Below are 49,103 nucleotides of genomic sequence, written 5' to 3'. Positions count from 1 at the left end.
CTTACCTGTAGGAGCGAGCTTGCTCGCGATGGAGGTCAACGATGACGCGGGGAGCCTGACACCCCGCGGTGCTCTCGGGTTTTTCGCGAGCAAGCTCGCTCCTACAGGGCCCGCCGCGCTCGGCCTCTCGATGTGGCAAGAAAATCAAAAGCAAAAACAAAAGCAGAGCAAAAACAAGAGCGAGGCGAGCTAACGCTCGCGCGGATTTACAGATTGAACTCGGCGCTCTTGTATCCATCGCGAGCATTCGAGCGTCGACCGGCTGCTCCTACAGGTTCGGTGTTTCAGCGTGAAGTCTTGCGCGGGCTGCGTTCCTCGAGAATGTCCACCATGCGCTGCTCGACCAGGCCCTTGATCTTCTGATGAGGCAGGATGTAGAAGCGTTTTTCCTTCACCGCATCGAGGGTGATCTGCGCGATGTCGGTGGCGCTGAGTTTGCCGGCCTGGGTGGCCTTGCGAGTCTGCTCTTCGTACTTCTCTTTCAGCGGATTGGCGGCCGCCAGCTCCGCCGGGCGGTTGCGGCCGGCATCGGCGATGCCCGTGGAGACGAAAGCCGGGCACAGCACCGACACGCCGATCGATGCGTTTTCCTCCTGCAGCTCAAGCTGCAAGCATTCAGACATCGTCACCACGGCGTGCTTGGTAGCGCAGTAGATACCGTTGCCCGGCACCGATAACAGACCAGCCACCGAGGCGGTATTGACGATGTGGCACTCATCCCCCTGGGCCAGCATGCGCGGCACAAAACTGCGAATGCCATGGGCGACGCCCATCACATTGATGCCGATCATCCACGCCCAATCCTGCTCGGTGGTGGTCCACATCGGGCCACCGACCAGGACCCCGGCGTTGTTGAACAGCAGGTGTGCGGCGCCGAAGCGCTCGTAGGTCGCTGCCGCCAGTTGCTCGACCTGCTCAGCCTGGGCGACGTCACAGGTCTTGGCCAGCACTGGCGTGGCCGTTGGCAGCAGGTCGAGAGTGCCCTGCAGGTTCTTCTCATCGATGTCGCTCAACACCAGGCGCATGCCTTCGTTGGCGCAGGCGATCGCCAGTTCGCGACCGAAGCCGCTGGCGGCGCCGGTGATCACGGCGACTTTGTCATGCAGTGCTTTCATGGGGATCTGACTGTCCTGTGGGTGCGAAAAAAGCGCGCGGCATTCGAAAAAATCCATCTAGAGCGTGCTGCACAAGTGACCGGCATCCACGACGATCTCGCTGCCGGTCATGCCGCGACTGGCGTGCGAGGCGAGCAGCAGTAAGGCGCCGTCCAGATCGGCCGGCGTGCAGAAGCGCCGGGTGGGGATACGCGCGCGCAGCTTCTCGCCCGCCTCGCTGCGCAGGAAATCACTGTTGAGCTCGGTCATCACATAGCCAGGTGCGATGGAGTTGACCCGGATTTCATGCCGCGCCAATTCCAGCGCCAGGGAGCGGGTCAAGTGGCTCAGGCCGGCCTTCGCCGCGACATAGGGGGTCAGGTTGCCGGCCACGCGGCTGGCAAGGACCGACGTGACGTTGATCAGGCTGCCGCCGTGCCGCGCCTCGACCATGCGCCGCGCCACTTCCTGGGCAACGATCCAGGCGCCCTTGAGGTTGGTGTCCACCACCCGGTCCCAATCATCATCGGTGTACGCCAGCACCGGCAGGCTGTCGCTGACGCCAGCGTTGTTGACCAGGATGTCCAGCGCGCCCATTTCCTCGGCGATCCGCCCCAGGCAATTGTTGACCGATGCCCGGTCGGTCACGTCCAGGGCGAAGGCCCGGGCGCGACCGCCCTCGCCTTCGATTTCAGCGACCAGGGTGTGCAGTTGCTCGACACGACGCGCCGCCACCGCCACCTCGGCGCCCGCCGCCGCCAGGGTGCGGGCGAAATGCCGGCCGAGTCCGCTGGAGGCGCCAGTGACCAGGGCACGCCGGCCGGTGAGATCAAACAGCTGGGTGATTGCAGCTTGCATCAGGAAAACTCCTTGTGTCCTTCGAGGATTTTTTTCGCCAGGCTCATGCGGTGCACTTCGCTTGGGCCGTCGTAGATACGGAATGGCCGGATGTCGCGGAAGATGCGCTCGACCACGGTTTCGCCGGTCACCCCGCGCCCACCGAGAATCTGCACGCAACGATCGACCACGTGCCACAAGGCTTCGGCGCTCAGCACCTTGGTCATGCTCGACTCGACATTGCCGCGCCCGCCTTCGTCCAGAACCCAGGCGCAATGCCAGACGGCCAGGCGGGTGCTGTGCAGCGCCATCTGGTTGTCCGCCAGCATGAAGCCGACGCCCTGGTGTTCGCCCAGGGTCTTGCCGAACGAATCGCGGGTTCGCGCATAGTCGCAGGCGATATCGTGGGCCCGCCGGGCAGCGCCCAGCCAGCGCATGCAGTGGGTCAGCCGCGCGGGCGCCAGGCGCACTTGCGCGTAGCGAAAGCCCTTGCCGATTTCGCCCAGCACATCGCTGGCGGGAATCCGCACATTCTCGAAACGCAGGACGGAATGACCGCCGGAGAAACAGCTGTCGAGGGTCTTCAGTTGCCGTTCGTGGATAATCCCGGGGGTGTTCATGTCCGCCAGGAACATGGTCGCCGAGCCATCCTCCATGCGCGCCATGATGATCGCGAAGCCGGCGCCGTCCGCCCCGGTGATCAGCCATTTGCGCCCATTGATCAGGTAGTCGTCGCCGTCACGCACGGCGACAGTCTGCAGCATCGACGGATCGGAACCGGCACCCGGCGCCGGCTCGGTCATGGCAAAGCAGGAGCGGATCCGGCCACTGACCAGGGGCCGCAGCCAGCGATCTTTCTGCGCCGCGGTGGCCACCTCGTCCATCAGGTGAATGTTGCCTTCGTCCGGTGCATGGATATTCAGCGCGATGGGCCCTAGCGGCGAATAACCGGCCTCCTCGAAGACGATCGCCTTGGCAACGTGGCTCAGGCCCGCGCCGCCCATTTCGCGACTGGCGTGGGGGCACAGCAGACCGGCCACACGAGCTTTTTCCAGCAGCTCCTGGCGCAGGTCTTCGCTGGGGCCGTGAGACGTGTATCGCTCATCGGTTTCCATGGGGATCACCTGCTCGGCGATAAAGGCGCGGGTCTTTGCGCGCAGGTCCAGCAACTCTTGGGGAATGGTGAAGTTCATGGTGGTCCTGGGTTCTAATTAATCAGGGGCGCGAGTTGGGCGTGGATGCGTTCCATCACGGTTTGCCGCTGGGCGGCCTTGGGCAGGTCGTAGGGGGTCAGGTTCACGACACGGACGAAACGGCGCAGGATGCGACCGCCCTGCATGTCGATATCGATGATGTTCAGGCAGGCGTTGTCCTGCTCCAGGGCGGCAGCGCAGCCGCGCGCGCCACCCAGGGCCCAGCCCAGCAACAGGCGATTGACCGCGTCATGACTGACCAGCAGCAAGTGTTGCCAGTCCGGCTCGGCGAGAACTTGCTCGAAGCGGGCGAGGATTCGGCTGTCGAAATCGCTCCAGCGTTCGCCGCCCATGAAGCAGCCTTCCGGGTCGGCGAAGCTGTCATAGGCGTAGCTGACCTGCTGTTGCAATTGCTCGGGCGCAATGTCGCGCAGGCGGCCGGCACGCACTTCCCGCAGCTGCGCGCACGCCTGCAGCTCAACCGATTGGTCAGTCAGTAACATCTCGGCGGTCTGCCGGGCACGCGGGTAATCGGAGCACAGCGCACGGTCGAAACCGATGGGCGCCAGCACCTGCGCCAGCTGGTGTACCTGATCTTCTCCAAGCCCGGAGAGCGGCACGCTACGCGGGTCCAGCGGCTGGCCGTCGGGGGCGAAATAATCGACATGGCCATGGCGTACCAGATAACAACGGCGACGATGTACGGCTGCTGTACTCATTCGGCGAGCCCCTTTGGATTGCTGATCGACAGCCGCGCCCGGGTGATCGCCGAAAGCGCCGCGAACAGCTGGTCCTGATCAGTCCCCGGCGCGTCGAAACGGCCCTGGCGAATGTTCTGGCACAGGGTTTGGCGAGCCTCATCAAGGGATTCCCCGCCGGCGTCCGGCAGCGCGGCCAGAAGCTGAGCCTCGGCGCCATCCGCCGCCTCGCCATCACGGCACTCGCGCCCGGCAATCGCCATGGCATTGGCCACCATCAGCGCCTGATAGCGCAAGCTGCCCGGTAACTGCGGCAGCAACTCATCGAGCAGGGTCTGGCGGGCAATCGCCAGCAATTCAGTGGCATCGGGACGGATGTTCATCGGCGCAGCCCTCCGGTCAATCGCAACAGGTCCTGTTCCAGTTCCGGGATCAGCCGTCCGGTCAGGGCCAGTTCCAGCGAAGGCTCCTCGCCGGACAGATGACGCTGGGCCTGCTGCAGGGCGATGACCGCCCAACGCAAGGTGGCCATGACCTGCCAGAACACCAGCTCGTCACGCTCGATGACAAGCGGCGAGACTTCGCGGTAGCCGCGCAGGAAATGCTCCAGGGTGCCAATACCGCCGGCCTCCAGGTCAGGCCGGGCGAAGCGCCAGCAACGGGCGGTGAACCAGCCGATGTCCTGGCGCGGATCGCCCCAGCCGGTGAATTCCCAATCCAGTACTGCCTGCAGGCTGCCGGCCTCGGCCAGGTAATTACCGGTGCGAAAGTCGCCATGCAGCAGACACAGGTCGGTACTGTCCGGCGAGTGCGATTCACACCAGCGCAGCGCCCACTCCAGCACGGGCTGGTTCACCCCGAGGCGGTCGAGTACGCCACGCCGGGCATCGATCAAAGCTTGCACCGAGACCTGCCGGGGATCGCCCAGGAACTCAAGCTGCGTCTCGGTCGGCGCGATGCGATGGATGCGCGCGAGATTGGCACCCAGCTGCGCCACCAACTGCGGATCGCCTTGTGCGCCCAATTGACTGGTGAGCCTGTGGCCGGCCGTGATGCCGGACACCCACTGCATGATGAAGAATGCACGACCGTGCACCGAGATGTCTTCGCACAGCCAGAGTGGCCGCGGCACCTTGACGCCGGCCTGGTGCACCGCGCTCAACACCGCAAATTCCTCGGCGCGGGTCAGGCTGCCCTGCACCGCCGACTGTGCGTCGCTGCGCAGCACCCAGCGCTGGCGACCGGCATGGGCGCCGCCCTCGACGTTGACGTCGAGCAACCAGTTCTCCTGGATAGCACCGCCAGACAGACGTTGTTGATGTTCAACGCTGACTCGTTGCGCGCCTGCCTGGCGGCAAAGGAAGGCTTCAAGCCGGTGTTTCTTTCGCTGTTCTTCGGGCTGCGGCTTTGTCGCCGCGGCTGCATTCGGACCACTCATGTGTCGACGCACCTGATTTTTGTTGGATGTGTAGATAGCCATGCTGGAGCAATTGCCGGGCCAGTTTTTCAGCACATCGCTAGACCCCTTATGCAGCGGGGCCTGCAGCCATTCCTGGCACAGGAAAAGAGCTGCCTGCGGGCGCTCTATCTTGCAATATTGAAACAACTGCATTCATATATGACACCCACATGAAACGTTAGAGCCCAGTCGCCATGCCGCCCCGCCAACCCCGGATCGTCGTTCTGATCAGCCACCTGCAGCGACCGCTGCAACAGAGCCGCCTGGCCCGCGTGGTAACCAGCGTGCTGCCTGACTACTCGGGCGAAATCGACATCCGCGTGCTCGACACCACTGTCGAGGAGTCGCTGCAACTGGCCCGCGAGCTGGAGCAGAACGACGAGGTCGATGTGTTCGTCTGCGCCGGCGCCACCGCCGCCTACCTGCGCCGGCACCTGACCCGCCCGGTGCTGTCGATGCGCGTGGGTGGGGCCGATCTGCTTCGGGCTTTGGAGCAGGCGCGACTGCGCTCAGCGCAGATCGCCGTCATCAGCCATGCGCGGATCAACGCCGACCTCGACTCCCTGGCGGCACTGTTCACGGTGCAGATCCATCAGGGCAGTTACGTCACCCTCGACGAAGCCCGGCAGGCGGTTGAACGCGCGCGCCACCTGGGTTGCCAAACCGTGATCGGCTCATCCACGGTGGTTGAACTGGCAGAGCAGGTCGGTTTGCACGGCGTGCTTTCAATCAGCCAGAACACCGTGCGCAAAGCCCTGGAAGAAGCCCAGGGCGTCCTGCACAGCCAGCGCAGCGAACTGGCCAAGCGCAGGCACCTCGACGCGGTGTTGCAGCACATCCCCACCGGCGTTGCCGCCGTGGATAACCAGGGCGTCGTGCAAGCGCTGAACCCTGCACTGGAAGCGTTATTGGGCATGCCGGCCAGCCGCCTGCTCGGTCGCCCGCTGCAGGAGTTCTGCCCGCAACTGGCGCTGGACGATGTGCTGCGCAGCGGCGTCGGCGAAGAAAACACGGTCATCCAACTGGGCCAGAATCTGCTGCTGTGCAACATCCTGCCGATCCTCGAAGACGGCCAGCGTACCGGGCTGGTGTTGACGTGCCAGGACACCTCGGCGGTGCAGCGCGCCGACCAGCGCATCCGCTCGACCCACCGCCCGGGCGGGTTCTCGGCCAGGTACCGCCTTGAGCAGATCAGCGGCAACAGCCCGGCCACCCGCCAATTGCTCAAGCTCGCGCAACGTTATGGGGCCACCGCATCGACCGTGCTGATCACCGGTGAAAGCGGTACCGGCAAGGAGTTGCTGGCCCAAGGCATGCACAACGTCAGCAGCCGCCAACGCGGCCCGTTCGTGGCGATCAATTGTGCGGCCTTTCCCGAATCGTTGCTGGAAAGCGAATTGTTCGGCTACCAGGAAGGCGCCTTCAGCGGCTCGCGCAAAGGCGGTAAACCCGGCCTGATCGAAGCGGCCCATGGCGGCACGTTGTTCCTCGATGAAATCGGCGACATGCCGGTGTCCTTGCAGACCCGCCTGCTGCGAGTCCTGCAGGAGCGCGAAGTGCTGCGCCTGGGCGCCACCGAGCCGATCAGCATCGACATCCGGATCATCGCCGCCACCCATCAAGACCTGCCGCAAGCCATCGAAGCCGGGGAGTTTCGCAGCGACCTCTACTATCGCTTGAACATCCTGCGCCTGCAGACGGTGCCGCTACGCGAGCGCAGTGAAGACATCGGCGACATCGCCCGGGCCATCTTGCGCCGCCTCAATGGCGAGCATCGTGCGCCGCCCTTGCAGGAGCGCCTGCTGGAGGCGCTGCTGCCCAACCTCATGGCGTATCACTGGCCCGGCAATATCCGCGAACTGGAAAACATCCTGGAACGCGCCGCGCTCTCGGCCGAGGAGCTGTTGCGCGGCACGGCGATCGATGGGGCGAGCCTGGCCCTGGTGATTCCCGAACTGCGCAACAGCCGGGCAATGCCCCAGGCGGCGCCCGTCACCGACCTGAAAAGCATCGCCAAGGAAAAGGAAAAGCAATACGTCCTCGACATGCTCCAGGCCTGTGACGGCAACCTGGCGCAAACCGCCAATCGCCTGGGCATCAGTCGCTCCACGCTGTGGCGGCGCCTGCAATAGACACAGCCTGGGTTACTGGAACACTTCAAACAGCCCGGCAGCGCCCATGCCGCCGCCGACGCACATGGTCACCACCACATACTTCACCCCACGGCGCCGGCCTTCCAGCAGGGCATGCCCGACCATCCGCGCGCCACTCATGCCGTACGGGTGGCCGATGGCGATGGAGCCGCCATTGACGTTCAACCGGGCGTCATCGATGCCCAGGGTGTCGCGGCAATACAGCACCTGACAGGCGAAGGCTTCGTTGAGCTCCCACAGGCCGATATCGTCGACCTTCAGGCCGTGTTGCTTGAGCAGCTTGGGCACCGCCAGCACCGGGCCGATGCCCATCTCTTCCGGGGCCAGGCCGGCCACGGCGATACCGCGATACAGGCCCAACGGCTTGAGGTTGCGCTGCTCGGCGAGGCGCGCATCCATCAACACGCAGGCGCTGGCACCATCGGACAACTGGCTGGCGTTGCCGGCGGTGATGCAGCCGCCGTCGATCACCGGCTTGAGGTTGACCAGGTCTTCCAGGCGGGTCTGAGGACGGTTGCCTTCATCGGCCTTGAGGGTGACTTCCTGCAGCGTCGCCTCGCCGGTGACTTTGTCGATCACCTGGCGAAGGCTGGTGACCGGAATGATCTCGCTGTCGAACAGCCCGGCCTGCTGCGCCGCCGCAGTGCGCATCTGCGATTGCAGGGCGTAGGCATCCTGGGCCTCGCGGCTGATACCGTAGCGCTGGGCGACCAGTTCGGCGGTTTTCAGCATCGGCATGTAGGCGTGCAGCGCGTTGCGTTCCACCCGCGGATCGCGCTCCTCGTAGGCCCACGCCATGTGGCGATTCTGTACGGCGCTGATGTTTTCCTGGCCGGCACCGATCGCGGCGGGCATGCCGTCGACCATGATTTGCTTGGCGGCGGTGGCGATGGCCATCAGGCCCGAGGCGCACTGGCGGTCCAGGGTCTGGCCGCTGACCGACAACGGCAGGCCCGCAGCCAGGGCGGCCATGCGCGCAAGGTTCTGGCCCGCCGTGCCGCTGGTCAGTGCGGTGCCGAGCACCAGGTCTTCGATCTCCTGGGCTTCGATTCCGGCGCGCACCACCGCCTCACGGATCGCGTGGCCGGCCAAGGTGGGCGACTTGATGCTGTTGAACGCGCCACGGAAAGCCTTGGCGATCGGCGTACGGGCCGTGGAGAGAATGACGGCTTCTTTCATGCTTGAGGTCCTCAGGTGTCAGTTGCGGCGGCCACCCGCAAGTGGCCGCCAAAGGTCAGATGCGTTCGATGTGGGCATGGCTGCCGGCAACCAGGCGCTCCAGCAACGGCGCCGGCTGGAACCACATGTCGCCGTAGGCACCGAGCGCCTCGCGGTAATGGCCGATGCGTTCCAGCACCTGGGCCAACCCCAGCTGCTGCGCGTAGTGCAGCGGGCCACCGCGCCAGGCGGGAAAGCCGTAGCCGTTGATCCAGACCAGGTCGATGTCGCTGCTGCGCTGGGCGATGCCTTCATCGAGCAACTGGATGCCTTCGTTGACCAGCATCAACACGCAGCGGTCATGGATTTCCTGATCACTGATGGCGCGGCGCTGGATGCCCAGTTCGCCAGCGATCTGCTCGGCCAGTACCAGCACTTGCGGGTCGTCCTTGCGCTCGCGGCCTTCGTAGAGGTAGTAGCCGCTGCGGGTCTTCTGGCCAAAACGGCCGAGGCCGTAGAGCGCGTCGGCGAGCTTGCAGTATCCGGGGTCGTGGGCGATGAGCTCACGGCGCGACTCGCGCACCAGGAAGCTGACATCGATGCCGGCCAGGTCGTGCATGGCCAACACGCCCATCGCCATACCAAGATCGGTGAGCACCTTGTCGATCTGCGCAGGCGTTGCGCCTTCCAGCAGCAGGCGGTGCGCCTCGCGGGAATAGGGTTCGAGCATGCGGTTGCCGATGAAGCCGAAGCACACCCCGGAGACCACCGGGATCTTGCCGATGCGCTTGGCGATTTTCAGCGTCGTGGCCAGGACATCGGGGGCCGTGGCGGTGCCGCGCACCACTTCGAGCAGGCGCATGACGTTGGCCGGGCTGAAGAAGTGCAGGCCGACCACGTCCTGGGGCCGGCGGGTGACGGCGGCGATGGCGTCGACATCCAGGGTGGAGGTGTTGCTCGCCAGTATCGCGCCGGCCTTGCACACCTCGTCCAGGGTGCGAAACACCTGCTGCTTGATCGACAGGTTTTCGAACACCGCTTCGATCACCAGGTCGGCGTCGGCGATATCGGCGTAGTCCAGCGTGCCGTGGATCAGCGCCAGGCGCTCATCCATCTGCGCAGACGTGAGCTTGCCGCGCTGCACGCTGGTTTCGTAGTTTTTGCCGATCAGTTCAAGGCCCCGCGCCAGGGCATCGGCCTTGAGTTCCAGCAAGGTCACCGCCATGCCTGCATTGGCGAAGTTCATCGCGATCCCGCCGCCCATGGTGCCGGCGCCGATCACCGCGACCCGGTTGATCGGCCGGATCGGCGTGCCCGCGTCCAGCCCCGGCAGCTTGCCGACTTCACGCTCGGCGAAGAACACATGGCGCAGCGCCTCGGATTCGCTGGAGGCCTCGGCCTCCTTGAACAGCTCGCACTCTTTGGCCAGGCCTTCGGCCAACGGCAGGCTGCAGGCCGCCTCGATCGCCGCCACGACTCGCTGGGGTGCGCTCTGGCCCTTCCAGCGGCCCAGGTTGGCGGCACGGTAGTCGGCGAAATAATTGGCCGGCAGGGTTGCTCCCGGATGCGCTTGCGGCCAGGCCGGACGCGCCGGTGCCTGGCGGGCAATCAGGTCATTGGCAAGGCTGCGAGCAGTATCGAGCAGGCTGTCAGCGTCTGGCGCCACACGCTCGAGCAGCCCCAACTCCAGGGCCCGCGCTGCACTGATCGGCTGGCCCGAGGCAATGATCTCCAGCGCCGCGACGGCACCGATCAGCCGTGGCAAGCGCTGGGTGCCACCGGCGCCGGGCAGCAAGCCGAGCTTGATTTCCGGCAGGCCCAGGCGCGCGTTGGCCTCAGCCACGCGGTAGCCGCAGGCCAGGGCGAGTTCCAGCCCGCCACCCAGCGCCAGGCCGCCGATCGCAGCGATCAGCGGTTTGTCCAGTTCGGTCAGACGCACCAGCAGGCTCGACAGGTCCGGCCGGGCGAACGAAGCGGCGCTGCCGAACTCGCAAATGTCGGCGCCTGCGCTGAACACCAGGCCCTCGCCGTGGAGGACAATCGCTTTCACGCCGGGGTCGGCGGCGGCACGTTCGCAGGCCTGGAGCAACTGCTCGCGCAGGGCTTGGCCGAGGGCGTTGACCGGGGCGCAGGTGAGGCCGATCAGGGCCAGGGAATCTTCACAACGGTAATGGATCAGGTTTTTCATGGATATTTTCTCAATCGGGTAAAACAGTGGAAAACGCAGGACAGGTCTGTCTCCCTCAGCTCAGCGCGCTTTCCCGAATCAGCTTCTTGTTGATCTTGCCGACGCTGGTCTTGGGGATTTCAGCGACGAACTTGAACTGCTTGGGGATCGCCCATTTGTTGATTCGGCCGCGCTCGACGAACCCTTGCAGGTGCGTCTCGAGGATGCTGCGATCGAGAAAGTGGCCGGGCTCACACACCACCAGGGCCATGGGCCGTTCGCCCCATTGCTCGTCGGCGATGCCGACCACCGCGACGGACGTGACCGAGGCGTGCTCGCTGATCAGGTTCTCCAGCTCCAGCGAACTGATCCACTCCCCGCCCGTCTTGATCACGTCCTTGATCCGGTCCTTGATTTCCACCCCGCCCTGGGGGTCGATGGACGCCAGGTCGCCGGTATGCAGCCAACCGCCTTGCCACAGCTCGGCGCCTTTTTGCGGCTCCTTCAGATAGCCCTGGGTCAGCCAGGGTGCGCGCACCACGATCTCGCCCAGGGACTCACCGTCGTGGGGGACGCTGTTGCCGCTGGCATCGACGATCTTCAGGTCGACCATCGCAATGGGCATGCCGGTCTTGATACGCGCGGCGAGCTGCGCCTGCATCGGTTGCTCAAGCTCCTGCGCGCGCAGGTAGGTCGAGCAGAGCATCGGGCAGGTCTCGGACATGCCGTAGCCGCTGTGCACGCCCATGCCTCGGGCGGACGCCTGGGCGGCGATGGCCAAGGTCAGCGCACTGCCGCCCAGGAGCATTTTCCAGCCCTCGAAATCAGTCTGCGCCGCTTCCTCGCAGCCGAGGATCATTTGCAGGATGGTCGGCACGCAGTGGGAAAAGGTCACCTTCTCTTCGCGAAACAGCCGCACCAGGCTATTGGGCTCGTAACGGCCGGGGTACACCTGCTTGATGCCCAGCAGGGTGGCGACATAGGGCACGCCCCAGGCATGCACGTGGAACATCGGCGTGATCGGCATGTACACGTCGTCGGAACGCAGCAGCGCGAAGCTCTGGTTGGCGCCCAAGGTCCCCACGGCATTCAAGGTGTGCAGGACCAGTTGGCGATGGGTGAAATACACGCCCTTGGGGTCGCCGGTGGTGCCGGTGGTGTAGAACAGCGTCGCCACCGAATTTTCATCGAAGTCGGGGAAGTCGTAACGGTCCGGGCACTGGGACAGCATTTGCTCGTACTCCCCCAACCCCGGCAATGAAGTGCCGGTCGCGACGTCGTCAGTCAGTCTGATGAAGCCCTTGACGGTGCTCAGGCCACCCTGGATCTGCTCGATCATCGGCAGGAAATCGTCATGCACCAGCACCAGGTCGTCCTCGGCGTGGTTCATGGTGTAGAGCACCTGCTCCGGCGACAGGCGAATGTTCACCGTGTGCAGCACCGCGCCAATCATCGGCACGGCAAAGAAACACTCCAGATAACGATGACTGTCCCAGTCGAGCATGGCCACGGTGTCTCCGGCCTTGACCCCGGCCGCCGTGAGCGCATTGGCCAGGCGATGAATGCGCTCGATCAGGGTCTTGTAGCTGTAGCGCAGCTTGTCGGCGTAGACAATCTCGTTGTCGGGTTGGTAGCGCTCCCCCGACAACAACAGGCGCTTGATCAACAGCGGGTAGCTGTAGGCGCCTTCTGCGGGGGGAATTATTTTTGTCTTGAGCATGGTCGTGACTTCCTGATTCAGAACTGCGCGGCATCCAGCAGGTAAAGACTTTCGCTGCCGGCCTTGACCGACGCGCTCAACGAGTGGATGCGCGGCAGCAGCCGGGCGAAATAGAAACGTGCGGTGCCCAGCTTGCTGGTGTAGAAATCGTCTTCGCCCTGCTTGTCCCTGGCGGCCTTGGCCATCAATGCCCACATGTAGGCGTAGGCGGTGTAGCCGAACACTTGCAGGTACTCGACCGAGGCGGCGCCGATTTCGTTCGGGTTGCCCTGGGCCCGGTCCAGCAGCCACGCCGTGAGTTCGTCGAGGATGTCCACGGCGGCGTTCAGCGGTTGGGTGAACTCGCCGAGATCAGCGCTGGCGCTGGCGGTGAAGTCGCGGATTTCCGAAGCGAACAGGCGATAGAGCGCCCCGCCGCTGCCGACGATCTTGCGCCCGGCCAGGTCCAGGGACTGGATGCCATTGGTGCCTTCGTAGATCTGCGTGATGCGCACATCACGCACCAGTTGCTCCTGGCCCCACTCGCGGATGTAGCCATGGCCACCAAAAATCATCTGCCCGTGCAGGGTGGTTTCCAGCGCCATGTCGGTGAGAAAGGACTTGGCGATCGGCGTCAGCAAGGCCACCAGTTCCTGGGCGCGGGTGCGGGCTGCCGGGTCTTCGCTGTATTTGGCGATGTCCAGTTGCAGGGCGACGTAGCTGGAGAACGCGCGACCGCCCTCGTTCAGGGCTTTCATGGTCAACAGCATGCGGCGCACGTCGGGGTGCACGATGATCGGGTCGGCGGCCTTGTCCGTACCTTGGGCACCGCCCGGTGCGCGGCTCTGCAGGCGCTCGCGGGCATACTCGACGGCACTCTGGTAGGAACGTTCGCCCTGGGCCAGGCCCTGGATGCCCACGCCCAGGCGCTCGTAGTTCATCATGGTGAACATCGCTGCCAGGCCCTTGTTCGGCGCGTCGACGATCCAGCCCGTCGCCCCGTCGAAATTCATCACACAGGTGGCCGAGGCCTTGATGCCCATCTTGTGTTCGATGGAACCGCAGGACAGCGAATTAAGCTCGCCCAGCGAACCGTCGGCTTTCACCAGGACCTTGGGCACCAGGAACAACGAGATGCCTTTCGGCCCGGCGGGTGCATCGGGCAGTCGCGCCAGGACCAGGTGGATGATGTTCTCGGTCAGGTCGTGTTCGCCGCCGGAGATGAAGATCTTGCTGCCGCTGACCTTGTAGCTGCCGTCGGCCTGAGGCTCGGCCTTGGTGCGGATCAGGCCCAGGTCGGTGCCGGCATGGGCCTCGGTCAGGCACATCGAACCGCTCCAGGTGCCGGCGTACAGGTTCGGCAGGTAACGCGCCTTGAGTTCCTCGCTGGCGTGGGCATTGAGCGACAGGCAGGCACCGGCGGTCAGCATCGGGTAGGTGCCGAACGACAGGTTGGCCGAGGCCACCATCTCCTCGACCTGGGCGGAAATCGCCTTGGGCATGCCCATGCCGCCGTACTGCGGTTCACCGCCAACACCGACCCAACCGCCTTCGGCGAAGGCCTGGTAGGCCTGGTGAAAACCCTCCGGGACGGTCACCGATCCGTTGTCCCAGGAACAGCCCTGTTCGTCGCCACTGCGGCGCAATGGGGCGATGGTGTTCGCGCTGATCTTGCCGGCCTCCTCGAGGATGGCGGCGGCGGTCTCCTCATCGATCACCTCGGCCAGGCCAGGTAATCCGGCCCACAGCCGAGAGGCCTGGAAAACCTCGTTGAGTACGAAGCGCATGTCGCGCAGGGGAGCTTTGTAGTCAGCCATAGTGCTTACTCGGAAGTGGCCAGGGCATGGGGCATGCCCGGGCGTTCAGGGGATGGGGATAAAGCGGCTTGCGCGGCGCTTGCGTGCGCGACCGGCACCCGTTCACGCAGCAGGAAGTACGACAGGGCAGGAATGAGGATCAGCGCGCCGAGCATGTTCCACAGGAACATGAAGGTCAGGAGGATGCCCATGTCGGCCTGGAACTTGATCGGTGACCAGACCCAGCACACTACGCCGGCGGCCAGGGTGATACCGACCAGCCCGACCACCCGACCGGTAAACGACACCGCCTTGCGGTAGGCCTCCGCCAGCGACAGGCCCTGGCGTTGGTGGTGCAGCTGGACGCTGAGCAGGTACAAGGCGTAGTCGACACCGATCCCCACGCCCAAGGCGATCACCGGCAGGGTCGCGACTTTCACACCGATGCCCATGGCCACCATCAGTGCTTCGCAGAGGATCGACGTCAGCACCAGCGGCAGCAGCGCCACCAGCGTGGCGCGCCAGCTGCGGAAGGTGATCAGGCAGAACAGCGTCACCGCCGCATAGACGTAGAACAGCATGGTGCGATTGGCCTCGCGCACCACGATGTTGGTCGCGGCCTCGATGCCGGCACTGCCGGCGGCCAGCAGGAACTGGCGATCGTCGGTGCTGTTTTCCTTGGCAAACTGGTCGGCAATCGCCACCACGGCGTCGAGGGTCTCGGCCTTGTGATCCTTGAGGAAAGCGATCACCGGCATCAACGAGCAGTTGTTGTTGAACAGCTCCGGCGAGTTGACCGAGGCCTGTTGCGCGGCGTAGTTGAGCACGTCCTGGTTGCGCTGGATGCTGTTGAGCTTGGGGTTGCCCTCATAGGTGCCGGCGGTGATCTGGCGCACCGCGTTGACCAGCGAAGACGTCGCCTGCACGCCCGGATACTGTTGCAGCTCCCAGGCCAGGCGATCGGCGAGGACCAGGGTCTGGTAGTTCAGGCAGCCTTCCGGTGGCGTCTTGATCATCACCGCGAACAGATCGCTGGACAGTGCGTAGTGGCTGGTGATGTAGGCGTTGTCGCGGTTGTAGCGCGAGTCGGCACGCAATTCCGGCGCCCCGCTGTCGAGGTCGCCGATTTTCAGCTGCAGGCTGACCACAAAACCGCCGATGCCCATCAGCGCCGCGACCAACACCGCGCCGGTCGCCCACTTGCGGGTGGTGAAGCGATCAAGCAGGTCCCAGAGTTTCCCGAAGCCCTTGTGGCCATCGGCACGGGTGTCGATTTTCAGCGCACGCTCGGCGGCCTTGCGCCCGACGCCGATGTAGGACAACGCCACCGGCATCAGCAACAGGGAGGTAAAAATCAGCACCGCGACACCGATGCTGGCGGTGATTGCCAGGTCCTGGATCACCGGAATGTCGATCAGCATCAGTACCGCGAAGCCCACCGCGTCGGCCAGCAACGCGGTAACGCCAGCAATGAACAAACGGCGGAAGGTGTAGCGCGCCGCGATCAGCTTGTGAGTGCCACGGGCGATGTCCTGCATGATGCCGTTCATCTTCTGCGCCGCGTGGGACACGCCGATGGCGAAGATCAGGAACGGTACCAGCACCGAATACGGGTCGATGGCGTAGCCCAGCCAGGCGACGATGCCCAGCTGCCAGACCACCGCGATCAGCGAGCAGCCAACCACCAGCAAGGTGCTGCGCACACAACGGGTGTAGGCGTAGATGATCACCAGCGAGGTGACCACCGCCAGGCCGAAGAACATCATCACCTGGATCAAACCATCGATCAGGTCGCCCATCAACTTGGCGAAACCGATCACCCGCACCTTGTACGGGCCCTTGCCCTCGGCACCGGATTTACGTGCCGCGCTGTCGCCGGCGAATTCGATCTTGTCGCGCAACTGCTCTTCGAGCATCTGCGAAAAGGCGTGGTAGTTGATGCTCTGGCCGGTGGCCGAGGCCTTGTCCAGCAGCGGCACGATCAGCATGCTCGACTTGAAGTCGCTGGCCACCAGGCTGCCGACGATGCCGGCCCGGCCGATGTTCTGCCGCAGACGCTCGATGTCCCCGGGCGAGCCGCGGTAGGTGTCGGGCATCACCGGCCCACCCTGGAAACCTTCCTGGGTGACTTCCGTCCAGCGCACCCCGGGACTCCACAGCGACTTCATCCAGGAGCGGTCGACGCCTTCGGTGAGGAACAACTGGTCGTTGACCTGCTTGAGCACCTCCAGGTAACCGGGGTCGAAAATGTCGCCCTGGGTGTTCTCCACCACCACCCGCACCGAGTTGCCCAGGCCGCGCAGCGACTGGCGATTCTCCAGGTAGTTCTGGATGTAGGGCTGGCTCTGCGGAATCATCTTCTCGAAGCTGGGGCGCAGTTCCAGGCGAGTCACGGCCATGTAGCCCAGGACCAAAGTCGCCAGGGCCATCAGCAGCATGAACAGCGGCCGGTAGTTGAACACCAGCCGTTCGAGCCGGTTGCCGGAGCACCGATCGAAATCCCGCAGTTCGCGGATCACCGGCATGGCGTCTTGTTTGATATTGCCCATGTCTGGGTTCTCGCTCTTAGGGTTCGAGGGCTGGATCGGCGGCCAGCGTCTGGGCGCCACGGCTGCCCACCACCACCAGCGAACCATTGGCGGCCAGGGTGACCCCGGCCACGGGTGGCAGGTCCTGGTGCGGCAGCAACTGCAGCCGGTCGCCCGTCTGGCTGGCCAGCGCGTGCCCGGCCTGGGTGAACAAGTGGTAGTTGCCATGGCCGTCGACGAGGCCGGCGGTGATGCTGACGTGCAGGCCACTGTCCAGCGCGGTCCAGTGCTGGCCGCCGTCGGTACTGCGCAGCACGTTGCCGCGCAGGCCGTAGACCAGCACTTCGCCAGGCTTGCCGACCACGCCAAAGAAGCTGCCCTGGTAAGGCGTCGGCACGGCGGCGAAGCGTTGGGCGCTGTCATCCCACTTGAGCAACAGGCCTTGCTCGCCGGCGATGTACAGCGCATCGCCGGTGGAGGCGATGGCATTGAGGTGGAAGCCTTGCGGGTTGTCGGTGCGATCCTGCATCGGCGTCCAGCTCTGGCCGCCGTCCTCGGTGCGCAGGATCAGGTTGAACACACCGACCACATAGCCGACCTTGTCATTGGCGAACCACAGATCGAGGAAGGGTTTGTCCGCGCCCTGCTCCACCAGGCGCTGACCTTCGGCGACCAGCAGCGGCCATTGTTCGTTGCCCGGTTCGGCAGTGGCCAACGCCGAGTAATGCTTGACCAGCAACTCGCCGATCTGGCGGCCGTCGAGCTGCTTGCTCCACGTAGCGCCGGCATCGCTGCTGTGCAGTACGACACCGTCGTTACCCACCGCCCAGCCCTGCCTGGCGGTAGGAAAAAACACCGCTGTCAGATCGCTGCTCAGCGGCACGCTCACCTGCAGCCAGTGCTGGCCGGCGTCATCGGAATAAAGAATATGGCCGCGCTGGCCAACCGTGACCAGGCGTTCACCGGCTCGGGCGATGCCGATCAACGGGCTGCGCACGGCCAGGGCACTGGGCTTGGCGGGCAGGTCCAGCACATCGACATAAGCGCCCGCCCGGGCAACACCCTGCACCAGCGCCAGCAGCGAACACAGCAGCGCCAGCAGGTAATTTTTCATGGAACCCATACCGCACCTTCAAGGTAAACGACGCCGCGATGCACTCAAGGTGCAGCCCGGCGTCGGAGTCGGTAACCCAAGACGAACGGCATTCAAGCCGCCCGGACTCTTGATGCCTGATGCTTAGCGGATACCCGACCCTGCCAGCGCATCCGGTGCCCACTGCGCCTTCGATAGAGGCTCGATGTACTTGATGCCGCCGTAGGTGCCTGTGATGCCGTTGATGTTGTAGGAGCCGCCCACCAGGTCGTAGATCATGAATGGCGAGACATCGGGGATCTTCTTGTCGTAGCTCTGGCTGAGGAAGGCGAAGGAGCCGCGATAGAGCTTGCCGCTCGAGTCGTACTGGTCAGAGGCCAGGGCGATCCAGCTGTCTTCATCCAGGTACATGCGGCGCTTCTGGTAGATGTGCCGCGCACCGGGCTTGAGTGTGCCCTCCACCACCCACACGCGATGTTTCTCCCAGCGCACGAAGTCGGATGCGATGTGGTTGGGGGTGGTCAGCTGCTTGACGTCCACGGCGTAGGTCAGCTTGTAGGTGTTGTAGGGCACGAGCATTTCCTGCTTGCCGACCAGCTTCCAGTCGAAGCGGTCCAGCGCGCCATTGAAGACGAACACATCGTCGTAGGTACCGGCACCACCAGTACCCGGGTTAGGCGTGTCGTAGGCCAGGTCCGGCGCCAACTTCACTCGACGCTGGCCCGGCAGGTACTGCCAGCTGCGGCGCGGCTGCTCCAAGGGGTTGGCGGTGTCCTTGAGCATGATTGCCTCGCCCGCGCGGCGCGCGGGACCGGTGTAATACAGCTTCATCTGGAAGAACACGTCGGTGCTCTTGAACGGCTTGGTCATGTCGTCGTAGATCGGGTAGTTGGAGAACGACAACGCGGTGGTGGACAGGCTCGGCACACCCGCCGAGTCGACGTTCCAGGAGTCGTACTTGACGTTGCGATTGCCGCCGACGCGCAGCAGGTGGTTCCACATCGCCTCACTGCCCGAGGTCGGGATCGGGAACGGCACGCCGGGCAGCAGGTTATCGATGGACAGGCCGCCGTTGATGGACTGGGTGCCGGTGGCATTCTTCACGCTGTTGTCCAGCACCGCCTGCGGCAGGGCGACGGTGCGGTGGGTCGGGTACACGTTGATGTGGTAGGTGGGATAACGCTTGGCCAACTCGGCCGTGGTGGCCGTCAGCAGGTTTTTGTATTTGTCGACGTTCTTGCCATCGATGACCAGTAGCGGCTTCTCGTCGGCAAACGGATCCGGGCGCATGCCATCGCCCGCCTTGAAGCCGGCCGGGGCGGTGGTCAGCCCGCCGGTGTAGGCCGGAATCGAGCCATCGGCATTGGCCGCCATCTCGGCGCCGACATTGGTCAGGCTGGTGCCCAACTTGGCAGCTTCCTGGGTCGATACGGCCGCCTGGGCCTGACCGGCGATGACCGCCGCCAGGGATGCTGCCAGCACGCTATTGAGCAATCTCATCTGAATTCTCTCCACTTGTTGTTGTAATTCGAGCGTCAATCAGAAGGTGGTCTTGAACGAGGCCGTGACCATCCCGCGGTCTTTCAGCAGTGGTGCAAGGCCTGCCTGCGAAGTGATCTGGCCGGGAATGCAGCGGTACTGCCCACCGCTGCCGGGAGTGTTGTTGTCGAAGCCGGTTTCACAGGTATTGAAAGGACCAAAGGAGTCCACGTACTTGAGGTCGAACTTGTACTTTTGATACACGTCCGCGGCGACGCCGATGGCGTAGCTGCCGGCGTCTTCGCTGCCACCGAGCTGCACCGCCGAGTTGCCCTTGAGGCCGACGTTGTAGGACATGGGCATGGACAGATCGACACCCGGGAACACCTGGAACCAGGTCGGGGTGAAGTTGGTGGAGATGGAGTAGGCATTGGTGTCGACCTTGTCGACCCCCTGGTAGCTGGAGTTGCCCTTGAACGACTGCTTGCCCTTGTCGACGCTGACCAGATGGGTCATGGAGCCTTCGACCGCGAGTGAAGACGAGTCCCACAACGGGGTACTGCCAAAGCTCACCAGGCCATTGAGTACCACGTGGAACGTCTTGCCGCGGGCGGTGCCGGTGTCGCCTCTGCCCGGCATGGCACCGATCAGGTTGTCGCCGTTGACCAGGCCCTGTTCCGCCTGCGCACTCAAGGTCGGGTTGATGGTGGTGAAGTTGCTCAGCAGCGGCATGTTCTCGCGATAGTTCAGATCGAGGCCGACGCTGACCGGGCCCACCGCCTTGGACAGGCTGATGCCATAGATGTCGATGTCATCGGCGTACGCGGCCAGGTATTCGGCGCCGTTGAGACCCGGCAGGCCCGGGGTTTGCAGGTTGGGCGCATTGATCAGCACCACCGGCATCGGGTCCGAGGTCTTGCGGTAGTAGAAGCCCAGGGTGCCGTCCAGCCATTGCGGGCTCCACTTGGCCATCAGCCCGAAGTCGCCGGTGTTGTGCGGCTTGAGGTCATGCCCGCGCGACGTACCGTAGAACGCCCCGGCCCCGTTCAGCGCCGTGGGTACCGGCAGCCAGAACACCTCCCCGCCTTCGCCGAACATGTCGTAGCCGCCCATGTAGGTGCCACCCTCGGGCAGACGGGTGTTACGGAACTCCAGGAAGTACTGCGCGCCCAGGGTCAGCTCAGGGTTGACCGTGAACGACATGGACAGCTGGTTGCGCGGCAGGAACAGTTCCTTGGTCTCGGTGCCCGGCACGTTGTACAGCTTGGCCAGGTCCAGGGCCGACTGACCGTAGTTGATGCCGTTGGCCGCGTTGAACAGGGTCTCGCCCCAGTACATGTTGTGCCGGCCGAGCTTGGCGCTGAACATCGACTCCTCGCCGACCTCGGTGCTGTAGAACACAAAGGCATCGAGGATCTCGCCGGAGGGACCGTTGTAATAACGATCGGTATAACCGCTCAGGCCATGCTTGCGGGCCGTGTGGCCATTGAGCGAATCACCCGGCTGGATCGCCCCGGACTGCCGCGCCGCCACCAGGTTGCCGGCATTGTCCGCCTGCCCTGGAAAAGGGTTGGAGTTGGAACCGACATTGTCATAGGCATGGTCGTACCAGCTCGCGGTACTGACCCGAAAACCCATCGCCCGTTGATAGACCACATCCAGCTCGGTCAGCAGATCGACCCGCTGGGTCACCGGGCTGCCGACACTGAAATTCTTGTCACCGTCGTTGTAGTTGGAAGCGTTGGCAATCTTCGAGTTCTCGCCTTCCACCCGTTGACCGTAGCTGGTCTTGAGGGTGTTATCGAAACGCACGGCCCAACCCTCACTCTCACCGAATTCAAAGGCCTGGGCAGCCGGCGTGGTCGCGAACAGTGTGGCGCTGGCCAGCAGGCTCAGGTGCAGCGGACAGGGTCTTGTCGTGGTGTGCATTGCGTTGTCTCCGTTTTTGTTGTTTTTGTTTTTTGGCGCTAACAACGGGCTCGCATCCGGTCCTGGTGCCGTTGCGAGTTTTCTTCAGGCAGTTTTATTCAGGCGTTTGCGACTAGCGATCGAGCGTGCGGATAAAGTCTTCGGCCTGCGGCCACTCGCCGTATCCGGCGGCAGGGTTGAGATGGCCTACGGCACCGAGGTTGACCAGTTGACTGCCCCATTGCGCGGTCATCCGGGTCACGGCTTCGAGGCTTGCAAGGTGGTCGTTGGTACTGGCCGCGACGATCGCCGGGAACGGCAGCGGCCCTTCTGGCAGCGGGTCCCAGCCATTGGCCCGCAGGCTGTCTGGCGTTGGATAACCCGCTGGCCAACTGGCCTCGAGGTCCGGTGGCGCGGCCAGCAAGGCGCCCTTGATCGGACGGTCATGACGAGCAGCCCAGTGCACCACCATCAGCACACCGGCGCTGTGGGCCACCAGGATCACCGGGCCGGAAATCTTCTCCAGCTCGCTCTGGATCGCTTCCACCCGAGCCGCCAGGCTCAGTTTGTTGTCTTCCAGTGGCGGTACCGAGCGGACGTTGTCCAGCTTCGCTTCCAGCAAGGTTTGCCAATGCGCCGGCACATGTTCGCGCAAGCCCGGAACTATCAAAATCGTGGTGTCATTCATCGCGCTTTTTACCCTCGAACTATCCATCGAGCGGGTCCGCCAACATTCCGAACCCTGCCAGCAGCACAGTAGGATTCGCTTTGTCGGAGCGCGTTACATTTAGCGTCAGCCACTTCCCTTTTGGTGACAGCGCCGCAGAATCGACCCGATAGATTTACCGCGCCTGGCGCTTTTCATTTGACGATCAAGTCTCTATAACTGGCAGGGAACCGCGACAGCGAGAGCGCATTTGTCACCACCTGGAATGTAGTCACGCCATGCCCGTACAAGCACGAACCGCCGTACTGACCAACTACCTGGATGTCGCTCGCCACCTGCGGCTGAACGCGGTAGCCCTGTTGGCCGAAGTAGGCTTGAGCCCCGCGATCCTGAGCGATCAGAGCCAGCGCATCCCGGCTACCGCCAGCATCATCCTGCTGGAAAAGTCGGCGCGCCTGAGCGGTTGCGAAACCCTCGGCCTGCGCATGGCGGAGCTGCGTCAGCTGGCGGACTTCGGTGAAGTGAGCCTGCTGCTCAGTCACCAGAGCACCCTGCGCGATGCGCTGAATGTGATCGTGCATTACCGGCGGCTGATCAACGAGTCACTGGCGATCTACATCGAGGAAACCGGCAACACGGTGATCATTCGCGAAGAACTGGTGACCGACATGGGCACCAACAACCGCCAGTCCATCGAACTGGCGATCGCCGTGATGCACCGCTTCTGCGCCGCCCTGCTCGGCACGCACTGGCACCCGATCACTGTCTGCTTTACCCATGACGCGCCAGCGGACCTCGCGGTGCATCGACGAATTTTCGGCTGCAAACTGGAGTTCGGCTGCGAGTTCAACGGCATCGTCTGTCCCGCCGCCAACCTCGACACCACCATCCCCCTGGCCAATGCGGCCATGGCCCGCCATGCGCAGCGCTTCATGGATTCGTTGCTGGGCAAGGACGACCACTCCGTGGCGTTCGAGGTGCGCAAATCCATTTACCTGTTGCTCCCCATGGGCCGCGCGACCATTGCGCAGATTGCGCAGAGCCAGGGCATGAACGTGCGCACCCTGCAGCGCCGCCTGGGCGAAGAAGGCGCCAGCTTCAGCGAGTTGATCAGCAGCGTGCGCCGCGACCTGGTGGTGCGCTACCTGGAGAACCCCGGCTACTCGCTGGGACGGATCGCCGACATGCTCGGCTACTCCATGCCCAATTCCTTCACGCGCTGGTTCATCTCCCAGTTCAACATGCCGCCGGCTGCCTGGCGCAGTGAACGCAAGATCGTGCCGCGCAAGGAAGCTTGATAGGCCGTGCGGCCCGGAAAGCGCCAACAACGCAACACCTGTAGGAGCGAGCTTGCTCGCGATGGAGGTCAACGATGACGCGGGGAGCCTGACACCCCGCGGTGCTCTCAGGTTTTTCGCGAGCAAGCTCGCTCCTACAGGTAAGGGCGAAACCATAGTTGGCCGTTACCGCAGGAGTGGATATGTACTCGGTCAACAAACAACAGGTCGTCTGTCGGGCCGCCATCGCTGGCAAGCCAGCTCCTACAGTGGATCGGGTACGGCCGTGAGAGATGGTCCATGCAAAAAAAACGGCCACCTGCTGGAACAGACGACCGCAAAAAGGAGCAAATCGGGGTGCGCTCGTCTACAAGCCCCATCGCATCAACAACAGCACCAATATGACGAGAAAGACCGTCTCCCCCAGCATCAGCAAGATGGGCTTTATCCCCACCGCCGCAAGCTCCCTGAGCTGAGTCTTCATCCCCAGCGCGCTGATAGCGATGACCAGGCACCAGCGTGACAATTCGTTAGTGAATCCCTGCACGGCCGGAGCGATCCAGCCGGTACTGTTGACGCACGCAAGCATCAAGAAGCCCACCGCGAACCAGGGCAGCAACGGCGGTCGTTTTCCGGTCGGGTCAACGCCCTGGCTGCGGGATATCATCGCCGCGCAAACGATCACCGGCAGCAGCATGGCCACTCGCATCAGCTTGACCACAGTGGCGGTATCGCCGGTCTCGGTCGACAGGCTGTAGCCGGCACCCACCACCTGGGCCACGTCGTGGATGGTGGCGCCGAGGAACACCCCGGCCGCCTGCGGATCAAGCTCAAGCCAGTTGGCGATCATCGGGTAAAGAATCATGGCCAGTGTCGACAGTGCCGACACGCCGATCACCGTGAACAGCGTGGCTCGCTCCTTCTGCGGATGATGGGGAAAGGACGCCGCCAATGCCAATGCCGCGGAGGCGCCGCAAATGGCCGTAGCGCCGCCGGTGAGCATGCCGAACAGACGCTGGAAGCCCATGGCCCTGGCCGCCACCATCGAGACGAGGATGGTCACCACTACCGAGATCACCACCAGGGCTGCCGGCTTCCAGCCCAGCGCGGCGATCTGTTCGAGGGTGATACGCATGCCCAGCAACGCCACGCCGATGCGCAGCACGGTGCGTGAGGTGAACTCGATGCCGAGCTTGCACTTACCCTCTCCAGCAAGAAAATTCACCGCCATGCCGAGCAGCAACGCGAACAACATCACTGGCGCGCCATAGTGCTCGGAAAGGAAACTCGCCGCCGCGGCAACGATCAGGCTGACGATGAAACCGGGGATCAGTTCCTGCACACGGCTTTGAACATCAGCCAGGGCAATGGCACTCATGAGGCGGGTTCCTTGCAAGCGATGACGATGAACACCTGGCCGTCGACCACCTCGACCGGGTAGCTGCCGACCTTCACACTGCTCGAATTGAGCAGGTAGCCGCTCGCCAGGTCGAAGCGCAGGCCGTGGGCCAGGCACTGGATGACCCGGCCCTCCAGCCGGCCTCCACAGAGCGAAGCGCCCTGGTGCGCACAGCTGTCGTCGATGGCGTAGAGCTGGCCGGCGACATTGAACAGCGCCAGGCTGTTGCCCTCAGGTTCGAACAGCGTGCGCATGCCCGGTGTCGGGACTTTTTCGGGCGGTACCGCGATGCGCCGACTCATGCCGATTGACTCCCGGCCGCGTCCTGCTCAAGGGTCTGCTCCATCGCCCGCAACAGCACCTCGGCCGGCTGTGCACCGGACAACGCCTGGCGACGGTTGAAGATGAAATACGGCACACCCCTGGCACTCATCCCTCCATCGTTATAGGGGTAACGAGCGCCTTCCAGGCAGTCGGCCAGGGCCGCGCGCGGGTAGCCGCAGGACTCGGCGATCAACAGCAGGGTGGCATTGTCTGCGAGGTCCTTGCCTTGATGAAAATAGGCGGTGAACAGCCGCTCCAGCAAGGCATCACGCTGCGCCACGCTGCCCAGTTCAGCGGCGCGCTCCAGCAGACGATGGGCATCGGCGGTGTTGGGCATGGTGCTGATACCACCGAAGTCGATACTCAAGCCGACGCTGGCCGCGGCCTGCCGGACTTGCGCCTGGCGCGCTTGCACCGCCTCGGCACTGCCCAGTCGCTGGCGGTAGAACTCGACAAAAGGCACGCCCTGCGCCGGCAGGTGCGGCAGCAGCTGCACGCCATGCCAGGCCAACTCCACCTCGACATCCGGATGGCTGGCGCGCAACTGCGTGAGTGCGCGTTCAAGTTGACGCTTGCCAATCAGGCACCATGGGCAAATGAAGTCGAAGAACACATTGATACGCAATGTCCCCGTCACGACGACACCTCCATCACGGCTTTGCTGGGCGCCTCTGCGACCTTCTCACCCTGCACGCGGGCAATGTCGTCGAGATAGTGACAGCGGATGTAGAAAAACACCGCCGCTGCCGCGATGCTCATCAGCGGTATCAACTGGAAGGCGCCGTGCAGGCCGATCAGGTCAGAGACCCGGCCGGTGAGGAAAGGCCCCGGGGCCAGGCCGAGCAGATTGTTGACCAGGGTCAGGGTGGCAAACGCGGTGCCGTGCACTTTGTAGTGGGTCAGGTTGGCGATGGTGGCAATGGTCGGTCCGTTGACGCCCGTCACCAACAGCATGGCCAGGCCGATCAGCACCAACTGCAACGGGCCAACGGGCTGCATCAGGGCCAGCGACATCAGCAGGCAACTGCCCAGGCAGAACACCATGGACATCTCGATCTTGCGCAACGGCGATTGCCGGCTCAGGCGGTCACTGAGCATGCCGCACAGAATCGCCCCGACGCCGCAGCACAACACCATGACGCCCGCCATGACGCCCGCCTTGCCCTCGCCCATCGCGTAGTAGCGGTTGAAATAGCTCGGCATCCACACAATCATGCTGCCGACCACGAATGTCTGCAGGCCGCTGGCGATGTAGGCAGCGATCACCGAACGCGTGCCGTACAAGGTGCGCAGCGGGCGCTCGGCTGCGGCCTTGCTCGCAATCGTGGCGAGACGCTGCGGGGCAATGCGCGCTTCCTTGACGATGATCGGGTAAAGCGCCGCCAGCACCAGGCCGAACAGCGCCATGCTGGCGAACGACCAACGCCAGCCAAGCTTCACCGCGATCGCCCCGCCGATGGAGATACCCAGCACCGAGCCGAACATGGCGCCCGCCATGAAGGCACTGGCGAGGGTCGCACGCATGCTCTTGGGAAACACCGACACCACCACGGCGACGCCGACGCTGCCGTAGGCCGCCTCTCCGACGCCGACCATGAAGCGCGCAAACAACATTTCCGGGTAGTTCTGGGCCAGGGCGCAGCCCAGGGTCGCGAGGCTCCATAGCCCGGCCATCAGCGCCAGGCTCTTGACCCGGCCAAAGCGGTCGGCCAGCAGCGACAGCGGAATCGTCAGCAGGCCGACCATCAGCGCAACAATACCGCTGAGCAGACCAAGCTGGCCGTCGCTCAGGGTCCACTCGTTCTTGAGAATCGGGAACACGGCATTGAGGACTTGCCGTGACATGTAGTCGGAAATCAACAGGCCAAAGGTCAGCACAAACACAATCCAGGCGTACCGACGTGGAATGCCAATCGAAGTATCCATTTCATCGGCCACAGTACTGTGATGAAACGCCATGCTGCCTCCTCGGTGTCTAGCACCCGTTTTGTTATTGTTTTCTGGTCTTGCTCACGCGTTCAGTTGGACCGGGGCAGGCCGCCATTGGCTGCCTGCCCCGCCAGACGGATTAGCCGCGTTGTGGTACGCCCTTCTGGCCCTGCTTGCGGTTCGGCGCCATGCCGTTGGCCAACAGGGTTTCTTCAACGGTGTCGTACTGCACGCCGATACGGTAGATGTCGCGCGCCTCTTTGCCAGTGGCGATTTCACGACCCAGCTCGTGGGCGATGCGCACCGTCTGCTTGACCTGCTCGACGGAAGAGAAGCGCTTGCCGTGTTGATCGATGATGGTGTCTTCATTGCCCAGGCGTGGGTGCAGGCCCATGGCCAGGGCGATGGTGTTGAGCGGCAGCACGTTCTTTAGCAGCGACTCGGCCGTCAGGGTGCAACGATCCGGCACCCGGTTGATGAAGTTCATCAGGTTCATCGGGTTCGGGCCGTCGAAACCGCCACCGATGCCGATCCAGGTCAGGTTCAGAGGGCCCTTGTAGATGCCCTTGCGCACCAGGCGCTCAAGGGTTTCATAGGCATGGATACCGGTCAGTTGGAAGTGCGGCTGGATATTGCTCGCCTGCAGGCGCTTGAGATGCTCGGCGACAAAGGCAGGACCCGCTGGTACGGTCATTTCGGTGTAGGCGGCATGAGTGACCGGATCGAGCAGCGAGGTGCCTTCGATGCCTTCCGGGAACAGCAGCTCGGTGATGGTCATCTGGATGGTGTTGATGGCGATGGTGACCTGATCGGGCTTGGGCGTCAGGTCCGCGAGCATGTGCCGGGTATCGTCGGAGAGCCAGAGAGCATCGGCGCCTTCGCCTTCAGGAGCAAAGGAAATCGAGCCGCCGACCTGGATGATCATGTCCGGCACGGCTTCACGCACACCGGCGATCAACTCGTTGAACTTGGACAGGCGCTTGGACCCTTTGCCGTCCAGTTCGCGGACATGCAAGTGCAGCACGGTGGCGCCGGCTTCATAGCAGTCGACTGCCGCCTGCACATGCTCGTCCATGGTCAGCGGAATATCTTCCGGGAAGTCGCCAGGCATCCACTGTGGAGCGTAGGGGGCGACGGTAATCACCACTTTTTCCATGGTGTCCGGGTGCAGGGAATCGTCGAAAAACTGCATGGTTATCTCCTGTTTTTGTTTTTGCCTGCCCGACAGGCTGTACGGAGCAGGCCTTGGCGTGGGTGCAGGTGGAGTTGCTCAGTAAGTCTTTTCGCCCATGATCGTGGCACGCTCCATCTTGCGATGGCAGGGTGGGTAATCCATCACGGCGTAGTGCTGAGTGCTGCGGTTGTCCCAGATGGCGATGCTGTTGGGCTTCCAACGCCAGCGCACCTGATACTCCGGAATGTGGGCCTGGCTGGTCAGGTGACGCAGGAGCTCGGACGAGCCCTGGGTGAAATCCTGGCCGACACGCACACGCTCGGCCGTGTGGAAGTTGGTGAAGTGCGTCGTGAAGGAATTGACGAACAGCACCTTCTCGCCAGTCTCAGGATGGGTGCGCACCACGGGGTGCTCCGCGTCCGGGTACTGCGCCTTGAGCGCCAGGCGCCGTTCGATCGGCATCGCCGCACCGAAGGTCGCCTCGATGCTATGACGGGCACGCAGGCCTTCGATCCTGGCTTTCACGTCGTTGGGCAGATGCTTGTAGGCTTCCACCATGTTGGTCCACATGGTGTCGCCACCGACTGGCGGGCACTCCACGCAACGCAGTACGCTGCCCAGCGGCGGCGCCTCACGCCAGGTGGCGTCGGTGTGCCAGGAGTTCTCGTAACGATCGATCGGGCTGTCCGGATTCTTGTAGACCTGCACCAGGCCTGGGTAATCCGGATGGCTGCCGACCACCGGGTGATCCTCCAGTTCGCCGAAACGCTGGGCAAAGGCCACATGCTCGGCGCGACTGATGTCCTGGTCACGCAGGAACAGCACGCGATGCTTGAGCAACTGGGCGCGGATCTCGGCGAACAGACCATCGTCATGGACGGCATCGGCGAGGTTCACGCCGAGCAGTTCGGCGCCAATGCTGCAGGTGAGTTGTTCGACTTGCATGGCGGCAGACCTCCTTAGATGACGAAGATCGATGAACCGGTGGTCTTGCGTGACTCCAGATCACGGTGCGCCTGCACGGCGTCGAGCAAACCGTAATGCTGGTTGATCTCGATCTTGATCTTGCCGCTGCCGACCAGGCCGAAGATTTCACCTGCCAGCTCGGCCTTCTCCGCCGGGTCGGCGATGTAGTCGGCCAGTGCCGGACGCGTCATGAACAGCGAGCCTTTCATCGCCAGCTGTGCCGGGCTGAAGGGCGGAATGGGGCCGGATGCAGTGCCGACGCAGACCATCAGGCCACGACGCTTGAGAGAGTCCAGCGAGCCCTCGAAGGTGCTCTTGCCGACGCTGTCGAACACCACGTTGACGCCGACTCCGTCGGTCAATTCACGCACACGCTTGGCCACGTCTTCATGGCTGTAATTGATCACATGATCGCAACCATGGGCGCGGGCGAGCTCAGCCTTGGCCTCGCTGGACACGGTGCCGATCACATTCAGGCCGAGCAATTTGGCCCACTGCGAAACGATCAGGCCGACACCGCCGGCGGCGGCGTGCAGCAGGATGCTGTCACCGGCCTTGAAGTCATAGATGCGCCGCATCAGGTAGGCCGATGTCAGCCCGCGCATGGTCATGGCCGCCGCGTTCTCGAAGGAGATACTTTCCGGCAGTTTGATCAGCGGCGCAGCCGGGATCAGACGTTCGGTGCTGTAGGCGCCGAGGGTGTTGGTGAAGCCGGTGTAGGTGACCCGGTCCCCGACCACCACATTGCTCACGCCCTCGCCCACTGCCTCCACCACACCGGAGGCTTCGACGCCGATGCCATTGGGCATCGGGATCGGGTAGGTGCCATTGCGAAAGTAGGTATCGGCATAGTTGAGGCCGACCGCCACGTGGCGCAGTCGAACCTCACCGGGACCTGGATCGCCGACCTCGACCTCTTCAAAGCGAAGAACCTCGGGACCACCGGTTTCGTAAAATCGTACGACTTGAGCCATGCTTTTTTTCTCCAATCAGCGTTCTGGGTGCACTGCGGCGATTACGTGAATGGAATGTAAGCTGCGGGCTGCTCGAGCGCATCTCATCGAACGACAGCGCCGTCACATTTGGTGACAGGCGCTGGCGCTCGACTGGTAGCCACGTAAATACGGCCAACGGTATACCATAATACAAGCCATCTTGAAGGGTCATGCTGGGGCCGCCGCTGTCATCGATTGCTAAATCACTGACGCTCAATGAGAAGCAGACACCCCGCACCTGGCGATACTGGTTGGCTCATCGATCAGTCTCGCGACACGTCTGGACCGATGTCTTGTGCCCTGATGGGGCTATCGGATGCATCTCAGAAAAACAATCAAAGAGAGCGCAGAATGAAGTTCAGTTTTATCGATACCGGCAAGCCCACCCGACGGCGCGTTTTGCGCGATGCCTTGGCTTTGGCCGTGGCCGCCTCCCCCTTGGCCAGCCTCGCCCGGGCAGCCGAGGAAAGCGCCGAGGAAGTGACATTCGCGGCGGGCCCACGGCCGCTGGTGCAGTACCCGCAAAAACGCCCCTTGACCCTGGTGACCACTCGCCCACCGCACCTGGAGACGCCCTTCGCGGTGTTCAACGAGGGGCCGATCACGCCCAATGACGCCTTCTTCGTGCGTTACCACCTGGCCAATTTCCCCACCAGCATCGATCCGGACACCTACCGGCTGACGGTCAAGGGCGCGGTCGACACCGCGTTGTCACTGTCCCTTGCCGAGCTCAAGGCACTGGCGGAGCCGGTAGAAGTGGTGGCTGTCAATCAATGCTCGGGCAACAGCCGCGGCTTCTCGATGCCACGGGTATTCGGCGCGCAGCTGGGCAATGGCTCGATGGGCAATGCGCGCTGGGTGGGGGTACCGCTCAAGGCGATACTGGAAAAGGCGGGGGTGAAAGCCGACGCCAGACAAGTGACCTTCCGCGGCCTCGACAAGCCCGTGCTGCCAAGCACCCCGGAGTTCATCAAGGCCCTGGACATCAGCCATGCCATGGACGGTGAGCCGATGATCGCCTGGTCAATGAACGGCACCGACCTGCCCTTCCTCAACGGTTATCCGATACGCCTGGTAGTGCCCGGTTATTTCGGCACCTACTGGGTCAAGCACCTGAGCGAGATCGAAGTCGTCGACCATACCTACGACGGTTTCTTCATGGCCAAAGGTTATCGGGTTCCGGACAACGACTGTTTCTGCGTCGCCCCCGGCACCACGCCAGCGCAAACCAAGCCGATTTCCAAACTGCCGGTACGCAGCTTCATCACCAGCGTCAAACAGGGCGATGTGTTGCCGCTAAAAAGAAGCGTGGTGCTCAAGGGCATCGCGTTCGACGGCGGTGCCGGGATCAACAAGGTGGAACTGTCCATCGACGGGGGCAAGCTCTGGCGTGAAGCCACGCTTGGCCAGGACCTTGGTCGTTTCTCGTTCCGCGAGTGGACGCTGGCGATCACCTTTACCAGTAAGGGCGCCACACAGCTGATGGTGCGCGCCAGCAACCGCGCGGGCGAGACCCAACCGCTGCAAGCCGACTGGAACCCTGCCGGCTACCGCCGCCACGTCGTCGAAACCAGCCACGTGACCGTCGCCTGAGGAGAGCCGGATGAAATCCATTAAACGCATGACCCGCTGGCTGTGCGCGGCGCAAATCTGCCTGGCTGGCATAGCCTGCGCAGCACCACTGACGATCACCTTGCCGCCGGAAACGGCAGCGTTGAAGCCCAGTACGCTGCCTGGCTACCCGCTGGCCCAGCAGAAGTGTTCCACCTGCCATTCCGCCGACTACATCAACTTCCAGCCCCCGGGCATGAGCCTGGCGCAGTGGACGGCGGAAGCGGGCAAGATGCAGCACGTGTACGGTGCTCCGATCAGCGATCAGGACGTGACCGTGATCGGCGCCTATCTGGCGGCGACCTACGGCAGTGCCAAGGCGAGTGATGCCGAGGTGCTGGCTGCCTCGAACCCGACGGCGGGCCAAGCCACGCCAACCCCGGTGGCAAAAGTCGACGCCACGACCTTGCTGCAGAACAACGCGTGCCTGTCCTGCCACGCCATCGATCACAAGGTCGTCGGCCCGGCCTATCACGATGTGGCGGCCAGGTACGCCAATGATCCGCAGGCACTGGCCAAGCTGACGTCGAGCATCCAGCACGGCGGTAGCGGCAAATGGGGCGATGTCCCGATGCCGCCTTTCGCGCAGTTGAGCAACGACGATCTGAACAGCCTGGCGACGTTCATCCTGCAGCAGTAAACCCGCGCTTGAACAGGCAGGGCCAAGTCGACCTGGCCCTGCCTGCGCTCAGTTGATGCCCTGCCCCAGCGTCACGCCGTTGACGACTTCGCCATACAGGTTGACCCCATCGCCCTTGTGGTATTTCTCGCGGGTCTTTTCCACGGAGCCCTCGACCAGGCGCGGGTCCTGGGGGCGCTCGTGACTGTTGATCCAGGCCGCCACATGCCAGGCTTCGTCATCCGTCAGTGAGCCGCCCTTGCCCAGCGGCATGTTCTGCTTGATGAAGCCCGCCGCCGTATTGATACGGTGCATGCCTGCCCCCCAGTTGTAGGAGTCCTTGCCCCAAAGCGGTGGAAATACGAATGTCCCCGCGGACCGCTGGCCCTGCCCTTCTGCGCCATGGCAAATGGCGCATTGCTCGGCATAGATTTGTTTCCCTTTAACCAGATCGAAGCCTTTTTCAGGGGCCGGGATGACCGGATAGAGGCGCCCAGGAAGTTCCTCACCCACAGGCGCCTTGGTCGCGAGCCAATAGGCATAGGTGCCGAGTGCCTTCATCACATGACTGTCACTGGCGGGGGCCTTGCCGTTCATGCTGAATTCGAAGCAGCCCTGCATGCGCTCGGTGAACGTGTTGACCTTGTTGTTCTTCTTTCGATAGGCGGGGTACATGCCATAGGCTCCCCACAGCGGTGCTGAATCCGCCTTGCGACCTTGATCGAGGTGGCAGTTGCTGCAGTTGAGTCCGTTGCCCACGAACTCGGCGGCATTTTTCTGGGTGTTGATGAAGATATCCCGACCTTCGCGCACCAGCTCGCCAAAGGCATTGTCGGGCAGTTGTGATTCCTGGGGCGGCGTAAAAACCCCAGGGCTTACAGGCCCGACCGCCACCACGGGAACCTGCGCAACTGGCATCCCGCCGCGCTCTTCGTAATACGTTTTTGCGGCCAGGAGCGGTACCGCAATCACGATGCCAAGGCAGACCTTCACTGCAGCGTTCATGGCTTGCCCTCCCCGCCCAGGCCGGCGAAATAGGCTGACAGATCCTTGATTTCAGTGTCGCTGAGGGAGCGCGCGATATGCCCCATCAAGTCATTGGGATCATTCTTGCGCGTACCACTGCGCCAGGCATTGAGCTGTGCGGCGATGTACACGCCCGACTGGTCTAACAGAGGCGGAAAATTTTCTCCCACGCCTGTGTTGCCCACCCCGTGGCAGGCGACACAAGCCGGGATATTGCGACTCCAGTCGCCTTGTTTCACCAGCTTTTGCGCGGCGCTGTCCACACTTCCCGTGGGGGCCAGATCAGCGCTTGAAGCGGTGATAGCCAGGGCACCGAGATAGCTCGCCACCGCCTGGCCTTCGGAAACGGTCAGCGCCGCTGCGATCGGTTGCATCACGGCGTTGCTGCGTTTGCCAGAGCGGAAATCCTCGAGCTGCTTGACCACGTACCCCTGGGACAAACCCGCCAGCCGGGGAAAGCCGGCGCTACCGACGCCCATCCCGTCAGGCCCATGGCAGGTGGCGCAGGCCAGGGCGGCGGGTGACTCACCGCCCTGGGTGTAGATTTTCTGTCCCGGGACGGCAGCCTGTGCTGCTGTTGCCAGCATGAAGACACACAGGCCTACGCTGGTCTTGCCAGATCTTTGCGCAAGGTTCATGGTTTTCGACTCCTTTCTTTGGCCAATTCAAGTTAATCCTTAACAGGTACACAGACCTCCCTCAGAGTACTTCCTCGTTCTCATCCAGAGGGGCTGATTGCAGCGCACATTCCCGTAGCCAGTTCATGAACACCAGCAGTCGCTTGGGCACCGTACCCAGCGGCGGGTGAACCAGATAATAGTCGTAATGACCCGAACGGCTGAAGCCGGCGAGGGGCAGCACCAGCTCGCCGCTGTCCACTCGCTTCTGCACCAGCTGCTGCCGGCCGATCGCGATGCCGACGTGGTTCATGGCGGCCGTCACGCTCAAATCAGAGCGATCGAAGGTCAGGCTGCGTTCGGGAAGTGCCGCGAGCATGTCGTGTTGCTCGGCCCAGAGCGTCCACTCGGCATCGTAGGCCGCGTGGTCCCAGGCCAGGGAGTCATGCAGTGTCGTGCAGTGCCGCAAGTTCTGCGGGTTCTCTGCCAGACGATGGCGGCGCGCATAGTCAGGACTGCACACCGGGGCCATCCGTTCGCGCATCAATCGGTGGCTCACCAGCCCGGGAAACTCGCCATTGGCGTAGTACAGGGCCAAGTCGATCTTGCGCGTGCGAAAGTCGACATTGTCGTTGCCGACCCGCAGATCCAGTGCCACCAGGGGGTAACGTTCGACAAAGTCCGCCAGCCTCGGAACCAGCCAGCATTGGGCAATGGAGGGCCTGACATAGATCGCGAGGGAGCCCGCGACTTCAGCTTGCGACGATTGCTCGAGGGCTTCGGACAATTCACCCATCGCATGCTGCAGGATTTCAAAGATCCGCTCGCCTTCATCGGTCAGGCTGACCTGGCGGGTCAGGCGCTGGAACAGCTTCATGTCCAGCGCCGATTCCAGCCGACTTATCCGGTGGCTCACGGCGCTGGCGGTCAGGCACAGTTCCTGCGCCGCACGGGCGAAGCTCAGGTGGCGAGCGGCAACCAGGAAGGTGTGAAGGTTGGCGAACTGGCTGCTGTTGAGCCTGGAGCTGATACGGGGAGGCAGGTTGAGCACGGCAGGTTTCCCTCGGACATCCGGGATGCAGCAGGACGGTCATCTTGCCACATCCGGTATTGCGCTTGAATCTCGCCCAAGCCGCTCAGGTCGACATCAACCCTTGGCCAGCAATTGACGCCCCTTGGCCAGGTAAGCATCCATCTCCTCGCCAGGCACCATGTTGCCGCCGGTAGCCCAGACCAGATGGGTCGCTTGCGCCATGGCCCGGGTATCCAGGCCCACACGCGCCAGATAGCCTTGTTGATCGGCGAGGACCCGGGCAATTCCGGGCACACCGGCAAGCGCGGAGGGCTCGAGGCGCACCCCTTCGCTGCGCTCCATCAGTGCCAGCAGGCTGTACATTTCCTCGTCGCTGACGGTGTAGAAACCATCGAGCAGGCGCTGCATGGCCTTGCCGACAAAACCCGAAGCGCGACCAACCGCCAGGCCGTCGGCAGCTGTCACGTTATCGATGCCGAAGTCCTGCACGCTGACTTCGTCGTGCAGCCCGGTATAGACCCCCAGCATCATGCAAGGCGAGTGAGTGGGCTCGGCGAAGATACAGTGCACGTCATCACCGAACGCCAGCTTCAGGCCGAACGCGACGCCACCAGGCGCACCACCCACGCCGCAGGGCAGATAGACGAACAACGGGTGTTGCGCATCGACGCTGATGCCGGCTGTCGCCAGTTGTTGCTTCAGGCGCTCGGCCGCCACCGAGTAGCCGAGGAACAGGTTGACCGAGTTTTCATCGTCGACGAAATGGCAGGCGGGATCGGACTCCGCTTGCTGGCGACCTTGAGCAACCGCCACGCTGTAGTCCGAGGCGTACTCGACTACGGTCACGCCGTGGGCGCGCAACTTGTCTTTCTTCCATTGCCGCGCATCCGCGGACATGTGCACGGTCACCTGGAAACCCAGCGCCGCGCCCATGATGCCGATGGACATGCCGAGGTTGCCGGTCGAGCCCACGGCGATCTTGTACTGGCCAAAAAAGGCCCTCGCCTTGTCGCTGTCCAGCACCGCGTAGTCGTCGTCGAGGGTCAGCAGGTTCGCGGCCAACGCCAGGTCTTCGGCATGCTTGAGCACTTCATAGATGCCGCCGCGCGCCTTGATCGAGCCGGAAATCGGCAGATGGCTGTCGCGCTTGAGCCACAGTGCCCCAGGCAAAACCTGGGCGTAGCGCTCGCCGAGCAGTGGCTGCAGGTGCGCCAGGGGCACGATGTCCGATTCGATAATGCCGCCGCTGCCTTGGGTTTCAGGAAAGGCGCGCTGCAGGTAAGCAGCAAAACGCGTCAGTCGCGCGCTGGCATCGGCCACGTCTGCGGCCGTCAGCCCCACATCGCCCAGCGCTTGCGCGACCGGCGCCACGCCAGGGTTGAACCAGGTGGTTTCCTGCAGCGCGACCAGGTCGCGAATCAAAGGATGACTGGCGTACCAGTTTTCAAGTGTCTTGCCCAAAATCATGGCGGGGTCCTTTTTACAATATCGCTGAAATATCAAACAAACTGCGCCAGCAACAGGGTCAGTCCCAGCGCGATCAATGAAGCCAGTACGGTGGCCGAGGTGAACTTCTTCAGCGCATCGGCGAGCGAAACTCCCAGGTACTCCTTGACCACCCAGAAGGCCGAGTCCGTGACGTGGGTCCAGCCAATGGCGCCTGCACCGATGGCAATGCAGATGATTTCCTTGCTCACGGTGGGATGGGCGCCGAGCATCGGCAGCACCATGCCCGCGGCGCTGATCATGGCCACCGTCGCCGAACCGACGGCGAAGTGCATCAAGCCTGCGACCAGCCACGCAAGGACGATGGGATTCATGTTCAATTGGGTCAAGGATGCGGACAGCGCGTCACCCACGCCGCTGTCGACCAGGATGCCGTTGAAGGCACCGCCGGCACCGATGATCAGCAAAATGCTGGCCAGCGGCGGGAAGCTTTTCTGCGTGTGCGCGAGCAAGTCAGGCATGCTCAAGCCGCGGCGCAAACCCAGTGCCCAGTAGGCGAACAGCACGGCAATCGACAGTGCGATCAGCGGCGTGCCGAGGAACGACACGATGCTCGACAGCCCGGAGTCATGGGGCAGTCCGGCGGCAAGACTTTTCCCGACCATCAGCACCAGTGGCAAAAGAATGGTCAGCAGCGTCACGCCAAGGCCCGGCAAGTCGCGGGTCGTGCTGTCGACGCAGTGTTCGTCGAGGAACGCTTCCTGGGTGTCGGGCGCTTCACTCTTGCACACCAGCTTGATCCACAGCGGACCGGCAATGATGGCGGTCGGCAGCGCGACCATCAGGCCATAGAGGATGACCTTGCCAACATCGGCGCCGAGCATCCCGGTGATTGCCATGGCGGCAGGGTGCGGTGGCAGCATGCAATGCACGGCCATCAGCGACACGGCCAGGGGCACGCCCAGGTACAGGAGATTGATCCGGGTCTCCTTGGCGACCACATAGATCAGCGGAATCAGCAGGACGAAGCCCACCTCGAAAAACACCGGTATGCCCGCGATGAACCCTACGAGCATCATCGCCCAGGAGGCGCGCTCTTTACCCAGGGCGCGCAATAGCGTCTGGGCGATGCGCTCGGCGCCGCCAGACTCTTCCAGCATCTTGCCGAGTATGCCGCCCAGGCCAATGATGGTGGCCAGGAACCCGAGCGTTCCACCGACCCCTTTTTCATAGGAGGCGGCCATCTGGGCCAGGGGCATGCCGGAACCGATGCCCACCACGAAGCTGGCGGCGGTCAAGGCCAGGAACGCGTGGACACGAACTTTGACGATCAGGAAAACAATCAGAATGATGGCGCAAAACAGCACCAGCAATAGGGTGGGACCACTGTGCATACACTCTCCGGAAAAGCGCTTTTATTGTTGAAATCAGTGATCGGGATCACTCAGCTTTCCGGCATTAGAGAGCGCGACACAGGGGCCTGACAAAGGATGGTTTTTCAACGGATGGATGACGTGGGGTCATCTGTGCGGGAGCATTCCTGCGCGGCCAGGCGAACGATGTTAGGATCTGGACCATTGCGGGCCGACCTGCCCTTTCATGTTTCCACTTGCCGTGAACACCTATGGACCGCCTGCTCAATGACCGCCTGGACTGGAACCTGCTGCGCACCTTTCGGGTGATCGGCCAGGAGCTGAGCATCAGCCGCGCGGCCGCCCGCCTGCACCTGACGCAACCGGCGGTGAGCCAGGCGCTCAAGCGCCTGGAAGAACAACTGGGGCGGCAACTGATCGCCCGGCGCGGGCCACGGTTTGCCCTGACCGAAGTCGGCGAGCAGATCTTCGAGCTGGCCGGGGAAATCTACGGGCAGATGTCCCAGGTCAGCAGCGTGCTGGAACAACCGGCCGACGAAGTCATCGGCAAGGTGCGCCTGCTGATCATCAGCCGGATCTTCTCCGAGCGCTTCGATGACTTCCTCGCCGACTTTCATCGCCAGCACCCGCGGGTGGATCTGGAGGTCGAGGTGATGCGCAGTTCCGACATCGTCAGCGCCCTCCAGGAAAAAACCGCCACCCTCGGGCTGAGCCTCAATCGACGCCCGCAACCGCGCCTGGAACAGCGATTATTTTTACGTCAGCGCTATGCGTTTTTTTGCGGTAAGCACCATGGGCTGTTCGGTCGACAGGACGTCGCCGAAGGGGATTTGCAACGGGAGAATTTCGTCAGTTTCACCAGCGACCAGATCGGCGGCATGCTCTCGCCGCTCACGATCTTTCGCGACCAGCAGGGCTTCAGCGGACGCATCGTCGCCTCGTCGCCGAGCCTGGAGGAAGTGCGGCGCCTGGTGATCGCCGGCTTCGGTATCGGTTGCCTGCCCGAGCACGTGGTGGCGGCCGACGTCGACGCCGGATTGCTCTGGCGCCTGCCGCCCCACGAAGGGATTGCCGATGTGGACATTCATTTGCTGTGGAACCGCGAACAGCGCATGAGCCGTGCCGAGGCGATCTTTCTTGAATGCCTGCAGCAACGCTTGACCGACTGAACCGCCAGGCCCGATCAGAACAACGGCAGGCTGTAGCTGACCACCAGGCGGTTCTGGTCCGCATCGCGCGACGCTTCGCTGCGTGACATGCCGTTGCGCCAACCCAGTGCGACGTTTTTCAACGGCCCGCTCTGGATCACGTAGTCGATGCTCAGGTCACGCTCCCATTCCTCTTGCTCAGGTCCGGCCACCGTTTTAATCCCGCTGCCCGAGAGGTACATCGCCGAAGCCTTGAGCCCCGGCACACCAAGGGCGACGAAATCGTAGCTGTACTGGGCGAAACCGGTCCGTTCACCGGCGCGGGTGAAGTTCTGGATGTAGCGGTCGGTCAGCAGGTAAACGCTGGCGCCGCCCGCGCCTTTGTCCGGCAGGCCGCCCTGGTTGAGCTGCACGAATCCACTGTCACTGGACACTTGCTGATAACCGGCCATCAGTGCGTGAGCGCCGATGCTCCAGGTGAAGGCCAGGCTCCAGGTGTTGTTGTCGATCTTGCCGCTGCCGTTGTGGGTATAGCCGCTGGTGCGGTAGCCGTCGGCGCGACCGCTGGCCGAGTCGTTGGCACCGTCGGCCGAGGTATCGAAGTAACGCAGATCGGTCTTCAATGCGCCGAAACCACCCAGTTTCAGGTTATGCACCAGGCCGACAAAGTGCTGCCGGTAATAGTCTTCGAGACTGGCATAGTAATACTGCGCCAGCAGCGCGTCGCTGACCTTGTAGTCGCCCCCGGCGAAATTGAAATCGTTGCTTTCCCGGGTGCCGCCCGCCACGGCCAGGCCGGTGCTGTCGCTGGAACCACGGCCGGTGGCCTGTTCGAGATGGCCAGCGGTCAGGGTCAGGTCCTTGATGTCGTTGGAGACGACCTGCCCGCCTTCGAACGTCTGCGGCAGCAATCGGCCGTCGTTGGCCTGCAGGATCGGCAGCTTGGGCATCAGGGTGCCGTATTGCACCTGCGTCCCGGCAAAGCGCATCTTCGCCGTCGCAGCGAAACGCGACCATTGCCCGGCGGCACCGTCGCCATGGTCGGGGATCATCGAACTGCCGACATGACGACCGTCGCCACTGTCCAGGCGAATGCCCTGCAACCCCAGCGCATCGACACCAAAACCGAGGCGGCCGTCGGTGAATCCGGACTGGTAATTGAGCATGAAGCCCTGGGCCCACTCTTCGGTTTTGGAGGGGGCCGCGGTGCCGTCGCGATTATCGTTGTTGAAGTAGAAGTTGCGCATGCCGAGGGTGGCTTTACTGTCCTGGATAAAGTCCGCCATGCTCAACGGACTGACCAGCGCACTGCCGAGCGCAATCAGCGCCAACGGTTGTTTATTCATGGATTGGAAGTTCCCGGGCAGCCCGTTGATAAACGGGCTGCCGACGATTAAGAGAGTTGGGTACGCAAGACGCTGGACACCGGTTCACCCGCCAGCAAGCGTGCCAGCAGCTGCGGTTCCGCTCGGTCGGACGCCAGGGCGCGCTCGATGACCTCCTGGGCGCTGGCTTGGTCGAGAAACAGCACGCCATTGTCGTCCGCCAGCACCAGATCCCCCGGCCGCACCGTCACGCCCGCGCACTGGATGGGCTGGTTGATCTGGCTGTCGCCCCGGCCATGCAGCTTGGTGGTCAGCAGGCTCGTGCCACGGGCGAACACCGGCAGCCCGGCCTCACGCAACTCCAGCAGGTCGGTTACCGCACCGTCCACGACAATGCCCACCGCTCCGGCGCAGCGTGCCGCGCAACTGGTGACCGCGCCAACCGGCGCATGCCGATGATCGCCTGCGGTGTCGATCACCAGTACATCGCCGGGTTTTATGAGCGCCAACGCCTGGTTGACCGCAATCGCATCGGCCCCCACCAGTTTCAGGGTCAGTGCACGTCCCACCACTTTCACGTTGGGCACCATGGCCCTTAGTTGCATGTCGGCAAAACCTTCTTCAAGAAAGTGCCCGAGGGTCGGAAAACTCACCGCATTGAGCTGCTCGATCAGTTTCGATTCATCCATGGTGCGCCTCCTTGCCGATCAGTTCGGCGACACAGTCGATCTCCAGCGACACACCCCACAGCGCCACGCACACCGTGGTGCGGGCCGGTGGCGCATGGCCGAGAAACTCGCGGTATACCGCATTGAACGGCTCCAGTTGCGCGGGATCGGTCAGGTAGGCGTTGACCTTGATCACGTGACTGAAGTCGGAGCCGGCCTCCAGCAGGATCGCTTCGAGGTTGCGCAAGGTTTGCCGCACCTGATCGGCAAAGTCCGCCGGCTGGTCGTCGAGACCGCTCTGGGCCGGAATCTGTCCGGCGGTGAACACCAGGTGGCCGCTGACCACCGCCTGGGAGTAAGGGCCGACCGGGCCGATGTAGCCCGGGGCCGATTGAATTCTGCGCATGCTGTTTTTGCTCCTGGGGTCAGGCCGCAGCCGATTTGAAGGGTTTGCCGAGGGGCGGGGCGTCGGTCGTTGCCGCCTCCGGAACCTCGCTGATGTTTTGCTTGAAGGTCTCGGTCAGCAGCAACAACGCCACCAGGGAGATCAATGCCGCGCCGATCATGTACCAGGCCACCGAGGAGCCCCTGCCGGTCGCCGCCAGCAAGGCGGTGGTGACGATGGGGGTCGCCGCGCTGCCCAGCAGGCCCGACAACATGTAGCTGATGGACAACCCGGAATAACGCACCCGGGTGCCGAACAGTTCGGCGAGGAAGGTCGCGATCGGCCCGTAGTTGGCGGCGAACGCCGTCATCAGCAACAGGTAGGCGAAGACCACCATCGACAACTCTTTGGTGTCCATCAACCAGAACATCGGGAACGCCACCAGCGCTTCGGCAATGATGCCGCCGACGATGATCGGCTTGCGTCCGAACCGGTCCGAGAGCGCGCCGAACACCGGCAACATGACGATGCACCAGGCGCAGGACAGCAACACCACGCCGAGCATCACGCTGCGGCTGAACCCCAGGTTCTGCGTGCCATAGGTCAGGCCGAAGGCGACGATGATGTTGAACGAGGCCCCGGTGGACATGGTGGCAATACCGCCCAGCAGCACTTGCTTCCAGTACTTGCGGAACACTTCCGCCAGCGGCATTTTCACCTGCACTTCGGCCTCCTTGACCTTGTTGAAGGCCGGGGTTTCAGCGATGTTCAGGCGGATGTACAAACCCACGGCGATCAGTAGCACGCTGGCCAGGAACGGAATGCGCCAGCCCCAGGCCAACAGGTCTTCAGGGGACAGCCAGGCGGCGATCAGCAGGAAGGCCAGGTTGGCGATCATGGTGCCGGCCGGTACGCCGATCTGCACCCAGGAACCGTACAGGCCACGCTTGTTGGCTGGCGCATGTTCCACCGCCATCAATACCGCCCCGCCCCACTCACCACCCAGCGCCAGGCCTTGCACGACCCGAAGCAACAGCAACAGGATCGGGGCCCAGATGCCGATGCTCGCGTAGTTCGGCAGCAGGCCGATGGCAAAGGTGGCCGCGCCCATGGTCAACAGCGAAATCAACAGCATTGACTTGCGCCCCAGGCGATCGCCGAAATGCCCGAATAACGCTGCGCCGACAATCCGCGCCAGGTAGGCCGAAGCGAAGGTGCCGAACGCGAGCAGCGTACCGATCAGCGGCACGAAATCCGGAAAGAACACTTTGTTGAACACCAGCGCGGAAGCCGTGGCGAACACAAACAGGTCGTACCATTCCACGGTGGTGCCGATGACACTGGCCACCGCGACTTTTTTCATGCTGATTGCAACTTCTGGTGGTGCACCGGACTTTTCTGCGGACGATAGATCGCTCATCACTGTCTCCAGGAATTCATCGAGAACTCGTTTATTTAATTGTTTTGACTGGCAGTAAATCGGTTGAGGCGAAGTTTGTTGTTATGGCTCGCCCAACTAAAATGGGCGAGATTGCAGGGCATTTGTTATTCGTTATAAAGCGGTTAATTCAATATCCCAATAATCGATCGGCGCAGTTCAATAATTGCTCGCCGCTATTCAATCGTCGGAAGTTCTCCGCTACTTGCTCGGCAATACAATCATGGGAAGCCGCCGACGCCATGTGCGGGGTGATGGTGACACCGGGCATGGTCCAGAGCTTGTGATCGATCGGCAGCGGTTCCTGCTCGAACACATCCAGCAAGGCACCGCGCAGTTGCCCCCTCTTCAGGGCTTGTTCAAGGTCATCGATGTTCAGATGCCCGCCTCGCCCGCAGTTGACCAGTGCCGCGCCGTTGGCCAGCCGGTCGAACGTGGCCTGGCCGAGGATGCCGCGGGTTTCTCCAGTCAACGGCAACAGGTTGATCAGCAACTCGACGCCGTCGAGAAACGCGTCCAGTGCATCCGCCCCGGCGAACGTGCGCACGCCCGGCAGGTCCTTGCTGCGCCGCGCCCAGCCACGGACGTCGTAACCGGCGGCGACCAGATCCAGGGCAATCGCGCTGCCCAGCGAGCCGAGCCCCATCACCCCGACCTTGAACTGCCCCGCCGCCCGTTGCAGTGGTCGTTCCCAGTGCTGCTCGCGCTGCTGCGCCAACACCCGGTCGAAGCCCCGGTGATAGTGAATCACTGCCCAACGCACATACTCGGTCATGCCTTGGCGATGTCCGGGATCGACCACTCGGCATACCGGCAAGTCCGGGCACGAGGGGTCATGCTCGAGATGATCGATCCCGGCGGCCACCGAGTGAATCACCTGCAGGTTGGGCAACGCGCCGAGGCTGTCCGGCAACGGAAACCAGCATGCCGCCATCTGCGCGTTGGCGGCCCGCGGGTCATCGGCCAACACGGCCGTGAGTTGCGGTGCGCTGCGGGCAAACGCGACCTGCAATTGCTTGAGCAGCAAGGTATCTCGGGACAGCAAGACCACGGTATTCATGACAAATAGGACTCACGCTGGGATTCGATCAGGGTCAGGGCGGCCTCCCAGGCCAGGTCGATGATGTTGTCCTGCTCATCACGGTCAAACTGTTCGGCGGTGTGCGCACAGACCTCGGGGGACGGATAGTGCAATGCCGCCCCCCCGGCCAGTGCCTGGACCTGCGCCTGACAGGCACGCTCCAGGAAATGAATCTCCTGGAACGCCTGGGCCACCCCCGAGCCCCCCACCAGCAAGCCATGGTTGCGCAGAATCATCGCCCGGTGCGGACCGAGGTCGGCGATCAAGCGTTCGCGCTCGTCCAGCGACAGCGCGATGCCTTCATAGGTGTGATACGCCAGCTTGCCGTAGAACTTCAGCGCATGCTGGCTGATCGGCAGCAAGCCTTGCTTCTGGGCGGCGACGGCCATGCCGGCCGCCGTGTGGGTGTGGATCACACAGTTGAGGTCCGGGCGCGCCATGTGGATCGCCGAATGAATCACGAAGCCTGCGGCGTTGACCCGCTGCCCTTCATAAGCCGGGTCGACCACGCGGCCTTCCTGGTCGATGCGCACCAGGTCGGAGGCGCGCATGCGGTCGAAGATCACGCCGTAGCGGTTGATCAGGAAGTGATGCTCGGGGCCCGGAATCCTCAGGGTGATGTGGGTATCGATCAAGTCGGTCATGCGAAAGTGCGCGACCAGCCGATACAGTGCCGCCAGCTCGCAGCGGGCTTGCCATTCAACCGGGTCGATGTGTGCAGGTTTACTCACGGATACACCTCTTTGCCAACGTGGGGAACGACCGGGTTGGCGCGCAGGCGGGCCAGGCCGCAAACACCGATCAGGGACAGGGCCGACAGCAAGGTGAAAAACACCGCCAGCGGCAGCCATTGTCCGGAAAACTTGCTGGCCAGCAGCGTGCCGATCAGCGGCGTACTGCCACCGGCCAGGGCGCAGGCCAACTGGTATGCGATAGAAATGCCCGAATACCGTAGGTGCACCGGGAAGGCCTGGGTCATGTAGCCGGCGATCACCGCGTACAGCGCCGAGAGGATCACCACGGCCAGGGCGATGCCGACGGTCATCAGCACGATGTTTTGCGTACCGACCAACATGAACATCGGGTACGGCGTGACCATGCACAGCAAAGCGACCAGCTTGAGAAAGCGGCCTTCGCCAATGCGCTCGGCCAACAGTGCGGAGAGCGGCTGCGAGAGCAACTGAATGATGGTCACCAGGAACAGGCAGTCGAGAATCGTCGAGCGGGCGATGCCCTGGTATTGGGTGACGTAGGTGATCATGAAGGTGTTGGTGAAGAAGAACCCGGCCGAGCCGATGGTCACGGCAGCGGCGGCGAACAGGATCTGCCGCCAGCAGGTGCGGATCACCTCCATCACCGGGTATTTGGCGGTCTCGTTGTTGTCCTGGACCTTGGCGAACTCCGGCGACTCGTGGACCCCGGAACGGATCAACAGCCCGACCATCATCAACACGCCACTGGCGAGGAACGGCAGGCGCCAGCCCCAGGCGAGGAAGTCCTCCGGTTCAAGGGACGTCACCAGGCGGAAGGCAATCAGCGCCAGCAACAAACCGGCCGGGCTGCCGAGTTGGGCGAACGAGGCGTAGAAGGTCTTGCGCTTGGCCGGTGCGTGCTCGCTGGCCATCAACACCGCCCCGCCCCACTCTCCACCCACCGAAATGCCCTGGATCACGCGTAGCACGATCAGGCCGATGGGCGCCCAGATGCCGACGCTGGCATAACTGGGCAACAGGCCGATACCCGCCGTGGCGATGCCCATCAGGGCCATGGTCACCAGCAGCATTTTCTTGCGTCCGAGACGATCGCCCAGATGACCGAAGACCATGCCGGCCATCGGCCGGGCAATGAAGCCGACCGCGAAACTGCCGAACGCCGCCAGGGTACTCATCACCGGGTCGCTGCTGGGGAAGAACACTTGCCCGAGCACCAATGCCGCCGCGGTGGCATAGATGTAGAAGTCGTAGAACTCGATGGTCGTGCCAATGAAGGCGGCGGCCGCCGCTCGGCGCGGTTGCGCGGTAGTGTGCATGCAAGGACCCTGTGTACTTATAGTTTTTGGGCAGGTGTTAAGGCGGGTGACGGTTGCACTCTGTGGTGCTTGTGACCTTTATCGCTTTCGTGCCAGGATTAGTCAATTTTCATATTCTTATCTTTACTATTAGCAGCGCTACTACATGAGGTTTTATGTCCTCCACCACCAATCCCTGGGTCGGCCGGCGTTTTCTCAACGACCGCCTGGACTGGAACCTGCTGCGCACCTACCTGGTCATTGGCCAGGAAGGCAGCATGAGCCGCGCCGCAGCACGCTTGCACATCACCCAGTCGGCCGTCAGCCAGGCGCTCAAACGCCTGGAGGAGCAACTCGAATGTGTGCTGATTGCCCGCAGCGGGCGACGCTTTGACCTGACTGAAACCGGGGAAGAAGTGCTGCGCATTGCCGCGGATATCTATGGCGATATTTCACGCCTGGGCACGGTGGTGGAGAGTCGTCACGACGATGTGGTGGGCAAGATTCGCATCCTCACGGTCAGCGGGGTGCAAGCACGGCATTACGACGAGTTTCTCGCCGACTTCCATGAAATTCATCCGAAAATCGAGTTGGAAGTCGAGGTGATGGGCAGCTCGAATATCATCAGTTCGCTGCTGCAAAAGACCGCGACCATAGGCGTCGGCCTGTGCCGTTTGCCGCAGCCGCGGCTGGAACAACGGGTGCTGTTTCGCGAGACCTACGCCTACTTTTGCGGTCAGCGCCATCGGCTGTTCGGGCAAGCGAACCTGACCCTGGAACAGCTCGCCGCGGAGAACTTCGTCAGCTTCACCAGCGATCAGTTGGGGGGCAACCTTTCGCCCCTGACGCTGTTCCGCGACCAGCAAGGCTTCACCGGAAAAATTGTCGCGTCATCCACCAGTTTCGAGGAAATTCACCGCCTGATCTGCGCAGGTTATGGCATTGGCGCCCTGCCCACGCACCTGGTGCGGCGCGATGTCGAACAGGGTTTGCTGTGGCGTTTGCCGCCTGAAGAAGGCGTGGTGGATTTCGACATCCAGCTGTTGTGGAATCGAGAACAGAAGATGAGCCAGGCCGAGACGGTGTTTCTGGAGAGCTTCCAGCACATGCTCAGCATCCGTGAGCCTGTGCTGTGAAGCTTCGGTGGTTCAGACGTGAGGATCGCCCGATGCCTTGCTCGGCACGGCGTATTGCGGCTTGAGATGGCCGTCCTGATCGAGTAGCCAGGCGTCCATGATCTGCCGCACCACGGGACCGGCGACACGACCACCGGCCTCGCCGTTTTCGATCATCACCGAAATCACGATCCGTGGATGTTCGGCCGGGGCAAAACCGACGAACAAGGCATTGTCGCGGTTACGCTCGCGGGTTTTCTCGCGGTTGTAACGCTCGCCTTGCTTGATCGCCACCACTTGCGCGGTGCCGCTCTTGCCGGCGATCCGGTACTGCGCTCCCGCCGCTGCCGCCCGGGCAATCCCGCGGGCATCGTGCATCACCATCTGCATGCCGTGGTTAACCTGCTCCCAGTCGCGCGGGTCCTTGAGCAGAATGTTCGGCATCGGATGCTCATCCACCGGCGCCACACCGTCCACGGTCTTGGCCAGGTGCGGGCGGTTCCACACGCCTTTGTTGGCGATCAGCGCCGTGGCCTGGGCCAGCTGCAGCGGCGTGACCTGCATGTAGCCCTGGCCGATGCCGAGGATCACGGTTTCCCCGGGGAACCATGGCTGACGCCGCGTGGCGCGCTTCCAGGCCTGGGATGGCATCAAGCCGGGAGACTCTTCGAACATGTCCAGCGAGACCTTTTCCCCGAGGCCGAACATGGCCATGTAGTCATGCAGCCGATCGATGCCCAGCTTGTGCGCGAGGTCGTAGAAGTAGGTGTCGTTGGAGCGCATGATCGCTGCGTCCATGTCCACCCAACCGTCGCCGCTGTGGTTCCAGTTGCGGTACTTGTGGTCGAAGTCCGGGAGTTGGTAATAGCCCGGATCGAAGACCCGGGTCTGCGGCGTGACGATGCCGGCATCGAGCCCGGCAATCGCGACTTCCGGCTTGATGGTCGAGCCCGGCGCGTAGAGCCCGCGCAGCACTCGGTTGAACAGCGGCCGGTCGATGGAGTCGCGCAGCGTCGAGTATTCCTTGGAGCTGATACCGGTGACGAACAGGTTCGGATCGAAACTCGGGTTGCTGACCATCGCCAGCACTTCACCGGTGGACGGATCAAGCGCGACCACGGAGCCACGACGATCACCCAAGGCATGCTCGGCGGCCTCCTGCAGCTTGACGTCCAGGCTCAGGACGATGCTTTCACCGGGCACCGGATCGGTGTGCTTGAGCACGCGCAACACGCGACCCTGGGCATTGGTTTCGACTTCCTCGTAACCGACATGGCCGTGCAGTTGCGACTCGTAGAATTTTTCGACCCCGGTCTTGCCAATGGATTGGGTACCTCGATACTCGACCGTATCCAGGACCTTGGACTCTTTCTCATTGATCCGGCCGACGTAGCCGACCGAATGCGCGAAATGCTCGCCCAACGGATAGTGGCGCACGAACTGCGGCTCGACCTCAAGGCCCGGCAAGCGGAATTCGTTGACCGCCAGGACCGCGATCTGCTCTTCGGTCAGTTCATAGAACAAGGTCACCGGCACGAACGGATGCCGTGCCTGTTTCATCGCCTTGTCGAACTGCGTGCGGTCTTCGGCAGGCAGGTGCAGCAGGCTGATCACCTCGTCCAGCTCCTGATTGACGTCGGAGGCGCGTTCGCGAGTGATGGTCAGGTTGTAGCTGGGCCGGTTGTCCGCGAGGACCACGCCATTGCGATCATAGATCAAGCCTCGGGTAGGCGTGATTGGCAGCACGTGGACACGGTTGTTTTCGGAAATCGTCGAGTGATAGTCGAATTCCACCACCTGCAGCACGTACAGGCGCACCACCAGTGCACAGGTGATGGCGACGACGAACAAGGCGCAGGCCATCAGTCTCTTGTTGACCAGGCGTGTCTCTTTTTCGTGGTCTTTGATCGGAATCGGTTGGGGCATTTCTGTAGCAACTCTTTGAAAGAAAACGCCGATCCCTGGGCTTGAAACAGTCCGTTAAAAAAACGAGCTGCACCATAACAAAAACCGCCCGGTCACTTTCGTGTCATTTTCTTTATGTTGGCCCCAGGACGCTCCACCGGTGCAATCCGGTGAAAGACTTTCCTGCGGACAAAAACAAAACCCCTACCTGCATGCGCAGATAGGGGTTTTGGAATTTAATCTTGACGATGACCTACTCTCACATGGGGAAACCCCACACTACCATCGGCGATGCATCGTTTCACTTCTGAG

Annotated in this window: 41 protein-coding genes and 1 pseudogene; 7 read left to right on the top strand and 35 right to left on the bottom strand. The window is 63.0% G+C overall.

The genetic code is table 11. The annotated features are described in order from the left end of the window. Positions 1-193 (top strand): annotated as a pseudogene (locus ACYP2Q_RS29755) (hypothetical protein); the annotation flags it as partial. Between the two features lie 91 nt (positions 194-284). Here ACYP2Q_RS29755 and ACYP2Q_RS29750 read toward each other — a convergent pair. From ACYP2Q_RS29750 to ACYP2Q_RS29725, 6 genes are read right to left on the bottom strand one after another with little or no spacing between them, the layout of a single operon-like run. Then, positions 285-1,115: an SDR family NAD(P)-dependent oxidoreductase gene (locus ACYP2Q_RS29750; RefSeq protein WP_459733746.1), complete on the bottom strand. Its 831-nt coding sequence runs from the start codon at positions 1,113-1,115 to the stop codon at positions 285-287. Between the two features lie 57 nt (positions 1,116-1,172). Further along, positions 1,173-1,952: an SDR family NAD(P)-dependent oxidoreductase gene (locus tag ACYP2Q_RS29745; protein WP_459733745.1), complete on the bottom strand. Its 780-nt coding sequence runs from the start codon at positions 1,950-1,952 to the stop codon at positions 1,173-1,175. After that, positions 1,952-3,124 carry an acyl-CoA dehydrogenase family protein gene (locus tag ACYP2Q_RS29740; protein ID WP_459733744.1) on the bottom strand — a complete coding sequence of 391 codons (1,173 nt, stop codon included), beginning with the start codon at positions 3,122-3,124 and terminating at the stop codon, positions 1,952-1,954. The genes ACYP2Q_RS29745 and ACYP2Q_RS29740 overlap by 1 nt, the downstream gene beginning before the upstream one ends. A 14-nt stretch (positions 3,125-3,138) precedes the next feature. Beyond that, positions 3,139-3,843 (bottom strand): histidine phosphatase family protein, encoded by a 705-nt coding sequence (locus ACYP2Q_RS29735; protein ID WP_459733743.1) that lies wholly within the window; start codon positions 3,841-3,843, stop codon positions 3,139-3,141. Next, positions 3,840-4,205 carry a DUF6285 domain-containing protein gene (locus ACYP2Q_RS29730; protein ID WP_459733742.1) on the bottom strand — a complete coding sequence of 122 codons (366 nt, stop codon included), beginning with the start codon at positions 4,203-4,205 and terminating at the stop codon, positions 3,840-3,842. The genes ACYP2Q_RS29735 and ACYP2Q_RS29730 overlap by 4 nt, the downstream gene beginning before the upstream one ends. Next, entirely contained in the window at positions 4,202-5,260 is a 1,059-nt protein-coding gene (locus ACYP2Q_RS29725; protein WP_459733741.1) for a phosphotransferase family protein, read from the bottom strand. Before ACYP2Q_RS29725 ends, ACYP2Q_RS29730 begins: the two co-directional genes overlap by 4 nt. A 215-nt stretch (positions 5,261-5,475) precedes the next feature. On the opposite strand from ACYP2Q_RS29725, the gene prpR reads away from it, so the two are divergent. Beyond that, a complete protein-coding gene (gene prpR, locus ACYP2Q_RS29720) occupies positions 5,476-7,413 on the top strand; it encodes a propionate catabolism operon regulatory protein PrpR (RefSeq protein ID WP_459733740.1) in 1,938 nt (645 codons plus the stop codon). 12 nt (positions 7,414-7,425) lie between these two features. On the opposite strand, the gene ACYP2Q_RS29715 is transcribed toward prpR, so the two are convergent. From ACYP2Q_RS29715 to ACYP2Q_RS29675, 9 genes are all read right to left on the bottom strand, one after another. After that, positions 7,426-8,613: an acetyl-CoA C-acyltransferase gene (locus ACYP2Q_RS29715; protein ID WP_459733739.1), complete on the bottom strand. Its 1,188-nt coding sequence runs from the start codon at positions 8,611-8,613 to the stop codon at positions 7,426-7,428. Between the two features lie 55 nt (positions 8,614-8,668). Next, positions 8,669-10,780, bottom strand: coding sequence for a 3-hydroxyacyl-CoA dehydrogenase NAD-binding domain-containing protein (locus ACYP2Q_RS29710; RefSeq protein ID WP_459733738.1), 2,112 nt, complete (start codon positions 10,778-10,780; stop codon positions 8,669-8,671). A 55-nt stretch (positions 10,781-10,835) separates the two neighbouring features. Further along, positions 10,836-12,479, bottom strand: coding sequence for a fatty acid--CoA ligase (locus ACYP2Q_RS29705; protein ID WP_459733737.1), 1,644 nt, complete (start codon positions 12,477-12,479; stop codon positions 10,836-10,838). Positions 12,480-12,496: 17 nt separating this feature from the next. Beyond that, a complete protein-coding gene (locus ACYP2Q_RS29700; RefSeq protein ID WP_459733736.1) occupies positions 12,497-14,275 on the bottom strand; it encodes an acyl-CoA dehydrogenase C-terminal domain-containing protein in 1,779 nt (592 codons plus the stop codon). Positions 14,276-14,280: 5 nt separating this feature from the next. Continuing rightward, on the bottom strand, positions 14,281-16,803 hold the full coding sequence (locus ACYP2Q_RS29695; RefSeq protein WP_459733735.1) for an efflux RND transporter permease subunit: 2,523 nt from the start codon (positions 16,801-16,803) through the stop codon (positions 14,281-14,283). A gap of 16 nt (positions 16,804-16,819) precedes the next feature. Next, positions 16,820-17,905 carry a WD40/YVTN/BNR-like repeat-containing protein gene (locus ACYP2Q_RS29690; protein WP_459733734.1) on the bottom strand — a complete coding sequence of 362 codons (1,086 nt, stop codon included), beginning with the start codon at positions 17,903-17,905 and terminating at the stop codon, positions 16,820-16,822. 114 nt (positions 17,906-18,019) lie between these two features. Then, positions 18,020-19,375, bottom strand: coding sequence for a DUF1329 domain-containing protein (locus ACYP2Q_RS29685; protein ID WP_459733733.1), 1,356 nt, complete (start codon positions 19,373-19,375; stop codon positions 18,020-18,022). A 39-nt stretch (positions 19,376-19,414) separates the two neighbouring features. Next, on the bottom strand, positions 19,415-21,283 hold the full coding sequence (locus tag ACYP2Q_RS29680) for a DUF1302 domain-containing protein (protein WP_459733732.1): 1,869 nt from the start codon (positions 21,281-21,283) through the stop codon (positions 19,415-19,417). 112 nt (positions 21,284-21,395) lie between these two features. After that, positions 21,396-21,950 carry an RBBP9/YdeN family alpha/beta hydrolase gene (locus ACYP2Q_RS29675; RefSeq protein ID WP_459733731.1) on the bottom strand — a complete coding sequence of 185 codons (555 nt, stop codon included), beginning with the start codon at positions 21,948-21,950 and terminating at the stop codon, positions 21,396-21,398. Between the two features lie 257 nt (positions 21,951-22,207). Here ACYP2Q_RS29675 and ACYP2Q_RS29670 point away from each other — a divergent pair, with 257 nt between their 5' ends. Then, the gene (locus ACYP2Q_RS29670; RefSeq protein WP_459733730.1) at positions 22,208-23,227 is read left to right on the top strand and encodes an AraC family transcriptional regulator; all 1,020 of its coding nucleotides are present in this window, start codon (positions 22,208-22,210) and stop codon (positions 23,225-23,227) included. A gap of 346 nt (positions 23,228-23,573) precedes the next feature. Here ACYP2Q_RS29670 and ACYP2Q_RS29665 read toward each other — a convergent pair whose 3' ends face one another. From ACYP2Q_RS29665 to ACYP2Q_RS29635, 7 genes are all read right to left on the bottom strand, one after another. Continuing rightward, positions 23,574-24,584, bottom strand: coding sequence for a YeiH family protein (locus ACYP2Q_RS29665; RefSeq protein ID WP_459733728.1), 1,011 nt, complete (start codon positions 24,582-24,584; stop codon positions 23,574-23,576). Beyond that, the gene (locus tag ACYP2Q_RS29660; protein ID WP_459733727.1) at positions 24,581-24,907 is read right to left on the bottom strand and encodes a Rieske (2Fe-2S) protein; all 327 of its coding nucleotides are present in this window, start codon (positions 24,905-24,907) and stop codon (positions 24,581-24,583) included. Before ACYP2Q_RS29660 ends, ACYP2Q_RS29665 begins: the two co-directional genes overlap by 4 nt. Beyond that, positions 24,904-25,566: a DsbA family oxidoreductase gene (locus ACYP2Q_RS29655; RefSeq protein ID WP_459733726.1), complete on the bottom strand. Its 663-nt coding sequence runs from the start codon at positions 25,564-25,566 to the stop codon at positions 24,904-24,906. Before ACYP2Q_RS29655 ends, ACYP2Q_RS29660 begins: the two co-directional genes overlap by 4 nt. Further along, positions 25,563-26,888 carry an MFS transporter gene (locus ACYP2Q_RS29650; protein ID WP_459733725.1) on the bottom strand — a complete coding sequence of 442 codons (1,326 nt, stop codon included), beginning with the start codon at positions 26,886-26,888 and terminating at the stop codon, positions 25,563-25,565. Before ACYP2Q_RS29650 ends, ACYP2Q_RS29655 begins: the two co-directional genes overlap by 4 nt. A 109-nt stretch (positions 26,889-26,997) precedes the next feature. Continuing rightward, on the bottom strand, positions 26,998-28,050 hold the full coding sequence (locus ACYP2Q_RS29645) for a beta-keto acid cleavage family enzyme (protein WP_459733724.1): 1,053 nt from the start codon (positions 28,048-28,050) through the stop codon (positions 26,998-27,000). A gap of 78 nt (positions 28,051-28,128) precedes the next feature. After that, positions 28,129-28,977, bottom strand: coding sequence for a TauD/TfdA dioxygenase family protein (locus tag ACYP2Q_RS29640; RefSeq protein ID WP_459733723.1), 849 nt, complete (start codon positions 28,975-28,977; stop codon positions 28,129-28,131). 14 nt (positions 28,978-28,991) lie between these two features. After that, entirely contained in the window at positions 28,992-29,972 is a 981-nt protein-coding gene (locus ACYP2Q_RS29635) for a quinone oxidoreductase family protein (protein ID WP_459733722.1), read from the bottom strand. Between the two features lie 372 nt (positions 29,973-30,344). On the opposite strand from ACYP2Q_RS29635, the gene sorA reads away from it, so the two are divergent. Beyond that, positions 30,345-31,586, top strand: a complete 1,242-nt coding sequence (gene sorA, locus ACYP2Q_RS29630) for a SorA family sulfite dehydrogenase catalytic subunit (RefSeq protein ID WP_459733721.1) — start codon at positions 30,345-30,347, stop codon at positions 31,584-31,586. A gap of 10 nt (positions 31,587-31,596) precedes the next feature. After that, positions 31,597-32,244 carry a SorB family sulfite dehydrogenase c-type cytochrome subunit gene (gene sorB, locus ACYP2Q_RS29625; RefSeq protein WP_459733720.1) on the top strand — a complete coding sequence of 216 codons (648 nt, stop codon included), beginning with the start codon at positions 31,597-31,599 and terminating at the stop codon, positions 32,242-32,244. Between the two features lie 48 nt (positions 32,245-32,292). Here the strand turns inward: sorB and ACYP2Q_RS29620 are convergent, their stop codons facing one another. From ACYP2Q_RS29620 to ACYP2Q_RS29600, 5 genes are all read right to left on the bottom strand, one after another. Next, positions 32,293-33,141 (bottom strand): c-type cytochrome, encoded by an 849-nt coding sequence (locus ACYP2Q_RS29620; RefSeq protein ID WP_459733747.1) that lies wholly within the window; start codon positions 33,139-33,141, stop codon positions 32,293-32,295. 83 nt (positions 33,142-33,224) lie between these two features. Continuing rightward, positions 33,225-33,887 (bottom strand): c-type cytochrome, encoded by a 663-nt coding sequence (locus tag ACYP2Q_RS29615; protein WP_459733719.1) that lies wholly within the window; start codon positions 33,885-33,887, stop codon positions 33,225-33,227. A 61-nt stretch (positions 33,888-33,948) separates the two neighbouring features. After that, positions 33,949-34,917 (bottom strand): DNA-binding transcriptional regulator DsdC, encoded by a 969-nt coding sequence (gene dsdC, locus ACYP2Q_RS29610; protein WP_459733718.1) that lies wholly within the window; start codon positions 34,915-34,917, stop codon positions 33,949-33,951. Between the two features lie 96 nt (positions 34,918-35,013). Next, complete coding sequence (gene dsdA, locus ACYP2Q_RS29605; RefSeq protein ID WP_459733717.1) at positions 35,014-36,366, bottom strand: D-serine ammonia-lyase; 1,353 nt, start codon at positions 36,364-36,366, stop codon at positions 35,014-35,016. Between the two features lie 32 nt (positions 36,367-36,398). Further along, positions 36,399-37,739 carry a GntT/GntP/DsdX family permease gene (locus ACYP2Q_RS29600; protein WP_459733716.1) on the bottom strand — a complete coding sequence of 447 codons (1,341 nt, stop codon included), beginning with the start codon at positions 37,737-37,739 and terminating at the stop codon, positions 36,399-36,401. 230 nt (positions 37,740-37,969) lie between these two features. Between ACYP2Q_RS29600 and ACYP2Q_RS29595 the strand changes: the two genes are divergently transcribed. Then, positions 37,970-38,887 (top strand): LysR family transcriptional regulator, encoded by a 918-nt coding sequence (locus tag ACYP2Q_RS29595; RefSeq protein WP_459733715.1) that lies wholly within the window; start codon positions 37,970-37,972, stop codon positions 38,885-38,887. A 14-nt stretch (positions 38,888-38,901) separates the two neighbouring features. On the opposite strand, the gene ACYP2Q_RS29590 is transcribed toward ACYP2Q_RS29595, so the two are convergent. The 7 genes from ACYP2Q_RS29590 to ACYP2Q_RS29560 form a co-directional block, all read right to left on the bottom strand. Then, positions 38,902-40,212: an OprD family porin gene (locus ACYP2Q_RS29590; protein ID WP_459733714.1), complete on the bottom strand. Its 1,311-nt coding sequence runs from the start codon at positions 40,210-40,212 to the stop codon at positions 38,902-38,904. Between the two features lie 47 nt (positions 40,213-40,259). After that, positions 40,260-40,880 carry an RraA family protein gene (locus tag ACYP2Q_RS29585; protein ID WP_459733713.1) on the bottom strand — a complete coding sequence of 207 codons (621 nt, stop codon included), beginning with the start codon at positions 40,878-40,880 and terminating at the stop codon, positions 40,260-40,262. Next, the gene (locus ACYP2Q_RS29580; RefSeq protein ID WP_459733712.1) at positions 40,873-41,265 is read right to left on the bottom strand and encodes a RidA family protein; all 393 of its coding nucleotides are present in this window, start codon (positions 41,263-41,265) and stop codon (positions 40,873-40,875) included. Before ACYP2Q_RS29580 ends, ACYP2Q_RS29585 begins: the two co-directional genes overlap by 8 nt. A 19-nt stretch (positions 41,266-41,284) precedes the next feature. After that, the gene (locus tag ACYP2Q_RS29575; protein ID WP_459733710.1) at positions 41,285-42,664 is read right to left on the bottom strand and encodes an MFS transporter; all 1,380 of its coding nucleotides are present in this window, start codon (positions 42,662-42,664) and stop codon (positions 41,285-41,287) included. A 148-nt stretch (positions 42,665-42,812) separates the two neighbouring features. After that, positions 42,813-43,742: a 2-hydroxyacid dehydrogenase gene (locus ACYP2Q_RS29570; protein ID WP_459733709.1), complete on the bottom strand. Its 930-nt coding sequence runs from the start codon at positions 43,740-43,742 to the stop codon at positions 42,813-42,815. Beyond that, complete coding sequence (locus ACYP2Q_RS29565) at positions 43,739-44,494, bottom strand: class II aldolase/adducin family protein (RefSeq protein ID WP_459733708.1); 756 nt, start codon at positions 44,492-44,494, stop codon at positions 43,739-43,741. The genes ACYP2Q_RS29570 and ACYP2Q_RS29565 overlap by 4 nt, the downstream gene beginning before the upstream one ends. Next, on the bottom strand, positions 44,491-45,792 hold the full coding sequence (locus ACYP2Q_RS29560) for an MFS transporter (protein WP_459733707.1): 1,302 nt from the start codon (positions 45,790-45,792) through the stop codon (positions 44,491-44,493). Before ACYP2Q_RS29560 ends, ACYP2Q_RS29565 begins: the two co-directional genes overlap by 4 nt. Before the next feature lie 155 nt (positions 45,793-45,947). On the opposite strand from ACYP2Q_RS29560, the gene ACYP2Q_RS29555 reads away from it, so the two are divergent. Then, positions 45,948-46,907 (top strand): LysR family transcriptional regulator, encoded by a 960-nt coding sequence (locus tag ACYP2Q_RS29555; RefSeq protein WP_459733706.1) that lies wholly within the window; start codon positions 45,948-45,950, stop codon positions 46,905-46,907. A 12-nt stretch (positions 46,908-46,919) separates the two neighbouring features. Here ACYP2Q_RS29555 and mrdA read toward each other — a convergent pair whose 3' ends face one another. Then, the gene (gene mrdA / locus ACYP2Q_RS29550; RefSeq protein ID WP_459733704.1) at positions 46,920-48,812 is read right to left on the bottom strand and encodes a penicillin-binding protein 2; all 1,893 of its coding nucleotides are present in this window, start codon (positions 48,810-48,812) and stop codon (positions 46,920-46,922) included. Between the last annotated feature and the right edge of the window lie 291 nt (positions 48,813-49,103).

This window comes from Pseudomonas sp. MHK4 (genome assembly GCF_054600775.1).
Note: the sequence above shows the minus strand (reverse complement) of the source record. Positions and strands in the feature narration are given on the sequence as shown.

Coding starts and splice junctions, on each gene's coding strand:
- ACYP2Q_RS29750 (WP_459733746.1), bottom strand. CDS start 1,115: ATGAAAGCACTGCATGACAAAGTCGCCGTGATCACCGGCGCCGCCAGC.
- ACYP2Q_RS29745 (WP_459733745.1), bottom strand. CDS start 1,952: ATGCAAGCTGCAATCACCCAGCTGTTTGATCTCACCGGCCGGCGTGCC.
- ACYP2Q_RS29740 (WP_459733744.1), bottom strand. CDS start 3,124: ATGAACTTCACCATTCCCCAAGAGTTGCTGGACCTGCGCGCAAAGACC.
- ACYP2Q_RS29735 (WP_459733743.1), bottom strand. CDS start 3,843: ATGAGTACAGCAGCCGTACATCGTCGCCGTTGTTATCTGGTACGCCAT.
- ACYP2Q_RS29730 (WP_459733742.1), bottom strand. CDS start 4,205: ATGAACATCCGTCCCGATGCCACTGAATTGCTGGCGATTGCCCGCCAG.
- ACYP2Q_RS29725 (WP_459733741.1), bottom strand. CDS start 5,260: ATGAGTGGTCCGAATGCAGCCGCGGCGACAAAGCCGCAGCCCGAAGAA.
- prpR (WP_459733740.1), top strand. CDS start 5,476: ATGCCGCCCCGCCAACCCCGGATCGTCGTTCTGATCAGCCACCTGCAG.
- ACYP2Q_RS29715 (WP_459733739.1), bottom strand. CDS start 8,613: ATGAAAGAAGCCGTCATTCTCTCCACGGCCCGTACGCCGATCGCCAAG.
- ACYP2Q_RS29710 (WP_459733738.1), bottom strand. CDS start 10,780: ATGAAAAACCTGATCCATTACCGTTGTGAAGATTCCCTGGCCCTGATC.
- ACYP2Q_RS29705 (WP_459733737.1), bottom strand. CDS start 12,479: ATGCTCAAGACAAAAATAATTCCCCCCGCAGAAGGCGCCTACAGCTAC.
- ACYP2Q_RS29700 (WP_459733736.1), bottom strand. CDS start 14,275: ATGGCTGACTACAAAGCTCCCCTGCGCGACATGCGCTTCGTACTCAAC.
- ACYP2Q_RS29695 (WP_459733735.1), bottom strand. CDS start 16,803: ATGGGCAATATCAAACAAGACGCCATGCCGGTGATCCGCGAACTGCGG.
- ACYP2Q_RS29690 (WP_459733734.1), bottom strand. CDS start 17,905: ATGGGTTCCATGAAAAATTACCTGCTGGCGCTGCTGTGTTCGCTGCTG.
- ACYP2Q_RS29685 (WP_459733733.1), bottom strand. CDS start 19,375: ATGAGATTGCTCAATAGCGTGCTGGCAGCATCCCTGGCGGCGGTCATC.
- ACYP2Q_RS29680 (WP_459733732.1), bottom strand. CDS start 21,283: ATGCACACCACGACAAGACCCTGTCCGCTGCACCTGAGCCTGCTGGCC.
- ACYP2Q_RS29675 (WP_459733731.1), bottom strand. CDS start 21,950: ATGAATGACACCACGATTTTGATAGTTCCGGGCTTGCGCGAACATGTG.
- ACYP2Q_RS29670 (WP_459733730.1), top strand. CDS start 22,208: ATGCCCGTACAAGCACGAACCGCCGTACTGACCAACTACCTGGATGTC.
- ACYP2Q_RS29665 (WP_459733728.1), bottom strand. CDS start 24,584: ATGAGTGCCATTGCCCTGGCTGATGTTCAAAGCCGTGTGCAGGAACTG.
- ACYP2Q_RS29660 (WP_459733727.1), bottom strand. CDS start 24,907: ATGAGTCGGCGCATCGCGGTACCGCCCGAAAAAGTCCCGACACCGGGC.
- ACYP2Q_RS29650 (WP_459733725.1), bottom strand. CDS start 26,888: ATGGCGTTTCATCACAGTACTGTGGCCGATGAAATGGATACTTCGATT.
- ACYP2Q_RS29645 (WP_459733724.1), bottom strand. CDS start 28,050: ATGCAGTTTTTCGACGATTCCCTGCACCCGGACACCATGGAAAAAGTG.
- ACYP2Q_RS29640 (WP_459733723.1), bottom strand. CDS start 28,977: ATGCAAGTCGAACAACTCACCTGCAGCATTGGCGCCGAACTGCTCGGC.
- ACYP2Q_RS29635 (WP_459733722.1), bottom strand. CDS start 29,972: ATGGCTCAAGTCGTACGATTTTACGAAACCGGTGGTCCCGAGGTTCTT.
- sorA (WP_459733721.1), top strand. CDS start 30,345: ATGAAGTTCAGTTTTATCGATACCGGCAAGCCCACCCGACGGCGCGTT.
- sorB (WP_459733720.1), top strand. CDS start 31,597: ATGAAATCCATTAAACGCATGACCCGCTGGCTGTGCGCGGCGCAAATC.
- ACYP2Q_RS29620 (WP_459733747.1), bottom strand. CDS start 33,141: ATGCCAGTTGCGCAGGTTCCCGTGGTGGCGGTCGGGCCTGTAAGCCCT.
- ACYP2Q_RS29615 (WP_459733719.1), bottom strand. CDS start 33,887: ATGAACCTTGCGCAAAGATCTGGCAAGACCAGCGTAGGCCTGTGTGTC.
- dsdA (WP_459733717.1), bottom strand. CDS start 36,366: ATGATTTTGGGCAAGACACTTGAAAACTGGTACGCCAGTCATCCTTTG.
- ACYP2Q_RS29600 (WP_459733716.1), bottom strand. CDS start 37,739: ATGCACAGTGGTCCCACCCTATTGCTGGTGCTGTTTTGCGCCATCATT.
- ACYP2Q_RS29595 (WP_459733715.1), top strand. CDS start 37,970: ATGGACCGCCTGCTCAATGACCGCCTGGACTGGAACCTGCTGCGCACC.
- ACYP2Q_RS29590 (WP_459733714.1), bottom strand. CDS start 40,212: ATGAATAAACAACCGTTGGCGCTGATTGCGCTCGGCAGTGCGCTGGTC.
- ACYP2Q_RS29585 (WP_459733713.1), bottom strand. CDS start 40,880: ATGGATGAATCGAAACTGATCGAGCAGCTCAATGCGGTGAGTTTTCCG.
- ACYP2Q_RS29580 (WP_459733712.1), bottom strand. CDS start 41,265: ATGCGCAGAATTCAATCGGCCCCGGGCTACATCGGCCCGGTCGGCCCT.
- ACYP2Q_RS29575 (WP_459733710.1), bottom strand. CDS start 42,664: ATGAGCGATCTATCGTCCGCAGAAAAGTCCGGTGCACCACCAGAAGTT.
- ACYP2Q_RS29570 (WP_459733709.1), bottom strand. CDS start 43,742: ATGAATACCGTGGTCTTGCTGTCCCGAGATACCTTGCTGCTCAAGCAA.
- ACYP2Q_RS29560 (WP_459733707.1), bottom strand. CDS start 45,792: ATGCACACTACCGCGCAACCGCGCCGAGCGGCGGCCGCCGCCTTCATT.
- ACYP2Q_RS29555 (WP_459733706.1), top strand. CDS start 45,948: ATGTCCTCCACCACCAATCCCTGGGTCGGCCGGCGTTTTCTCAACGAC.
- mrdA (WP_459733704.1), bottom strand. CDS start 48,812: ATGCCCCAACCGATTCCGATCAAAGACCACGAAAAAGAGACACGCCTG.